The organism is Streptomyces sp. TLI_146 (assembly GCF_002846415.1).
In the GTDB taxonomy this organism is placed as follows: domain Bacteria; phylum Actinomycetota; class Actinomycetes; order Streptomycetales; family Streptomycetaceae; genus Streptomyces.
Map to the genome: position 1 here is coordinate 1590778 of NZ_PJMX01000001.1, position 57671 is coordinate 1648448.

Genomic DNA, 57671 nt, shown 5'->3' on the forward strand with positions numbered 1-57671 from the left:
CGCGCCAACATCCTCAAGCCCGACTTCACCCACATAGGCGTCGGCTTCGCGGGCGGCGGCCGCGCGGGCACGTACTGGACGCAGCTGTTCGGCCTCGCCTGACGGCTGTGGGTCGTTTGGATGCCGCAGACCGTACGGATACGCCGTGTCCGGTCGGCTCAGGCGCCCGCCTGCCGGGCCACGACGTCCGCCATGCCCGCCATGTCCGCCAGGCCCACGGGGCGGTCCAACGTGCCCAGCAGGCTGACGAAGCTGGACTCCAGGAACGCCGCCAGCTCCTCGCGCGCGCCCGGCTCCCCCAGCGGCCAGCCGGTCACCGCCTCCTCCGCGAACGCCATCCAGGCGCGGGAGGCGATGTCGAGCCGGGGCGTCTCCGGCATGCCTATGCGGCGCTGGGCGTCGACGACATGGCGGGCCACCGCCTCACGGGTCTCGCCCAGGATGTCCGCGACCGCCGGGTGACTGCCGGACGCGCCCCTGACCAGGGCCAGATAGACCTGCCGGTGCTCCAGTACGTACGCGACGAACCCGTCGATGAACGACCGCAGCCAGGCGACCGGCGCCAGTGCCGGGTCCGGCTCCACGGCCTCGATGAAGCGCGCGCACTCCTTGGCAACCACCGCGCGGTAGAAGTCGCGCTTGGAGTCGAAGTAGTGGAAGAGCAGGCCCCGCGAGATCCCCGCCCGGCGGGCGACCTCGTCCGTGGACAGCTCGTCGAGCGAGCGGTCGGCGAGCATCTCCAGTCCGATGTCGACCAGCTGGGTCCTGCGTTGGTCGGGGGTCAGGCGGGTGATGCGCTTTCCGGACATGCCCGCAGTGTACGAGCGGTGGGGGCGCCGCGCGCCGAGGCGGGGCGTTGGCCGGGCGACACTATTGACAATCGCTCAACAACAGTCGTACAAACTTATTGAGCATCGCTTAACAACGAAAGCGACGGGCCACCCTTCCCGCCAACCCGTCCAGCAGCCCTCCAGCAACGCGTCCCACGCCCGCACCCGTCCGGAGACCGGCCAGGCGTTTCCGGCCGGGCCTCCGGGCACCGAGGAGACCGCCATGCGCACCATGCGCGCCGCACGATTCCACCCCGCCTCCGGCAAGCTCGGCGTCGAGGAGGTGCCGGTCCCCCGGCCCGGCCCCGGCGAGGCCCTGGTCAAGGTCGCCGCCTGCGGAATCTGCCACTCCGACCTGAGCCTCCTGAACGGCGTCTTCCACACCGACCTGCCGTCCATCACCCCGGGCCACGAGGCCGCCGGAACCATCGACGAGCTGGGCTCACCCGTCCCAGGCTGGCAGCGGGGCGACCGGGTCGTGGTGCACGCGGGGCGCGCCTGCGGCGCCTGCCCGGCGTGCGTGTCGGGCGCGGCGATCGACGACTGCGAGCGCGTGCAGATCATGGCGTTCGACTACGACGGCGCCTGGGCCGAGTACGTCCTGGTGCCGGTCGGCGCGCTGGTCCGCGTCCCCGGCTCCATCCCGTTGGAGCGGGCGGCGATCCTCGCGGACGCCGTTTCCACGCCGTACGCGGCGGTGGTCGACACGGCCGCGGTCCGCCCGGCCGAGAGCGTCGGTGTCTGGGGGCTCGGCGGCATCGGTACGCATGCGCTCCAGGCCGCCCGGCTGGCCGGGGCCGCCCCGGTGATCGGTCTCGATCCGCTGCCCGCGGCCCGTGAGCGGGCCCTGGAGCTGGGCGCCGACCACACCCTGGACCCCACCGCCGAGGACGTCCTCGACAGGATCGCCGAGCTCACCGGCGGCCGGGGCCTGAAGGTCGCGATCGACGCGGTCGGCCATGCGGACACCATCGCCCAGGCCAACCGCGCCCTGGGGCACCGCGGCCGCCTGGTGCTGGTCGGCATGTCCATGGACCGGGTCGAGCTGGGCCCGCTGGCCGCGTTCACCCGCGACCGGCACTCGGTGACGGGGCACCTCGGCTACCGCAAGGAGCACATCGAGCAGCTCGTCGACCTGGTGGCCGCGGGCCGTCTCGACCTCAGCCGGTCGATCAGCGCCGAACTCCCGCTCGCGGAGACAGCGGAGGGCGTGCGCCGCCTTGAGCACAAGGAGGGCAACCCGATCCGGATCGTCATCCGGCCCTGACCGGCCCGTCCCCGTACCGCCACCCCAACCACCCCGCACACACCGCGTTCACATCTCCGCCGCGGCCCGCTCGGCCGTCGGCGACGCCCGACCCCCGTCCCCACGGGGCTCCAACCCGCCGCCCACGCCTGCCGCTCAGGCGTGGGCGGCGGCGCGTGTTCCACCCCCCGTCACACGCCGAACACGAGGCGCGAAACCGGCCAGGTTTCTCGCGTGAGGGCCGCCACACCTTCACCACCCCAGCAACAAAATCTTCACAGGATCGGCAGATTCCATGAAGGATCTGCACTTTCGAGGGGCCGGGCGGGCGCGGACAGCAAGATCATCTTCGTTCAACATTGCACTTCGAATCTGGACATGTCCGCATTGAGCCCAACCACTTGGGTGACGCTTTGCCGTTCCGTTGCCGGGCTGTAGGCATTTGTCACGACGGTCCCGACGGACGTCCCGGTCATGACCAGGCCGGACGAACGTCCGTCAACGACCCGTCAAGCACGTTGACAGGGCCGCGACTTCACTTTTTCGCGCCCTCGACGTCGCTGGACCACTACCGAGCAATGCCGAACCACTGGGGGTTACCCATGTCCCGACTCACCCGCCGCAGCGCGCTGGGCCTCACCGCGACCGCGGTGGCCGGCCTCGGCCTGGCCGGTACCGCGTACGCGGCGACCGCGAGCGGACCCGCAAACGGCGTCGTCCCCGCCGCGGGCGACGGCCACACCGGTCACATGGACGGCATGGACCACACGGGGCACGACGCGCCCGCCCCGTTCGACGAGGTGTACCAGGGCCGCCGGATACAGGGCGCGCCCGCGCAGGGCGGCGCGCACGGCGGCCACCACGGGGGCTACCAGGTGCGAATAGACGGCAAGGAACTGCACGTCATGCGGAACGGTGACGGCACCTGGATCAGCGTGATCAACCACTACGAGACGTTCGCGAACCCGCGCGCCGTGGCCCGCGCGGCCGTGGTGGAGCTCCAGGGCGCCACGCTCGTCCCGCTCGCCTGATCCTTCCGCCCCCGCACACGCACCCGCGCAGCACCACCATCTGGAGCATTTCCATGACCGTACGCAAGAACCAGGCGACGCTCACCTCCGACGAGAAGAAGCGTTTCGTCAATGCCGTCCTGACGCTGAAGCGCAACGGCAAGTACGACGCCTTCGTCACCACGCACAACGCCTTCATCATGAGCGACGGCGACGACACCGACCGTGTGGGCCACCGCTCTCCGTCCTTCCTCCCGTGGCACCGCAGATTCCTCCTGGAGTTCGAGCAGGCCCTCCAGTCCGTCGACTCGACCGTCGCGCTGCCCTACTGGGACTGGACCGCCGACCGCACCGCCACCTCCTCGCTGTGGGCCGCGGACTTCCTCGGCGGCACCGGCCGCAGCCGCGACGGCCAGGTGATGGACGGGCCGTTCGCCTCCTCCGGCGGCCAGTGGGCCATCAACGTCCGGGTGGACGGCCGCAACTACCTGCGCCGCGCGCTCGGCGCGGGCGTGCCCCAGCTGCCCACCAAGGCCGAGGTCGACAGCGTCCTGGCCATGACGACGTATGACGAGGCCCCCTGGAACAGCCAGTCCACCGGCGGCTTCCGCAACCACCTGGAGGGCTGGCGCGGGGTCAACCTGCACAACCGCGTGCACGTCTGGGTCGGCGGCCAGATGGCGACCGGCGTCTCCCCCAACGACCCGGTCTTCTGGCTGCACCACGCGTTCATAGACAAGCTGTGGGCGCAGTGGCAGGAGCGCCACCCGGCCTCGCCGTACCTCCCGGCCGCCGGCACGGCGAACGTGGTGGACCTGCGCGACACCATGCGCCCGTGGAACAACGTGACGCCGGCGGACATGCTGGACCACAAGAAGTTCTACACGTTCGACGCCGCGTAGTGCGTTCCGGTGCGGCGCCGGGCGGCTCCACGCCCCCGGGGCCGCACCGGCATGTCCGGGTGCGCGCTCCTCGTAAGCTCGGCCGTATGGACGTTCACGAATCAGTGCTCGAACTCGTCGGCGACACCCCGCTGGTACGGCTGCGCACGCCCGGGGACGAGGGGTCGGCCGCGCTCTACGCGAAGCTCGAATACCTCAGCGCCGGCGGCAGCGTGAAGGACCGGATCGGGCTGCACATGATCGAGCAGGCGGAGCGGGACGGGCTACTGCGCCCCGGCGGCACCGTCGTCGAGGCGACCTCCGGCAACACCGGGGCCGGGATCGCGATGGTGGCGGCGGCCAAGGGGTACCGGGCCGTTCTCGTCGTCCCCGACAAGACGAGCACCGAGAAGATCGCCACGCTGCGGGGGTTCGGCGCGGAGGTGGTCGTGCGGCGCAGCGGGCTGCCCGCGGAGGACCCGGAGAACGTGTTCAACACGGCGGCGCGGATCGCCGAACAGACGCCGGGCAGCTGGCTCGCCGGACAGTACGACAACCCGGCCAACCCGGGCGCGCACTACGCCACGACCGGCCCCGAGATCTGGCGCCAGACGGACGGCCGGATCACGCACCTGGTGGCGTGCGTCGGCACCGGCGGGACGATCAGCGGTACGGGCCGCTACCTCAAGGAGGTCAGCGGCGGCGCGGTCCGGGTGACCGGGGCGGATCCGGTGGCGTCCGTCTACTCGGGCGGCGACGGCCGTCCGTACTTCGTCGAGGCGACCGGGCACGTACGCCACCCGGAGACGCTGGAGGACGTCTGGCCCACCTCCTACCACCAGGACGTGGTCGACGAGCTCGTCGCGGTGAGCGACCGCGACGCGCTGCTGACGGTACGTCAACTGGCGCGGGAGCAGGGCCTGATGGTCGGCGGCTCGTCCGGTCTCGCGGTGGCGGCCGCGCGGCGGGTGGCCGCCGGGCTCGGCCCCGAGTCGCTGGTCGTGGTGATCCTGCCGGACTCCGGGCGCCAGTACCTGTCGAAGTACTTCAACGACGCGTGGCTGCTGCGGCTGGGGTTCCTGGACGGCGAGCCGGGCACGGCGCGGGTCGGGGACGCGGTACGGGACTCCTCGCTGCCGTACGTGAACCGGCTCAGCACGGTCGCGGAGGCGCTGGCCGTGCTCCGGTCCCTGCGCGACCGCGGCCTGCCGCCGGTCGCCGCGGCCGGCCCGTGCCCGGCGGGCCCCGACCGCGCGCCGACGGTGCCGGAGCTGGCGGGCTCCCTGTCGCTGGACGCGCTGTCCACGGCACTCTCGGACGGCACGGTAAAACCGGACACCCCGGTACGCGACCACCTCGCGGCACCGCTGCCGCACTTCGGGGTGGGGGAACGGGCGGACACGGTGCTGGCCGAACTGGAGGAGTGTGGGGCGGAGCTGGCGGTCGTGGTGCGGGATGGGCATGGGGTGGGGGTGGTGGGGCTAGGGGGGCTTCGGGCTCTGCTGTGAAGGTGGCGTTCCCGGGTCTGCGTTCGTCTGCGGGCCGCCCCCAACTGGTCGCGCCCACGCGGCGGAGCCGCAAATGTCACAGCCGCGCGCCCCTAAAGGGTGCCGCTACGCGGCAATCCCCTGGGGCGCCCCGCAGGGGCGCATCTCAGGGGCGCGGGGAACTGCGCGACCAGCCCAGCACGGTCCGCAGACAGACGACCGCCGCCCGGCCGAGGGCTTTGGGGGAGGGGCGGGGTGGGGAAATCAACCCCCCGTCACCCCCAACGCCCCCGCCATCACACTGACCTGCGGATTCACCTCCGGGCACCCCGGCAGCAGCGACGCGTCCGCGATCAGGACGCCTGTGACGCCGCGCAGTCGCCCCTCCCCGTCCGCCGGGAAGCGGGACGGGTCTGCGCCGCCCGCCACCGTTCCCGTGGGGTGGAAGGCGGACAGGTGGAGTTGACGGGCCGTCACACCCGTCAGGACCTCGTCCAGCTCACGCAGACTGCGCGCTCTGGGCGCCTTCGGGATGCCGGTGAGCACCTCCTCCGCGCCCGCCGCGAAGAGGAGCTGGGCCATGGCCCGTACCGCCGTCATCAAGCGGGCCGAGTCGCGAGGGGACAGGTCGTAGCGGATCAGGGTGCGGTCGCGGCCGTGGACGCTGCCCGACGGGCTGTCGGCGATCATCGCGCCCAGCGTGGCCAGCCGGTCCGCGCCGTCGAGTTCGCGGCGCAGCTCCCGGCCCACGCCCGGCAGGACGAAGCTGCCCATGCCCGGCGGGGTCGCCGTCGCCTCGATGAGGACGCCCTGTCCGTGCAGTTCCTCCACCCCGACGCTCTGCAGTACGCCCTCCCAGGCCGTGACCGGCTCCGGGAAGCGGCCGGCCACGCTCGTCGCCGGGTGGACGCTGAGGTTGCGGCCAACGCCCGGGTGGGAGCCGAGGCCCGAGCGGCGCAGCAGCGGCGGGGACTGGAGGGCGCCCGCCGCGACCACCACCAGCGGGCTGAGGATCTCCAGTTCGCTGCCGTCCGCCCGCCGTACGCGCACCCCGGCGGCCCGGGGCCCGCCCGGCCGGTCGGCGTCCACCAGGATGCGCCGCACCCGCGCGCCCGTCACGATCCTGGCCCCCGCCGCGCACGCGTCCGGCAGCACCGAGAGCTGCACGCTCTGCTTGGCGCCGGTCGGGCAGCCGACCACACACTGGCAGGAGCCCTTGCAGCCGGGGGCGTTGCGGCGCAGCGGCGCCGCCCGCCAGCCGAGCCGCTCGGCCCCGGTGAGCGCGAGGAGGCCGTTGTTGCCCAGTACGTCGAGCGGCTGCGTGGCGACGCGCAGGGTCCGTTCGACCTCGTCGAGGCGGTCCGGCATGCCCTCCGCGAGGCTGAAGCCGAAGGAGGTGCGCCAGCGTTCCAGGACGTGGTCCGGAGTGCGGTAGCACGTACCGGAGTTGACCAGGGTCGTACCGCCGACGGCCCGGCCGGTCGGGAGCAGCAGCGGCGGGCGGCCGACCGCGACCGTCGCCCCGCCGTCGCGGTAGAGCTCGGCGAACCGGTCGAGCGGGGCGCGGCGCCCGAACGACGCGGTGGTGTGGTGGTGCCCCTCCTCCAGGACGACCGTGCGCAGCCCGGCCCGCGCGAGGGTCCGCGCCGCCATCGCTCCCCCGGCGCCGGACCCGATCACCACCGCGTCGGCCGTCGCCCGCGCGGGCCACTCCTCGGCCGGTACGCAGTCGAGCGGTGGGTCGTCCGGCGGCGCCAACAGGGGCCCGGGGCGGCCCTCGTGGAGCAGTCGTTCCGTCCCGGCGGCGAGCAGCACCGGCACCTTGAGGAGGTCGAGGACCGGGGCGAGGGCGGTGCGGGCGCCGAGCGACTCCATGACCCGCTCGCGCTCCCCGGAGCCGAGCGCGGCGAGCCGCCGTCCCGTCCGGGCGACCGCGTACGCGTCCACGGCCGCCGCCGCGCCCCGCAGCCCGGCCCGGGCGCGCACGGGCATCGAGGCCAGGACGTCGTCGAGCCTGCGCGGCACCGTCGCCGTCCAGGGCCGGGTGCCGTCGTCGGCGAGCAGCGCGGCCACCAGGCCGCCGTAGCCGCTCATCGGCCGCCCACCTCCGCGTGGGCCGTGCCCTCCAGCGTCCACCGGGCCTCCGGCCGCCACCTCCCCCACCAGCGCTCCAGACGGACGACCGCGTCGGCCGTCTCGCTGTTGCGGCAGACGGTCTCGCTGCCGTCGGGGTCCGTGTAGGCGAGGGTGAGGGTGCGCGCCTCCGGCTGGGTCACCTCGACGCGGATGCGGCGCAGCCCGCAGCGTCCGGCCACCGTCCACACCGGCAGCCCGATCTCCGCCCGGAACCGGCCCGCGCCCGCCCATCCCAGGGCCGACCGCTCGGCCCGCCGGGGCCAGGTGCGCCCGCGCCGCCGCAGCCGCAGGAAGACCAGTGGCGGCAGCCCGCGCAGGACGGGCCGCGTCGAGACCGCCGCCACGACCTCCAGGACGTCACCGCCGCCGAGGTCCGCGTGCAGCCAGGACCAGCGGCGGGCGTTGCCGTGTCCGTATATACGGGCGGACGCGCCCGGCGCGCCCTTCAGCGTCAGGATCCGCCCGCCGTGGGTGACCGTGCCGTCGTACGTGGCGCGGGCGGCCGGGAGGATCTGGGCGGCGGGCAGCAGGGGGCGGCGCCAGGACCAGCGCGGGAAGGTGAACAGCGGGGCGTCCTGGGCCCGTTCGCTCAGGTCCCAGGTGAACGCGCCCGCGGTTCCGGCCAGTCGGCCCGGCCGGACCGAGACGTCCCGGGTGCCGAAGCCGTCCGTGCCGCCCTGCCACGGCTCGGGGCCGAAGCGGGCGTGCTCGACCGGGCCGTCCTTGGGGAACACCGCGACCCAGCCGTGGGCGCGGCCGCCGGAGCCGTCGGTGGGCGCGACCAGTTCGTGGTGGAGCCAGAGGCCGTCGCCGGTCACCTGGTCGGTCGCGGTGGTGTACCAGACCTCGGCACGGCCGGGCTCGCCCTTCCAGCGCGGGGCGAGCAGGGCGTCGGTGCCCTCGCGGCGCGGGAAGCGGAAGCTCGCCAGGAACGGGGCCAGGCCCGTGCCCAGGGGAAAGCGCAGGGTACCCGCCCCGACCCGGTCGCCGTCCTCGTACAGGGCGCAGGGCAGGACCGTCATCGAGCGGACCGGGCGCAGCCGGGTGACGGACTTCCAGCCGTCCAGGGTGAACCTGCGGCCGTCGGCGGTGAAGGCGAGGCGGTAGCGGATGCGGCGGCGCGCCAGCGGGGAGATCTCCAACTCGCCTACGAGGTGGGGGTCGTCGGCCCAGCCCGTGATCCGGATCCTGCCGGTGACGCGGGCCTCGGTCGTCCCGGCCGGGCGCAGGACGGTGTCCGCCGAGGCCCGCAGGTCGAGGCGGGCCGCGCGGGTGCGGCCCTCGCCGTCGAGCCGGAACGTACCGAGCAGCGTCTCCCGGAACTCCGTGCCCCGCCCGCTCACGCCAGGCCTTCCAGCATGATCCGCTCGGTGGCGGTCAGATAGGCGTCCGCCGCCGCATGGGCGGCCCGGCCGTCGCCCGCCGCCACGGCCTCGACGACCGGGGCGAGCCGCGCGTACGCCGCCTCCGGGTCGGTGAACGGCCCGACCAGTGCGGCCCGTACGGGAAGGTAGGCGTTGAAGAGGGTGTTGGTGAGGAGCGCGTAGACCCGGTTGCCGGTGGCGCGGGCCAGGGCCCGGTGCACCTCGGCGTCGGCCAGCTGCACCGCGTCGCCGCCCTCCGCCTCCCGTACGGCGTCCAGGAGTTGACTCAGCTCGGTGACCACCTCGGCGGTGGCGCGCGTTGCCGCGCGTTCGGCGATCAGCGCGCCGATGCTGCGGCGCACCTCGAAGATCTCGCCGATCCAGTCCGGGCTGTGGCGCACCAGCATCGGCAGCAGATCGGCGCCGCCCAGGCGCGCGTAGTCGCGCACCCGGGTGCCGACGCCGTGGCGGGTCTCCAGGAGTCCCGCCTGGACGAGGCGGCCGAAGGCGTGCTTGAGGGTGGTGCGGGTGACGCCGTAGCCGTCGGCGAGGCTGCGTTCGGGCGGCAGATAGCTGCCCGCCGGATGGCGGCCGGTGAGGATGTCCTCGCGCAGCCGGTTCTCCAGGACGTCGACGATGGTCTCGCGGGGCAGCGTCTCCACGAAGTCCCTCCCCAGGGCGGTGATGCCGAAAGCTCCCATGTGGCTCAGTGGCTGAGCCACTGAACCAGTGGCCTTCCGGCGCCGTCAAGAGGGGTGCGCGCAGAGCGGGCGATACGTCCGGAGAGGCCGATACGGACCGTTGCGACCACGAACGCTCCCCCGTGTCCGCGCCGGATACGGCACCGCCCGTAAAGGATCAAGAGCGTTCCGGAGAGGGCAAGGTCACAGCCCTTCCCCCTGCTGCACCTTTGCGCCACTGTCCTAGCATCTGAGCATGACGGTCCTGCCTGACGACGGGCTTTCGCTGGCCGCCGAGTTCCCTGATGCAACCCATGAGCAGTGGCAGCGCCTCGTGGAAGGCGTGCTGCGCAAATCGGGTAAAGATGTCTCGGGCACGGCTGCCGAGGAGGCACTGTCCACCCCGGTCGAGGACGGGCTCACCACCCGCCCCCTGTACACCGCGCGAGACTCCGCGCCCGATGCCGGTTATCCCGGCTTTGCCCCCTTTGTCCGTGGAAGCCGGGCCGAGGGCAACGCGGCGGACGGCTGGGGCGTACGACAGCGCCACGCCGGAACCGACCCCGCCCGGGTCAACGAGGCCGTGCTGGCCGATCTGGAGAACGGCGTCACCTCGCTCTGGCTGGCCGTAGGCCGGGGCGGCGTGCCGGTCTCCGGACTCGCCCGCGCACTCGACGGCGTCTACCTCGACCTCGCACCCGTCGCCCTGGACGCGGGCGCGGAATTCGAGCCCGCAGCACGGGAGTTGCTCCGCCTGTACGAGGAGCGCGGCGTCCCCGCCGACTCCGCGCGCGGCAACCTCGGCGCCGACCCGCTCGGCCATGAGGCCCGCACCGGCGAGGCACTGGACGCGGCCCCCGCGGCCGGACTCGCCCGGCTCTGCGCCGAGCGGTTCCCCGGACTGCGCGCGCTCACCGTGGACGCGCTGCCCTACCACGAGGCCGGCGGCTCGGCCGCCGAGGAGCTCGGCGCCTCGCTGGCCACCGGTGTCGCCTATCTGCGCGCGCTCACCGAGGCGGGCCTGTCCGTCGAGGCGGCCTGCGCGCAGCTGGAGTTCCGCTACGCGGCGAGCGCCGACCAGTTCCTGACCATCGCCAAGCTGCGCGCCGCGCGGCGGCTGTGGGCGCGGGTCGCCGAGGCGAGCGGGGCCCCCGCCGCCGGAGCGCAGCGCCAGCACGCGGTGACCTCGCCGGTGATGATGACCCGCCGCGACCCGTGGGTGAACATGCTGCGCACCACGGTCGCCTGCCTCGCCGCGGGCGTCGGCGGCGCGGACGCCGTCACCGTGCTGCCCTTCGACCACTCCCTCGGTCTGCCCGACGCCTTCGCACGCCGTATCGCGCGCAACACCTCCTCGATCCTGCTTGAGGAGTCGCACCTGGCCCGGGTGATCGACCCGGCGGGCGGCTCGTGGTACGTGGAGCGGCTCACCGACGAACTCGCCCACAGCGCCTGGGAGTTCTTCCGTACGATCGAGCGCGCGGGCGGCCAGGCCGCCGCGCTGCGCTCCGGGCTGATCGGCGAGCGGCTCGCCGCGACGTGGGCCGAGCGCGGCGCCAGGCTGGCGCGGCGGCGCGAACCGGTCACCGGCGTCAGCGAGTTCCCGCACCTCGCCGAGCGTCCCGTCGAGCGCGAGGCGGCCCCCGCCGAGCCCTCGGGCGGGCTGCCGAAGGTGCGCCGCGACGAGGCGTTCGAGGAGCTGCGCGCCCGCTCGGACGCCCATCTGGCCGCGACCGGGACCCGCCCCCGGGTCTTCCTCGCCGCCCTGGGCCCGGCCGCCGCGCACACCGGCCGGGCGACCTTCGCCTCCAACCTGTTCCAGGCGGGCGGCATCGAGCCGGTGCACGACCCGGTGTCGGTGGACGCGGCCACGGCCGCCGAGGCGTTCGCCGCCAGTGGCGCCACCGTCGCGTGCCTCTGCTCCAGCGACGCGCTCTACGCCGAGCAGGCCGAGGCGGTCGCCGCCGCGCTCAGGTCGGCCGGCGCCCGCCATGTGTACCTCGCCGGCCGCGGCGAATTCACCGGTGTCGACAGCTATGTCTTCGCCGGCTGCGACGCGGTGGCCGTGCTCTCCTCCGCCCTCGACCGCATGGGAGTGGCGTCATGACGATCCCCGACTTCTCGGAGCTGCCGCTGGCTCCGGGCGCCGGCGCCGACGGCTCCGAAGACCAGTGGCGCACCGCCGTGAAGGAGTCCACCGGGAAGGCCGACGGCGATCTGCTGTGGGAGACCCCGGAGGGCATCGCGGTCAAGCCGCTCTACACCGCGCGCGACCTGGAGGGCCTGGACTTCCTTCAGACGTACCCGGGCGTGGCGCCGTATCTGCGCGGCCCCTACCCGACGATGTACGTCAACCAGCCCTGGACGATCCGGCAGTACGCCGGGTTCTCCACGGCCGAGGAGTCCAACGCCTTCTACCGGCGCAACCTCGCGGCCGGACAGAAGGGCCTGTCGGTCGCCTTCGACCTGCCGACCCACCGCGGCTACGACAGCGACCACCCCAGAGTCACCGGCGACGTCGGCATGGCGGGCGTGGCCATCGACTCCATCTACGACATGCGCCAGCTCTTCGACGGCATCCCGCTGGACAAGATGACCGTGTCGATGACGATGAACGGCGCGGTGCTGCCGGTCCTCGCGCTCTACATCGTGGCCGCGGAGGAGCAGGGCGTACCGCCCGAGAAGCTGGCCGGGACCATCCAGAACGACATCCTCAAGGAGTTCATGGTCCGCAACACCTACATCTACCCGCCCAAGCCCTCGATGCGGATCATCTCCGACATCTTCGCGTACACCTCGCAGAAGATGCCGCGCTACAACTCGATCTCCATCTCCGGCTACCACATCCAGGAAGCGGGTGCGACGGCCGACCTGGAGCTGGCGTACACGCTGGCCGACGGTGTGGAGTACCTGCGGGCCGGGCAGGAGGCGGGGCTCGACGTCGACGCGTTCGCGCCCCGGCTCTCCTTCTTCTGGGCGATCGGCATGAACTTCTTCATGGAGATCGCGAAGATGCGGGCGGCCCGGCTGCTGTGGGCGCGGCTGGTCAAGCAGTTCGACCCCAAGAACACCAAGTCGCTCTCGCTGCGCACCCACTCGCAGACCTCGGGCTGGTCGCTGACCGCGCAGGACGTCTTCAACAACGTCACGCGCACCTGTGTGGAGGCGATGGCCGCCACCCAGGGCCACACCCAGTCGCTGCACACCAACGCCCTGGACGAGGCGCTGGCCCTGCCGACCGACTTCTCGGCGCGCATCGCCCGCAACACCCAGCTGCTCATCCAGCAGGAGTCGGGCACCACCCGGGTCATCGACCCGTGGGGCGGCAGCGCGTACGTGGAGAAGCTCACCTACGACCTGGCGCGGCGGGCCTGGCAGCACATCCAGGAGGTCGAGGCGGCCGGCGGCATGGCGCAGGCCATCGACGCGGGCATCCCCAAGCTGCGCGTCGAGGAGGCGGCCGCCCGCACCCAGGCGCGCATCGACTCCGGGCGCCAGCCGGTGATCGGCGTCAACAAGTACCGGGTGGAGACCGACGAGCAGATCGACGTCCTCAAGGTCGACAACTCCTCGGTGCGCGCCCAGCAGATCGCCAAGCTGCGGCGGCTGCGCGAGGAGCGCGACGAGGCGGTCTGCCAGGACGCCCTGCGCGCGCTGACGGACGCCGCCGCCTCCGGCACCGGCAACCTCCTGGAGCTGGCCGTGAACGCGGCCCGCGCCAAGTCGACGGTCGGCGAGATCTCGGACGCCCTGGAGAAGGTGTACGGCCGCCACGCGGCGCAGACCCGTACGATCTCCGGCGTGTACCGCAACGAGGCAGGAGAGTCGCCTTCCGTGGAGCGCACCCGCGCGCTGGTGGACCGCTTCGACGAGGCGGAGGGCCGCCGTCCGCGCATCCTGGTCGCCAAGATGGGCCAGGACGGACACGACCGCGGCCAGAAGGTGATCGCCACCGCCTTCGCCGACCTCGGCTTCGACGTCGACGTCGGCCCGCTGTTCCAGACGCCGGGCGAGGTGGCCCGCCAGGCGGTCGAGGCGGACGTGCACATCGTGGGTGTGTCGTCGCTGGCCGCCGGTCACCTCACCCTCGTACCGGCGCTCCGCGAGGAGCTGGCCGCCGAGGGCCGGGAGGACATCATGGTCGTCGTCGGCGGTGTCATCCCGCCGCAGGACGTCCCGACCCTCCTGGAGATGGGCGCCGCGGCGGTCTTCCCGCCGGGCACGGTCATCCCGGACGCGGCGTACGACCTGGTGACGCGGCTCGGCGCGGCGCTGGGCCACGACGAGCTGTAGCCGCCCGTGCGCATCGACCTCGACAGCTACGTCAAGGGTGTGCTCGACGGGAAGCGGGCGTTCGTCGCCCGGGCCATCACCCTCGTCGAGTCCACCCGCCCCGACCACCGCACGCTCGCACAGCAGCTCCTCACCGAGCTGCTGCCGCACACCGGCAACGCCCGGCGGATCGGCATCAGCGGGGTGCCCGGGGTGGGCAAGTCCACCTTCATCGACGCCTTCGGCACGATGCTGACCGGGCTCGGCCACCGGGTGGCGGTGCTCGCCGTCGACCCGTCGTCCACCCGTACCGGCGGCTCCATCCTCGGCGACAAGACGCGGATGGAGCGGCTCGCGGTGGACCCGGCGGCGTTCGTGCGGCCCTCGCCGAGCGCCGGGACCCTGGGCGGTGTCGCCAAGGCGACCCGCGAGTCCATGGTGGTGATGGAGGCGGCGGGATACGACGTCGTCCTGGTGGAGACCGTCGGCGTCGGGCAGTCCGAGACGACGGTCGCCGACATGGTCGACTCGTTCCTGCTGCTCACCCTGGCGCGCACCGGCGACCAGCTCCAGGGCATCAAGAAGGGCGTCCTGGAGCTGGCGGACGTGATCGCCGTGAACAAGGCGGACGGGCCGCACGAGCGCGACGCGAAGTCCGCGGCGCGCGAACTGGCGGGCGCACTGCGCCTGATGCACCCGGCCGACGCGGCCTGGACCCCGCCGGTCCTGTGCTGCAGCGCCCGCGAGTCCAGCGGCCTGGACACCGTCTGGGAGCGGCTCGACCAGCACCGTACGCTGCTCGACTCCACCGGGCGGCTGGCCGCCAAGCGCCGTGACCAGCAGGTCGACTGGACCTGGACGATGGTCCAGGACGAGCTCCTGGACCGGCTGCGCGCGCATCCCGCGGTACGCGAGCTCGCCCCGGCGCTGGAGCGGCGCGTCCGCGACGGCGAGCTGACGCCGACCCTGGCGGCGGAGCGGATCCTGGGCGCCTTCCAGGGGGCGCCGGACGGCGTCTGACCGCACCGCCCGTAACGGGAAGGCCCGGACCGTATACGGTCCGGGCCTTTCGCGTCGCTCAGGCGGGTACGGCCGCCAGCTCCGCGCCCTCGGCCGCGTGCAGCCGCTCGATCAGTGCCTGGCGGGCCCGGGCCACCCGGGAGCGCACGGTCCCCACGGGGCAGTTGCTGACGTGGGCCGCGTCCGCGTAGGGCAGCCCGAGGAGCTGGGTGAGGACGAAGGCCTCGCGGCGCTCGTCCGGGAGCGCCGCGAGCAGGTCGGCCAGGGCCACCCCGTCGTCGAAGCCGGGCAGCCCTCGCGGCTGGGCCCGCTCGGCGGCCGACTGCCAGTCGTCGGTGTCGCAGACGCGCGGCCGGGCAGCGGTGTACCGCAGGTTGTCGATCACCGCGCGGCGGGCGATCGAGAGCAACCAGGTGCGGGCGGAGGAGCGGCCCTCGAACCGGTGCAGGCTGCCGAGGGCCCGCAGGAAGGTGTCCTGGGTCAGATCGTCGGCGGCCTGCGGATCGGCGCCGAGGTAGGTGACGTAACGGCGTACGTCACGGTGGAGCGCGCGGACGAAGTGCTCGACGGCCACGGGGTCACCGGTGCGGGCGGCGAGCGCCCAGGCGGTTATCGCCTGGTCCGTCGATTCGTCGCGCGAGCGGGGCAGGGCAGGAGTGATCACCTGATGTCCTTCTCGGGAATCCGGGATCCGGAACGGCCCGCGAGGCGGGCGGGTCCGGTGAAGGGGTACGGCGGCACGAAGGCGTGCGGCCGATGCCCGGGGCGCCGGGGAGAGGACTCCGGGGACGCCGCGGGGAACCGGCTGTCGTCAGACGACAGCGGTCCCCGCGGGCGGACCCCGTGAGGTGATCGCGTGGACGAGGAAGAGCTGCCGGGGCGAGCGGACCGCACGGTCCCGGCGGGCGCGCGGGCGCGGGGCCAGAGGCGGCGCGGCCGAGAGCGGGGCCGGCCTGAGCGGGGCGAAGAGCCAGCCCGCGAAGGCCCGCAGGATCCGGAAGGCCGCGCGCTCACCGTGCGCCAGCCACAGGCCGCACAGCAGCGCGGCGAGGAGGTGGGCGGCGAGCATGCCGGTGGAGGACATCCCCAGGGGCATACCGGCCATGTCGTGGTCCATGGCGCCCATGTGGCTCATATGTCCCATGGGCATCCCGCTCATCGGCATGTCCATGGGCGGCACGGCGGGGCGCGCGGTGGACTGGGCCCACGAGAACATCTCGTGCAGCACCGCCTGCGCTCCCACCGCGAAGGCCACGACCGGTCCGAACCGGCGCTCGCGCCCGGCCAGGGTCCACGCCGTGGCGCCGGTCGCGACGAAGCCGCAGCCCAGGGCCCACCAGGGCACCGGGGCCTGCGACATGAGGGCGTGCCCGAGCGCGGTGAGCAGCACGCAGAGGGCCGCGAACATCGCGGCCCGCACAGTGCGGCAAGAGTCTCCGGCAGTCATGGCGCGCTCATCCTCGCATCCGCCCCGGGCGTTCCACCGGCGGGTTCGCACAATGATCCGCCGATTCCGCCCGGAAAAGCCGCGTGATCCAGGACACGTCAACTCGCCGGAACCCGGCGCCGGTTCGCGCCGACTACTGGGGGGAGCCCAGGGGCCTCAGCCCGGCCGGTGGCCGTGCGGGATGAGGCGGCCCATCGCCCGCCGGGCGGCGGGGACCAGGCCGTGGGGCGTGGCGGCGGCCATCACCGCCCCCACCCCGACCGCGGCGCGCGGGGAGGGCACGGCCGAGCCGTACCACTCGCACGGGGCGCCCGGGTGGCGCTGCCGGGCGTCGCCGTGTGCCTTCAGTGCCACGCTCACCAGACTGAGCAGCAGCTCCACGTCCGCGTCGCAGTCGAGGAGCACGGTGAGCCAGGCGGATCCGGGGGTCACCCGGATCGCGCTGCTGCGCCGGAGCTCGGGCAGCAGCCGCTCTATCGCCGTGTGGGTGAGATGCAGATCGGCGGCGTGGTCGGAGTGGAAGTGCACCACCTCGTACTCCGTCGTGCGGAAGGCTTTCCCAACGGCGCACCGGGGCGGGCCACTTACCAGATTCGGCCATGTCTCCAACTGAGCCATGGCGCGATGGGCCGCGGTCATAACCCCATCCTCGCGCACGATTCACCCGCCGGACACCCCTCTCACCCTTCTCGTGGGCCGCTTGACCAATCCGTGCCCGGAGCGGGGTGGGGCGGAATCAGTCCAGCGTGACCGGACCGTCGCCGGTCCGGCCCTGCGAGCCGCCCTCGCCCGGCGCTTCTCCCCCTTCGCGCGCGGGCTTCCCGGCCGTACCGAGGTAGCTCTGCAGTTCCAGCGGCCCGCCGCCCTTGGCGGAGCCGTCGCGACCGCCCTGCCCTTGGCCGGATCCGCTCAGGTTCTGCCGTACGGAGTCGAGGATCGTCAGGCCCTGGCCGACCAGTCCGGCCGCGATCTCGCCCAGTCCGTCGGCGCCGTTGAGCACGTTGACGTTGGCGCCCGCGAGACCGCCGGCCGCCTCCTTGACGATCTGCGGCAGCTGGTCGATCAGCATCCGGTCGAGCGCGACCCGGTCGTACGAGGCGGCCGCCTCGGCCTGGATCTTCATCCGCTCGGCCTCGGCCACGGCCAGCACCCTGATCCGCTCGGCCTCCGCCTCGGCGGGCTTGACGATCTCGGCCACCAGCTGCTGCTGGCGCAGCCTGGCCTGGCGCAGCGCCAGTTCGGTCTGGGCCGCCAGGACCTCCTGCTGGGCGTGGGCCTGGGCCAGCGGGCCGGCCTGGGCGGCCTTGGCCTGGGCGCGGTCGACCTCGGCCGAGTACTCGGCCTTGACGACGGCGGTCTGGCGGGCGTATTCGGCCTGGTTGCGCGCGGCGACCTGCTCGGCCTCGACCGAGGCCTGGGTGGCCTGCGCCTGGGCGATCTGGGCCTGGCGCTGGATGGCCGCCTTGTGCGGGGCCGACATCGCCTCGATGTAGCCGGTGTCGCCGTCGTCGATCGACTGGATCTGGAGCGAGTCGACGATCAGGCCGATCTTGGCCATCTCCGACTTCGAGGTGTCCAGGACCTCGGCGGCCAGCTTCTGGCGCTCGGTCACGATCTCCTCGACGGTCATCGAGCCGATGATCGCCCGCAGATGACCGGCGAAGATCCGGCCGGTGAGCACCGACATCTGGTCCTGGTCGGAGAGGAAGCGCTGACCGGCGTTGACGATGGACTCGGTGTCGTTGCCGACCTTGAAGGCGATGACGGCCCGTACGGTCAGCGCGATGCCCTGCTTGGTCACACAGGTCTCGGTGACCTCCGACTCGCACATCGCGAGGGTGAGGAACCGGGTCTTGCGGAAGACGGGGAGCACGAACTTGCCGTGCCCGGTCACCACCCGGAACGGTGCTCCCCCGAGGCCTCGTCTGCCGCCGGAGATGAGCATCGCCTCATCGGGGGCGGGCACGCGGTATCCGAACATCTGGGTCTCCCTTGTCTGTTGGTTGCTCTGCTGATGAGCGGTCCCGAGGGGCCCGACGGATTTCAGCCGGTGCCGAGGCCCAGCTCGTCCAGCGGGTCGGCCCACTCGATGACGTCGACCTGGCGGGTGCCGCGGGACTCCACGACGAGGACCCTCGCCCCGCGCGGCAGGGGCTCCTCGGACCAGGCGAGGAAGGTCTCCGAGCCGCCCCGGACCCGTACCAGGACCTCGCCGGGGCCGCCGGGGCCGCGGGTGCCGATCAGCACTTCGCCGGTGCAGCCGATCACGGCGTCGTCCTGTTCCATGGCTCGACCGCCCCCCTTGTCGCCGCGGAACCGGCCCTCTATGGTCCGGGGCCGCCCACGTGTTCCGGACGCGCGACCGATCCGGACTTCTGACGATAGCTCCCCGCCCCCGTGCGGCCCATCCTCGGGTACCTGACGGAGTCTGACGTTCGGGTGCCAGATGCCCTGCACAACCGGCAAGTAATTTGCGAAATCTGACACAACCCTGAAACCAGAGTGTCTTGTTCGGCCAGAGGGCCACCGGGAGACTGGGGGGCAAGATCTACTGCGTCGCGCCGGGCCCCACCCCGGAAGGGCGCCGAAGCACCATGCGACACCCCGAGGCCGAGCTTCATGAACGAGGTGGGGCTGTTCCCCGGGACTGCCGGTCAGGCGGCGGCGAGCCGATCCACTCGCCGGACCGCGTGACGGGCCGGCGGCGCCTGCGGGGGTGCCCGTACGCCGCCCGATCGATCACTGCCAGGACGCCGCGGGGGCGTCCTCAGCATGTCTCGCTGGGAGAGTTCTTGATGATCACACGCAGAAATGCGATGAAGGCCGGCGTCGCGCTCACCGGCGCCGTGGGGGGCGCGGGACTGCTGATTCCGGCCCTGAGCAGCGAGGCGCAGGCTCAGGCCACCGACATCGACCCGACCACCATACCCAAGTTCGCCCAGGAGATGCCGGTCCCGGAGACCCTCAAGCCGGACCGCGTCTCGGGCACGACGGCGTACTACAGCTTTGAGATGCAGGAGGTCCAGGCCGAGATCATCCCGGGCAAGCAGACGACCGTCCGCACCTTCGACGGTCACTGGCCGGCCCCGTGGATCAAGGCCTGTTCGGGCCACCGCGTGGTGGTGACGCAGAAGAACAACCTGCCCACGCCGACCTCGATCCACCTGCACGGCGGCCACGTCCCGGAGTCCAGCGACGGTACGCCGATGGACCTCATCCAGCCGGGCGGCGAGAAGACCTACACGTACCCGAACAGCCAGCCCAACGCGAACCTGTGGTTCCACGACCACGCGCACCACGTCGAGTCGGAGAACGTCTTCCGCGGTCTGACCGGCTTCTACACGCTGATGGACCTGCCGGAGAAGGCGCTCGGCCTGCCGTCCGGCGCGTACGACATCCCGATCGGCATCCGCGACGCCCGCTTCGACGACAACGGGCAGCTCATCTACCAGATGAACGACTTCCGGGGCCGCAACGTCATCCTCGCCAACGGCAAGGCCTGGCCGTACTTCGAGGTCGCGGCGCGCAAGTACCGCTTCCGTCTGTACAACACGGCCAACATGCGGTTCTTCACCCTGAAGCTGTCGGACGGCTCGACCGTCCAGCAGATCGGCGGGGACGGCGGCCTGCTGGAGGCCCCGGTGACCACCGACAAGATCTCGATCACCTCCGGTGAGCGGGCCGACGTCGTCATCGACTTCTCCAAGTATCCGGTGGGCACCACCCTGGAGATCGTCAACATCGAGAACGTGCCCGCGGGCGTGCCTCCGACGCCGGTGCTCCAGTTCCGCGTGACCCGCACGGCCGCGGACTACAGCCGGGTCCCGGCGAAGCTGCGGACGCTGCCCGCGCTGCCGACGCCGACGGTCAACCGCGACGTCGTGCTGCGGGTGGACGAGAACGTCGCGGACGGCATGGGGTACATCGACGAGAAGGTCTACGACCACAACCGCGTCGACAACACCATCAAGTACGGCGACACCGAGGTGTGGACGGTCAGCAACGTCAACCAGCGGGTGCCGCACAACTTCCACATCCACCTGGTCCAGTTCCGGGTGCTGGAGCGCAACGGCGTCGCGGTGACGTCCGGGCCCGAGGCCGGGCTCAAGGACACCGTCCGGCTGATGCCGGGCGAGAAGGTGAAGGTGCAGGCCACCTTCACCGGCTACCGCGGCAAGTACGTCTACCACTGCCACATGTTCGACCACGCGGCGATGGGCATGATGGCGACGATGGAAGTCGTCTGACACCCGTCACCCCGGTGGGCGGGGACGCGTCCCCGCCCACCCCTGGTACGGCCGTGTCGCGACCCCGCCCCCCGCAGGCTCCTGCGCCCCCGCCAGGCAGCCCGCGGGGTACCCATGGCAGCGGGCCGCGGCGCGGTCAGGACGGCGGGCGGACCCGGTTCACCGGCTCCGCCCGCCGTCCGCCCAACTCCCCTTCCTATGGCCTCAGTTGACGGTACGAGCCGTAGTGCGGCCGTCTGCCGTTCTGGGCATCGGCGTAGAGCCGGAAGAAGCGGTCGCCGTAGACGGGGCTGTAGGTGATCTGGTGGTAGCGGGGGTCGGACTCGGGCACGTCCATGCCGCCGCCGTAGTAGCCGCCGACGTTCCCGATGATCTCGCCGGTCCCGGCGTCCCAGTCGACGTCGGAGAACCACGGCCCGCCGGAGACCCCGCCCCACATCCCGGCGCACTCGACCTGCATCTGCCGGAACCCGGACAGCCGCCCCGACCGGGCGGAGCAGCGCACCGGCCGGTCCGCCGGATTGCGCCCCACCCGGGGATAGCCGAGCATCGTCACGTCCTGGCGGTAACCGGGCGTACGGACGAGGCGGTTGGCCCCCACGGCATCCTGGACACTGCGGCCGTCGGGCGCCGCCGCCACCCGCGCGAAGGCGTAGTCCAGATCGGAGACGGCCCCCTTGCTGTTGCGGACGTACTGGTCGTCCACGTACCAGTCGGTGACCCGGTAGAACCCGTACGGCTGGTCGGCCAGCTCGGCGCGCGAGCGGTACCGCGGTACGAAGACGGCCCGCCCGCCCGCGCAGTGACCCGCCGTCAGAATGAGGTTGCGGCCGCCGCTCTCCACCACGCTCGCCGAGCACTTGTGCGCGCGCAGCTCGCCGGTCGTCGGGTCCGGGCCCGCGGAGGTGAACAGCACGCCCACGGAGGAGATCCCGGGGATGTGCTCGGCGCTCGGCATACCGGGCACGGCCGCCGGGGGCCCGGGCGTACCGGTCGGGACGCCGTCGGCGTCGGGGCGTCCGGGGTCGGTGGCGGCGGAGACGCGCCCGGGGGTCCAGAAGCCGAGGACGTCGGCGTCCGACCAGCCGTCGTCGCCGGGAGCGGACGGCTCCCCCGTACGGGAGGTCGCATCGGGTACCGCGTCGGCAGGCGCTCCGCCGGTCAGCAGGAGCGCGCCCGAGGCGGCGAGGGTGAGCCCCAGCCGCAGCCCCGTCCTCTGCCCCGGCCCCGGCCGCAGTCGGAAGAGATTCATGGGCGACATCCTGCCCGAATGATCCATATATGCGGCTAAGGCTCAACGGGCGTGCGGCGGGTGTACGGCGGGTGCGCTCAGTCGCGTGCGCGGCCGCGCTCGAACGCCCGCCAGTCCCTCTCCAACTGCCACTGGAGGGCGGCCTTGGGGCTGGCGGCCAGGAACCTCCGGCACGCGGCGCCGGGCCGCCGGTCCGGGTCGGGGGTGTCGTTCCGGCAGGGCGCGGCGAAGGTGTCGTACCGGTCCTGCTCGCGCCAGAGGTTCGCCCCCTCGACGAAGGCGTGGTCCAGCGAGGCACGCGCGGAGGTCCGCAGCTCCTCCATGCCCAGACGCTGGTCGGTGACGCCCAGCCGGAAGACGTCGGTGAGGCCGCTGCGGCTGACGCCGGGGTCGTCGGTGGCCAGGGCGAGGGGCACCCCGGCGTCGAGATAGGTGTGCAGGGGGTGCCGGTCGCCGCTGACCAGCAGGATCTGGGCGTGGCTGATCAGGGGGGCCTCGACGAGGACGTGCCGTGCGCGCATCCGGGCGGCCAGGCCCTGGTGCCCGCGCTCGTCGAGGAGATCGACACCGTGGCCGATACGGTCGGCGCGCGCCACGTCTACGGCCTGGGCGATGTGGAAGGCGAGATCGCGGCCGCCGACCCCGTTCAGGCCTTCGACCAGCTCACCGGCGTGCAGGCTGACGTGGACGGACGGGGCGCGGGACTTCAGAAAGCCGATCATCCGCATGTGCAGGGTGTAGTCCCGCAGGGCGATCGGGGCGTCCTCGGGCTGGACCATGTTCACCCCGACGACCCGGCCGATCCGGCGGCGGGCGAGTTCGAAGCCGAGGATCTGCTGGGCGAAGACGTGGCGGGCGGCCTGGGCGCGGCCGACCTGGTAGTCGAAGCGGATGACGACGGAACAGGCCTGCGGCGCGGGCGCGCGGTCGCAGCCGAGGAGCTTGCGGTAGTCGCGGAAACTCCGGTCGTAGGCGGCCGCTGCCTCCTCGACGATCTCCTGGAACCGGGGATCCCGCGTGAGGACCCGGTGGAACTCCGCCAGTCCGGACGGGCCGGGGTCCGCCGGGCGCACCCGGTCGACCAGCCGCTGGAGCGGCTCGGCCGCCACGGTCACCAGGGTCTCCACATAGGCGGTCCGCTCCCGCGCGGCGACCCGGGCCACTTCGGCCAGCATGTCCGCGTCGTGCCCCGCCTCCGCCTCGGCGAACTTCCCGAAGGTGGCGAAGAAGTGGTTGTGCCCGGGCTGCGGGTCGCCGTCTGACGGCAGGACGAACCCGCGCATCGACCAGGCCCGGACGACCGCGCGGCGGAACGGCCCGGGGGGCACGGCGTCCTGGGCGGGCCGCTGCCCGGTGGCGCACGGCTGGGGTCCGGGGGTGACGACGTACGTGGTGGTGTCGACGCACTTGCGGTCGCGGGCGGCGTACCCGATGAGGGATTCCGCACGGACGGCACCGCCGAGGTGATGGTGCAGGTCACCGCCCTTGGGGAGGTCGCGCAGGAGGCGGGTGAGGTCGGTGGGGGTGCTGCGGTCCAACTGCTGTTGTGGGCGGCTTGGTTGGCGGTGGTCCGGCCCGGCGGCCTCCGCCACCCCCGGCAGCACGCTCACGGCCAGCCCGAGCGCGGTCGCCCCGGCCAGCACCGACCACCGGCGCCGCAGTCTCTTCTCCATGACCTGCCTCTCTCCCTCCCCCGTTCCCGGCCCCCATACTCACTACGGGGTAGCACCGGAACCACCCGACGCGCGCACGGCGGGCCCCCGTGTGGCCGACACGCGGCGGTCGTCCCGCACCGGGGAGCCCGCCACTGGCTACGGTGATCCGCGTTCCCCGCCGCCACTTCCGCCGACATCACCCGGAGGCACCCGTGAAGATGCTGATCAACGTGGCCGAGACCGTCGTCGCCGACGCGTTGCGCGGGATGGCGGCCGCGCATCCGGAGCTGACCGTCGACGTGGAGAACCGGGTGATCGTGCGCCGGGACGCGCCGTTCGCCGGGAAGGTGGGGCTGGTGTCCGGGGGCGGATCGGGGCACGAGCCGTTGCACGGCGGGTTCGTGGGGCGCGGGATGCTCGCCGCCGCGTGTCCCGGCGAGGTGTTCACCTCGCCCGTGCCGGACCAGATGGTGCGGGCCGCGGCCGCCGTGGACAGCGGGGCCGGGGTGCTGTTCGTCGTCAAGAACTACACCGGCGACGTGCTCAACTTCGACATGGCCGTGGAGCTCGCCGAGGACGAGGGCGTACAGATCGCGAAGGTCCTCGTCGACGACGACGTCGCCGTGACCGACAGCCTGTACACCGCGGGGCGGCGCGGCACCGGGGCCACCCTCTTCGTGGAGAAGCTCGCGGGCGCGGCGGCCGAGGAGGGCGCGCCCCTGGAGCGGGTCGAGGCGATCGCCCGCCGGGTGAACGCGAGTTCACGCAGCTTCGGCGTCGCGCTCAGTGCCTGCACCACCCCCGCCAAGGGCGGTCCGACCTTCGATCTGCCGCCCGGTGAGCTGGAGCTCGGCGTCGGCATCCACGGTGAGCCCGGGCGGGAGCGGCGGGCCATGATGACCTCCCGGGAGATCGCGGACTTCGCCGTGGACGCGGTCCTGGAGGACCTCAAGCCGTCAAGTCCCGTACTGCTCCTGGTCAACGGCATGGGGGCGACCCCGCTCCTGGAGCTGTACGGGTTCAACGCCGAGGTGCACCGGGTGCTGGCCGAGCGGCGCGTCCCGGTGGCCCGCACGCTCGTGGGCAACTATGTGACCTCCCTCGACATGGCGGGCTGCTCGGTGACGCTGTGTCAGGCCGACGAGGAACTGCTGCGGTTGTGGGACGCGCCGGTGAACACGCCCGCGCTGCGGTGGGGTTGCTGACCCCCGTGGGCCCGTGGTCCCGGCTCGGCCTCCCGTCCGTACAAACCACGCCCCCACACCTCACGTCCGTACTCCCCACGCCCGTACACCCCAAGTCCGTACACCTCAAGGAGGGCCCGTGCTCGACGCCGCTTTCTTCCGCCGCTGGATGACCGTGACGGCCTCGGCCGTGGACCGGGAGGCGGCGCGGCTGACCGAACTGGACTCGGCCATCGGCGACGCCGACCACGGCGCCAACCTCCAGCGCGGCTTCACGGCCGTCACCGCCGTCCTGGAGAAGGAGGCGCCGGACACCCCGGGCGCCGTACTCGCCCTCGCCGGGCGGCAGTTGATCTCGACCGTGGGCGGCGCCTCCGGACCGCTGTACGGGACGCTGCTGCGCCGCACCGGCAAGGCGCTCGGCGACCGGGCCGAGGTGAGCCGCGAGGAGCTCGCCGCCGCGCTGGGCGAGGGCGTGGCGGCGGTGGCGCAGCTGGGCGGGGCAGCCGCCGGGGACAAGACGATGCTGGACGCGCTGCTCCCGGCCGTCGAGGCGCTCGGTGAGTCCTTCGCGGCGGCGAGTGCGGCAGCGGAGGCCGGGGCGCTCGCGACCGTACCGCTCCAGGCCCGCAAGGGCAGGGCCAGCTATCTGGGCGAGCGTTCCATCGGCCATCAGGACCCGGGGGCGACCTCGTCGGCGCTGCTCATCGGGGCTCTCCAGGAGGCCGCCGCGTGAGCGGGAGCGCGGGCGGGCTCGTCGGGGTCGTGCTCGTCTCCCACAGCGCGGAGGTCGCCGCCGCTGTCGCCGCGCTCGCGACCGGTCTCGCGGGCGGGGGGACGACCGCTCCCGTCGCGGCCGCGGGCGGGACCCCCGACGGCGGCCTCGGCACCAGCTCCGAGCTGATCGCCGAGGCGGCGGCCGCCGTCGACCGGGGCGCGGGCGTGGCGGTCCTGGTGGACCTGGGCAGCGCGGTGCTCACCGTGAAGGCGCTCCTCGCCGAGGGCGACGAGCTGCCGGAGGGGGCGCGGCTCGTGGACGCCCCCTTCGTCGAGGGCGCGGTGGCGGCCGTCGTGACCGCCTCGGCCGGGGCGGACCTGGACGCCGTGGAGGCGGCCGCATCGGAGGCGTACGGCTACCGGAAGGTGTGACGAGAAGGTGTGATCCGCGGCACGTGTGCGAGGGCCCGGCGGGACGTTCCCGCCGGGCCCTCGGGCGTCCGGCCCGCGAGCGCCGGGGCGCCTTTATGCAACTTGTTGCACAAGCGCTCCCCGTGCTCTACAACTGGAGCGACGACACCGCCGTACCTGGAGGCGCCCCGATGAGCGACTACCCCCACCTGCTGAGCCCCCTCGACCTGGGCTTCACCACCCTTCCCAACCGGGTGCTGATGGGGTCCATGCACATCGGGCTCGAAGAGGCCGAGAACGGTTTCGAGCGGATGGCGGCGTTCTACGCCGAGCGGGCGCGCGGCGGGGTCGGCCTCATGGTCACCGGCGGCATCTCCCCCAACGACGCCGGCCGCCCGTACGAGGGCGGCGCCAAGCTCACCACCGAGGCCGAGGCCGCCCAGCACCGCACGGTCACCGACGCGGTGCACGCGGCGGGCGGTCGGATCGCGATGCAGATCCTGCACTTCGGCCGGTACGCCTACCACCAGGGCCTGGTGGCGCCGAGCGCGCTCCAGGCCCCCATCAGCCCCTTCGTGCCGCACGCCCTGACCGACGACGAGGTCGAGCGGACCGTCGAGGACTTCGTCCGCGCGGCCGAGCTGGCGAAGTCCGCCGGGTACGACGGCGTCGAGATCATGGGCTCCGAGGGCTATCTGATCAACGAGTTCATCGCGGGCGCCGTGAACCGGCGCACCGACCGCTGGGGCGGCTCGTACGAGAACCGGATGCGCTTCCCCGTCGAGATCGTCCGCCGTACGCGGGAGCGGGTCGGTGCGGACTTCATCCTGATCTACCGGCTCTCCATGCTGGACCTGGTGCCCGGCGGCTCCACCCTGGAGGAGGTCGTCACGCTCGCCAAGGCCATCGAGGAGGCCGGGGCGACCCTCATCAACACCGGCATCGGCTGGCACGAGGCCCGCATCCCGACCATCGCGACCTCGGTGCCGCGCGGCGCGTACACCTGGGTGACCAAGAAGCTGATGGGGTCCGTCTCCATCCCGTTGATCACCAGCAACCGCATCAACACCCCCGAGGTGGCCGAGCGGTTGCTCGCCGAGGGCCGGGCGGACATGGTGTCGATGGCGCGGCCGTTCCTGGCCGACCCCGAGTTCGTCGCCAAGACGGCCGCCGGGCGCTCCGAGACCATCAACACCTGCATCGGCTGCAACCAGGCCTGTCTGGACCACACCTTCAGCGGGAAGATCACCTCCTGCCTGGTCAACCCGCGTGCCTGCCACGAGACCGAGCTGGTCCTCTCCCCCACCAGGCGCCGCAAGAACCTCGCGGTGGTCGGCGCGGGCCCGGCCGGGCTCGCCTTCGCGGTCTCGGCGGCCGAGCGCGGCCACGCGGTCACCCTCTTCGACGCGGCCGCGGAGATCGGCGGCCAGCTGAACATCGCCAAGCGGATCCCCGGCAAGGAGGAGTTCGACGAGACGCTGCGCTACTACCGTACGCAGCTCGAACTGCGCGGCGTGGACGTCCGGTTGAACACCACGGCGACCGCCGGTGAGCTGACCTCCGGCGGCTACGACGAGGTCGTCGTCGCCACCGGCGTGACGCCCCGCACCCCCGAGATCCCCGGCTCCGACCACCCCAGCGTTCTCACCTACCTGGACGTGCTGCGCGACGGCGCGCCGGTCGGCGAGCGGGTGGCGATCGTCGGCGCGGGCGGCATCGGCTTCGACATGGCCGAGTTCCTCACGGACGGCGGCGACGCGGCGAGCCTGGACCCCGAGACGTACTTCCGGCAGTGGGGCGTCGACACCTCGTACGAGGAGCGCGGCGGGCTGCGCGCGCCCGAGCGGCCCAAGCCGCCGCGCACGGTGCACCTGCTCCAGCGCAAGACCTCCAAGGTCGGCGCGGGTCTGGGCAAGACCACCGGCTGGATCCACCGCACCGAGCTGAAGCACCGGGGCGTGACGATGGTGCCGGGCGTCGGCTACGACCGCATCGACGACGCCGGGCTGCACATCACCGTCGACGGCACCTCCACGGTGCTGCCGGTGGACACCGTGGTCCTGTGCGCGGGGCAGGAGCCGCGCCGCGACCTGTACGAGGAGCTGTCGGCGGCGGGCGCCACCGTGCACCTGATCGGCGGCGCGGACGTGGCCGCCGAGCTGGACGCCAAGCGCGCCATCGACCAGGGCACCCGGCTGGCGGCGACCCTCTGACGGCGCTCGGGCCGGGCGGCGGAATCTAGGATGCGGTCATGTCCCTCCCGCACGCGATCCTGACCGCCCTGCTCGAAAAGCCCTCCTCGGGGCTGGAGCTGACCCGCCGGTTCGACAGGTCGTTCGGCTTCTTCTGGTCCGCGACGCACCAGCAGATCTACCGCGAGCTGGGCAAGCTGGAGCAGTCCGGGGCCATCCGCGCACTGCCGTCCGAGGCCCCGGCGCGCGGCCAGAAGAAGGAGTACGAGGTCCTGCCCGCGGGCCGCGCGGAGCTCGCCGCGTGGGCCGCCGCCGGGCAGGACCCCCGCCCCATGCGGGACCCGCTGCTGCTGCGGATGCGGGCGGCGGCGGTGGTCGGCACGGACGGGCTCACCGCCGAGCTGCGCCGCCACCTCGACCTGCACGAGCGGCAGTTGGAGATGTACGAGGGGATCGAGCGGCGGGACTTCCCGCCGGAGCGGGACAGCGAGCAGGACCGGCTGCGGCACCTGGTGCTGCGCGGCGGCATCGAACTGGAGACATTCTGGATCCGCTGGCTGACGCAGGCGCTGGATACGGTGGACGGGGAGGAGTGAGCCCGGCCCCCGCGGGACCGGCCCCCGCGAGCCACGCCCCGTGAGCCGGTCCCCCGCGTGACGGACGAGCACCCCCTCCACAGGCGTTGTATTATGCAACTAGCCAGTGAGAGGACCAGCCGTGCCCAGCCGAGACCAGTCGGTCACCACCATCCAGCGGGAGCTGACCGCGTTCGCCCGCCGCGCCCGGGCCGCCGCCGCGCGGATGCACCCGGAGCTGTCCCTGGTCTCCTTCACGCTGCTGTCCCACATGGAGGACCAGCAGGGGTGCCGCGCGACCGACCTCGCCACGTACTACATGCTCGACAAGTCGACGATCAGCCGGCAGATCGCGGCCCTGGAGAAGCTGGGGTTCATCGAGCGCCGCACCGACCCGGCCGACCACCGCATCCAGCTCCTCCACCTCACCGCCGCCGGCACCGAGAAGCTCGCCGAGGCGGCGGTGCTGCGCCGGCACGCCTTCCACGAGCGCCTCGCGGACTGGGAGGAGGCCGACCTCGAACGGTTCGCCGCCTATCTGCTCCGCTACAACAGCACGGCTCCCGACGGGAGTTGACCGCTCGGGGAGCTACCTCGCTCCCCCGCCCGGCGTGACCAGCCCCGACTCGTACGCGAGCACCACCGCCTGAGCCCGGCTGGCGAGGTCCAGTTTGCTCATGGCCCGGTTCAGATGGGTCTTGACCGTCGCCTCGCTGATGAAGAGGTGGTCGGAGATCTCCAGGTTCGACAGGCCGCGCGCGGTGAGCTTGAGGACCTCGGTCTCGCGGGCGGTGAGCGCGTCCAGGTCCGCCGAGAGGTGCGGCGAGCGCTCGACGGGCCGCGCGAAGGCCTCCACCAGGCGCCGGGTGACGCTCGGCGCGAAGAGGGTGTCGCCGCCGCCGACCGCCGCGACCGCCGTGAGCAGCCGCTCCGGCCCCGAGTCCTTGAGCAGGAACCCCGAGGCACCGGCCCGCAGCGCGGAGTACACGTACTCGTCGAGGTCGAACGTGGTGAGGATGAGGATGCGCGGCGCCGGGTCCTCGGCGTCCGCGAGGATCCGCTCGGTGGCGGCGATGCCGCTCATCCCGGGCATCCGGATGTCCATCAGGATCACGTCGGGGCGGGTCCGCGCCGCCTGGGCGACCGCCTCCTCGCCGTCGCTCGCCTCGCCGACGACGTCGATGCCCGCCGCTCTCAGCAGCGCGACCAGACCGGCCCGGACGAGGAACTGGTCGTCGACCACGAGTGCCCTGGTCATGGCAGCGCGTCTTCCCCCTGTGTCATACGGGCCGTGTCATACGGGCTGGGCCGATGTCGGCAGGAGCAGCCGGACCTCGAAGCCTCCCTCGCTCCTCGGGCCGGTACTGATCGTGCCGCCGTAGAGCTTGGCTCGCTCCCGCATTCCGATCAACCCATGTCCACTACCCGATCGGTTTCCGACCGGATTCGCTCTCGTACCCTCGTTCACGACGGCGAGCGAGACATGGTTCCGCTCGTAACAGACTTCCACGGTCGTCCGTGCGCCGGGCGCATGTTTCAGGACATTGGTGAGCGCCTCCTGCGCCACCCGGTACGCGCACAGGTCGACGCCGGGCGCCAGGGTCCGCGCCTGCCCCTGGACCCGCAGCTCGACCGGCAGACCTCCGGCCCGCAGCCGCTCCACCACGTCCGACAGACGTGACAGGCCCGGCATCGGAGCCGACGGCTCGCCGTCGAGGTCCTCGGCGCGCAACACGTGCAGCATGCGCCGCAGTTCCTCCAGGGCCTCCTGGCTGGTGGCCGAGATGGTACCGAGCGCGCCGCGCGCGGTGGGCGGGTCGGAGTCGAAGACGAAACGGGCCAGACCCGACTGGACCGATATCACCGACATGTGGTGGGCGATGATGTCGTGCAACTCCCGTGCGATCCGGCCGCGTTCCTCGGCCACCTCGCGCCGGGCCCGGGCTTCTTGCTCCTTGGCGAGCTGGTCGGCGAGCTTGGTGGAGCGGCGGGCCACCCGGCCGAACCGCCAGATGACGGCCGGGACGGCGAGGGCCTGGACGACCACGGACGGCATGGAGTCGCTCCCGGCCCGGAACCCCGCGAACAGCCAGACCGCGCCGAGCACCCCGGCGCAGCTGACGGAGGTGCGGGCGGGGCGGGTGGCGGCGACGGTATAACACGCGATCATTCCGCCGTATGTGCCCACGACCGGCCAATTCCCCAGCGCGATATAGAGCGTCCACGTCGCGATGACGAAGAGGCACACGCCCACCGGCGCCTTGGAACGGAACGCGCACGCCATGTTGATGACCACGGCGAGCCCGTATCCGAGCAGGTCGAGCGGGGGCTGCCCCTGGCTGGCGGCCTCCCGGCCCAGCAGCACGGCGACACACGTCTGTGCCAGCGCGATGAACACATCGGCGGCAACGGGGCGGATCCGCATTACCGCAGCCTAATTGCAGGTCAGACGCGCGGCGTCAACCGGTTGCGGTGCACGGACTACCGCAGAAGTTGTAGACGGATCCACTCCTTCCGCAGCGGTCCGAAACCCGTTTGTCACAGCCGCCCGCCGGTGTTGGAGTGGGCGCATGGACAACGAAGACGTGCTGGCCCTGTTCGACCGGCAGATGCGCGAGACCTCGCCGCCCGACGGCCCCGGCGCCCGGGTCGAGCGCGTGGGCCGGGTCGTGCGGCAGACCGGGCCGGATCCCGTCTGGAACGGCGTCCTCTGGTCGGACCTCGACGAGGAGTGCGCCGACCGCGAGATCGCCGAGCAGGTACGGCACTTCGCCTCGCTCGGCCGCGAGTTCGAGTGGAAGCTGTACGCGCACGACACCCCGGGCGACCTCGGCGAGCGGCTGCTGGCGGCCGGGTTCACGGCCGAGCCCGCCGAGGCCCTGATGGTCGCGGAGAGCAAGGACCAGACGGGCGCGGTGGCGCTGCCCGAGGGCGTCGAGCTGGTGCCGGTGACCGACAGGGCCGGGGTCGCGCTGATGACGGCCGCCCACGAGCAGGCGTTCGGCCAGGACTCGTCCCTGCTCGCCCGGCGCATGGAGCTCCAGCTCGCCGAGGCCCCCGACACCCTGGTAGCGGTGGTGGCGATGGCCGACGGGGTGCCGGTGAGCGCGGCCCGTATGGAGCTGATCCCGGGGACGGAGTTCGCCGGGCTGTGGGGCGGCGGCACCGCCGAAGCCTGGCGCGGCAAGGGCATCTACCGGGCGCTGGTCTCCTACCGCGCCCGCGTCGCCGCCGAGCGCGGCTACCGCTTCCTCCAGGTCGACGCCTCCGACCGGAGCGCCCCGATCCTGCGCCGCCTGGGCTTCGCCCGGCTGAGCACGACCACGCCCTACGTCCACCAGCCGTGACCGGGGCGCCCGTTGGCGCTCAAAAGTTGGCGCTCACCAACAGGCCTCAGCGGGCGTACACGGCGACGAAGTCGCGGGTGGCCTGGTTGTAGTAGCGCTCCGGGGGGTTCTCGAAGTCCAGGATGTTGGTGGGCACGGGGTCGTCCGGGGTGCGGCCGCCGTCGTAGCTCATGAAGGACGGCCAGGCGCGGTTCATGTCCAGGGGCATCGCACGGACCGCGCCCGCGCGCTCCATCAGCTCGGCGAGCGTACGGGCCGAGAGCGCCTGGCCGACGACCATGATCACATCGCCCTCGGCGGTGACGCCGACGCCGGAGCGGGCCACGTACATCCTGCTCTGGTCGGTGGCGCCCCACTTGGAGTCGTTGTCGATGTCGGGCACCACCCGGCCGCCGTCGACCATCAGGTCGAGGCACTGGCGCACCCCGACGACCTCGGGGGTCATCCGCACGTCCCGGCCCCAGACGCCGACGCGGATCGAGCCGTCGCGGTAGAAGACTTCGGAGGCGGCGCCGTCGCGGAGCTCGCCGACGGTCTTCCCCGCGAGGTGGAAGCCGCCCCGGGAGCCGCCGTCGGTGATCTTGAAGCCGCCGTTCCAGGACGCCACCAGTCCGGTGCGCTGCCCCTTGGGGATGCTGGGCGGGACGGCGAATGACCCGCCCGGCTCGCGCAGTCCCGGGTGCAGCCGGAAGCGTGAGTCCTTGGCGCTGATCCAGGCGACGGCCGCCTCGTACGAGGTGTGGGCGGCGTCGGGGCGCACATAGGTGCCCTGCACGATCGGGCGGCCGTGAGCCGAGGCCAGTGCACGCCAGACGCCCTCGCCGGGCAGTGCCGGGGCGACCAGCGGCCGCATCGGGGCCCGGAGCGGCGGCCCGCCGCGCGCCGCGACCGGCGGGGCGACGGCCGCCGCGCGCATCCGGGCAAGGGACTCGCTCGGCAGCGAGCCGCCGACCTTCGGCGGGTCCATCTCGTACTGGAGGTTCTCCAGCTTGTCGACGACGAAGCCCAGCTCGTGCTCGCGGGCCCAGCCCGCCAGGCGCGCCGCCGTGCTGTCGTCACCCGGATAGGTCAGTGCCTCGCCCACCGACCAGCCCACGGTCCCGGCGCCGAGCACGCACACCGCCAGCGTGGACCGGACCGCGAGGCGGCGCCGGCGCCGCTGGGACGGCGTCAGATCGCGGCGGTGTCTCCACGGCAGCAGTCGGCGACGGGCCATGGCGCTCCCTCTCCGAGGTGGTTCCGGGATCCGAGGTGGTTCCGGGCGGACACGCGTCCGAAATGCCCAGATATATGTCTTCTTTCTGCTATAACCCGATCGCCCGGAGCCCAATCAGCCCGCACACTGGTCGCCATGGCCGAGAAACGCAGCGCGGGGCTCCTCCTCTACCGGACCGCAACGACCGGCGTCGACGTGCTGATCGGGCATATGGGCGGCCCGTTCTGGTCCGGCCGCGACGAGGCCGCCTGGTCGATCCCCAAGGGCGAGTACGGCCCGGAGGAAACTCCCGAGGCGGCGGCCCTGCGCGAGTTCGAGGAGGAGCTGGGGCTGCCCGCCCCGGAGGGCACCCCGGTGCCGCTCGGCGAGTCGCGGCAGGCCAACGGGAAGGTGGTGACGGTCTGGGCGCTCCAGGCCGACCTCGACCTCTCGGGCGTGGTGCCCGGCACCTTCACCATGGAGTGGCCCCGGGGCTCGGGCGTGCAGCAGGAGTTCCCCGAGATGGACCGCTTCGCCTGGTTCGCGCCCGAGGACGCGTCGCCCCGGCTGGTGGCGGGGCAGCGGGTCTTCCTCGACCGGCTGGCCGCCTACCTCCAGGAGTCCGGCCGCACCTGAGAGGCTCAGGCCGCGCGCTGGGCGCGGCGGCGGTGGCCCGCGATGATCTCGGCGTAGTGGCGCCCGCTGCCCTTGACCGTTCGCTTCTGGGTGGCGTAGTCGACGTGGACCAGGCCGAACCGCTTGTCGTAGCCGTACGCCCACTCGAAGTTGTCCAGGAGCGACCAGGCGTAGTACCCGGCGAGCGGGGCGCCCCTGCGGGCGGCGCGGGCACAGGCCGCCAGGTGTGCGCGCAGGTACTGGACGCGCTCGGGGTCGTGGACGGTGCCGTCGGGCCGTACGGCGTCGGGGTAGGCCGAGCCGTTCTCGGTGACGTGGATCCGGCGGGCGCCGTAGTCGTCGGTCAGCCGCATCAACAGGGTCTCGATGCCGCTCGCGTCGACCTCCCAGCCCATGCCGGTGCGCGGCAGGCGGGGGCGGGGGACCTGGCGGGCGAAGGGGTACGGGCCGTGCGGGTCGTCGGCGACGCGCACGCCGAAGTAGTAGTTGAGGCCCAGCCAGTCGAGCGGCTCGGCGATGGCCGCGAGGTCGCCGGGGCGCTCGGGCAGCTCCACCCCGTACACCTCCCTCATGTCGGCGGGGAAGCCCCGGCCGTGCACGGGGTCGAGCCACCAGCGGTTGGTGTGGCCGTCCATCCGGCGGGCAGCGGCGAGATCCGCCTCGGACCCGGTGGCGGGCTCGACGGTCGACAGGTTGTTGACGATGCCGACCTGGGCGGCGGGCGCGGCGGCGCGCAGCGCCCGGGTGGCCAGACCGTGGCCGAGCAGCAGGTGGTACGAGGCGCGGACGGCGGCCGTGATGTCGGTGAGGCCGGGCGCCATCCGCCCTTCGAGGTGGCCGATCCACGCCGAGCAGAGCGGCTCGTTGAGCGTGGCCCACAGCGGGACCCGGTCGCCCAGGGCTTCGGCGGCGACGGACGCGTACGCGGCGAAGTGTTCGGCGGTGTCCCGGGCGGGCCAGCCGCCCCGGTCCTGGAGGGCCTGGGGCAGGTCCCAGTGGTAGAGCGTGGCGTTGGGGGTGATCCCGGCTTCCAGGAGGGCGTCGACGAGACGGGAGTAGAAGTCGAGCCCCGCCCGGTTGACCGGCCCGTCGCCGCCCGGGAGAATGCGCGGCCAGGCGAGCGAGAAGCGGTACGAGGTGACGCCGAGCTCCTTCATCAGCGCGATGTCCTCGCGCCACCGGTGGTAGTGGTCGCAGGCGATGTCACCGTGGTCGCCGCCGTCGACCTTCCCGGGGGTGTGCGAGAAGGTGTCCCAGATCGAGGGGGCTCGGCCGTCCTCGGCCACGGCCCCCTCGATCTGGTACGCGGAGGTGGCCACACCCCAGGCGAAGTCCTCCGGGAGGGCGGCGAGGTCGATGGGCTCGGTCACGAATATCCTTTCGGGGAAGTGGGGGTGACGGTCCGTCACTTCACGGCGCCGGCCGTGAGCCCGGCGACGAGATAGCGCTGGAGCAGCAGGAACCCGGCGACCACCGGCACGCTGACGACCAGCGACGCGGCCATGACCTGGTTCCAGTACACGTCGTTCTGGGTGGCGTAGCCCTGGAGGCCCACGGCGAGGGTGCGGGTGGTGTCGTTCGTCATCACCGAGGCGAACAGGACCTCGCCCCACGCCGTCATGAACGCGTACACCGCGACCGCCACGATCCCGGGGACCGCCGCCGGGACCACCACCCGAAGGAGCGCGCCCAGCGGCCCGCAGCCGTCGACCATCGCCGCCTCGTCGAGGTCGCGCGGGACCGAGTCGAGGTAGCCGATCAGCATCCAGATGGAGAAGGGCAGCGAGAAGGTGAGATAGGTGAGGATGAGTCCGCCGCGCGAGCCGTAGAGGGCGACTCCGGTGGTGTTGCCGACGTTGACGAAGATCAGGAACAGCGGCAGCAGGAAGAGGATGCCGGGGAACATCTGGGTGGACAGGACGGTCACGGTGAACACGCGCCTGCCGCGGAAGCGGTAGCGGCTCACCGCGTACGCCGCGAAGACCGCGACCACGACGGACAGGACGGTCGCCGCACCCGCCACGATCAGCGAGTTCACGAAGTACTCGGCGAGCGGGACGGTCTTCCAGATGTCGAGGTAGGGCCGCACGGTCAGCCCGCTGGGCAGCCAGCGGAACCGCCCCGACACGTCCTGCAACGGCTTGAGCGAGCTGCTCGCCATCACGTACACCGGCAGCAGCACGAAGCCGGTGAGCAGGGTGAGGAAGACGCGCCGGGACCAGACGAAGGAGCGGGGCGGGGCGGTGGGGCTCGGGCTAGGCATCCGCGGACTTCCTTCCCCTGGACGTCAGGAGCAGATAGCCGCCCGTCACCACGAGCAGGAACAGCACCAGCAGCACCGACATCGCGGCGCCGGTGCCGAAGTTCCAGGTGACGAACGACGACTGGTAGATGTGGAGGGAGACCAGGTCCGCCGCCTTCGGCGCCGAGCGCCCGAACAGCACGTACGGCGTGTTGAAGTCGTTGAACGTCCAGAGGAACAGCACCAGGACGAGGACCTGGTTGACCGGCCGGAGCGCCGGCAGCGTGATCCGGCGGATCTGCTGCCACATCCCGGCCCCGTCGATCGCCGCGGCCTCGTACAGCTCCTTGGGGATGTTCTGCAGCCCGGCCGTCACGATGAGGAAGGCGAACGGCCAGCCCTTCCAGACCGAGACGGTGAGCAGCGCGTAGAGGCTGTTGTCGCCGATCAGCCAGAACGCGCGGTCGCCGCCGAGTCCGAGTTGGTCGTGCAGGACGTGGTTGACCAGCCCGTTGTCGCGCTGGAACATGAACGCCCAGGTGATGACGGCCGCGTAGACCGGCAGTGCGTACGGGACGAGGAAGAGCGCGCGCAGCGGGCCCCGGCCGCGGAAGCTCTCCTGCATGAAGACCGCCGCCGCCGTGCCCAGCAGCCAGCACAGGGCGACCGAGGCCACGGTGAACAGGCAGGTGGTGACGAAGGAGTCGAGCAGGTCCTTGCCGACGGGCGCGGAGAAGTCGACGGAGATCCTGTAGTTGTCGAATCCGGCCCAGGGCGCGGTGGTCCAGTCGCGGATGTAGAACTGGGTGAGCGTCTTGAAGCTCATCACGACGCCGATGACCATCGGCACCAGGTGGATGAGGAGTTCCAGGGCGAGGGCCGGGAGCAGGAGCAGATACGGCAGGCTCGCGCGGCGGATCCGGCCGGGGGTGCGGGGGCCACGGCGGCGGGCCCGTGGCGGCCCGGACCGCTCGGCGCGTTCCGGCGGGACCTGTGCGCCGACGGCGGTGGGCGCGGGGGTCGGCGGGGTCACGGGGGCGCTCACTTCGGCATCTGCTGCTGGGCCTTGGTGAGGGCCGCCTTCACGGACTCGGTGGTGACCGCGCGGCCCGCCGCCGCGTCGGCCCACAGGTCCTTCACGGCGGTGCCGACGGCGGTCTCGAACTGGGACTCCTCGGGGACCTGCGGCAGCGGGGCGGCGCTCTTGAGCAGCGTCTCCTTGAGCACCGAGGTGTCGGGGGCGCCGAAGACGGGGTCCTGCTGTGCGGCCTTGACCGGCGGGATCGAGCCGTACGTCCTGTTGAGGATCTTCTGTTCCTCGTCGCTGGTCATGAACTTCACGAACTTCAGGGCGCCCTCACGGTTGTGGGTGTTCTTGAAGACGGAGATGTTGATGCCCGCCACCATCGAGTTGACGTTCCTGGCAGCGTCCGGGGTCCCGGCCGGGACGGGCACCGTGGCGACGCCCCAGTCCTCGGGCTTCATGCCCTGCGCGGCGAAGGTGGAGGCGGCCGCCTGCCACAGCACCATGGCGGTCCGGCCGGTCGAGAAGTCGCGCAGCGACTGGTTCTGGGCGTACTCGGCGCTGCCCGGCGCGACGATCTTGTCCTTGGCCATGAAGTCGACGTACTGCTTCACCGCGGCGACCGCGCCGTCCGAGGTGAAGGTGGGCTTCCCGGCGGAGTCGAAGAAGTCCGCGCCGTGCTGCTTGCCCAGGACGAACACCTGGTGGATGTTGTTGGCGAGGTTGGCGCCCTCGGCGCCGAGCGCCCACTTGCCGTCCCTGGAGAGCCGCTTGCCGTCCGCGACGAGTTCGTCCCAGGTCGCGGGCGGCTTCGCTATCCCCGCGTCGGCGAACATCTTCTTGTTGTAGTAGAGCGCGTACGACAGCGAGTACAGCGGGACGGCCGCCGGGTCCTTGCCCGGGGCGCCGGCCGCGGCGACCGCGGAGTCCGCGAACCGCGCCCGGCCGCCGATCGCGTCGAACGCCGCCCCGTCCCACGGCAGGAGCGCACCGGTGGCCTGGAGCGAGGCGGACCAGGTGTTACCGATGTTCAGTACGTCGGGGCCCTGGCCGGAGGTGGTGGCGGTGAGGATGCGGTTGAGCAGGTCGGACCAGGGGACGACCTCAAGCTTGACCTTGATCCCGCTCTGCTGCTCGAACTTCTTGAGCTCGGCGGTCAGGATCTTCTTGTCCGCCTCGATGTTCGGCCCCTGGTTGGACGCCCAGTACGTCAGGGACTTCGGGGAGTCGTTGCCGCCCGCTCCTCCTGTGTCGGATCCGCCACCGCAGGCGCTCGCGGTGGCGGCGAGAGCGGTGACGGTCGCGAAGGCAGCCGCGGCTCGGAGTCTGCGCATGACGGGATCGCCCCTTTCCGGGGTTCCAGAGGTGGTCGGATACCAGAGGGTGGTCCGGGGGGTCCAAAGGTGGTCGGGTTCCAAACTTGGGGGGTTTCAGGGCAGGTTGAGTTCAAGCCCTGAACGGACTCACGCCTTAATTTAGGACGTGAGTTAAGACCCGAGGGAAGGTCGCGTCAAGGCCCCGCGCGACGGTATGTTGCACGCAGGGAGGGAGCCATATGGCCATGCCGAACAGACGAACCGTTCGTGACCTGCGGCGGGACAACCGGACCGCGGTATTGCAACGGTTGTATTTCGACGGTCCGACGAGCCGTCAGGCGCTCGGTCCCGCCACCGGGTTGAGTTCAGGTTCCATCAGCAACGTGGTCACCGAGCTCGCCGCCGAAGGGCTCCTGGAGGACGCCGGCGTCGTCGACTCGGACGGCGGCCGACCGCGCACCCTGCTCCGGGTCGCCCGCGACAGCGGCCACCTCATCGGGGTGGACGTCGGCGAGACCCGCGTCCGCGTCGAGCTCTTCGACCTGGTGATGAGCGAACTGGCCCGCGCCGACCTGCCGTTGGAGTCCGGCGGCTACGACGTGAACCACATCGTCGGCCTCATCCGCGACGGGGTGGCCGCCGTGCTGCGCGACGCCGCCCTGGCACCCGGGCGCCTGCTCGGCATCGGCGTCGGGGTCCCGGGCATCGTCGACCGCAGCGGCGCCGAGGGAGCCGTGGTGCATGGGCAGACCATCGGCTGGGACGCGGTCCCGCTGGAGGCCCTGCTGCGCACCGCGCTCGCCACCGAACTCCCGCCGGGTGTCGGCCTGTTCGTGGAGAACGGCGCCAAGACGCTCGGCCAGGCCGAGATGTGGTTCGGCGGCGGGCGCGGCGCCGAGAACGCGGTGATCGTCCTGTTCGGCTCGGGCGTCGGCGCGTGCATCGTCTCCGACGGGCAGATCTACGGGGGTGCGCACAGCAGCGCCGCGGAGTGGGGCCACACCACGGTGCATGTCCGCGGCCGCCGCTGCCGGTGCGGTGCGCCCGGCTGCCTGGAGGCGTACGCGGGGGCGGAGGCCCTGGTCGCCCGCTGGCGCGAGGCGGGCGCCGTCCTGCCGGACGGCATCGAGGAGGAGGCGGCCGTGTCGGCGCTGGTGACGGCGGCGTACCCGGAGGGAGTTGACCAGGAGACGGCAAGCGCGGGCGAGTCTGACGCGGACCCCGTCGCGCGGGCCGTGCTCGACGAGACCGCCGAGTACCTCGGCGCCGGACTCTCCGACCTCATCAACCTCTACAACCCCGAGCGCATCCTCATCGGCGGCTGGGCCGGGCTCCAACTCGGCCCGTACATCCTGGAGTCGGTGCGCGCGCACGCCACCGCCTACGCCCTGCGGCACCCCGCCGAGCGCGTCACCATCGAGCTCGGGCGGCTCGGCCCGGACGCGGTCACGGTCGGCGCCGCGACCCTGCCACTGGCCGACTTCTTCGCGCGCGGCGGCCGCCGCGCACCGGGCGACGGGGCACCCGTCGTCCCCGAGCAGCCCGGCTGGCGGGCGTCGGTCGAGGAGCGCGCCGCACGCTGACGGCATCGGGGGGGTGCCTTCACCGGCGCGGGGGCAGGGAAGCGGTACGCGCGGGCACGACCGCCCCTGGCCCCCCGGGCCTCGGCTCCGCCTCCGGCCCCGTCCCCAACAACCCGTCCGCGTACAACTCTTGACGTGTCGGTAACGCCGGAGAACCATCTGGGTGGCAATCGGAGAGCGCTCTCAGATATCCGTCCCTCACCCCCACGACTCAGGATCGAGGCGCGATGCCCGCTCCCCTCACCGGTTCGCCGGTGGCCCACAGACCGTCCCCCCGACCCTCCCCCGGACCTTTCGCACACCCCCGGCGACTCGCCGCCGCCCTGGCCGCCGCGCTGGTGGCCGCGCTGCTCCTCTTCGTCCCCGCGCCCGCCGCCCACGCCGATCCGCCGCCGCTCTCCCAGGGTCGGCCGGTCACCGCGTCCAGCCAGGAGAACGGCGGCACCCCGGCCGCCGCCGCCGTCGACGGGAGCGACGGAACCCGCTGGTCGAGCGCGTTCTCCGATCCGCAGTGGATCCAGGTCGACCTCGGCGCCCCGGCCACGCTCGGCAAGGTGGTGCTCAAGTGGGAGGCGGCGTACGCCAAGGCGTACCGCATCGAGCTCTCCACCGACGGCACCGCCTGGACCACGGCGTACTCCACGGCCAACGGCCCCGGCGGCACGGAGACCCTGAACATCTCGGGCACCGCCCGCTATGTGCGGATGTACGGGACGGCCCGCGCCACCGGATACGGGTACTCCCTCTGGGAGTTCCAGGTGTCCGGCAGCGGCAGCACCACCGTGCCCGGCGGCGGGGACCTGGGCCCCAACGTGCTGGTCTTCGACCCCTCGACCCCTGACATCCAGGGCAAGCTGGACCAGGTGTTCCGGCAGCAGGAGTCGGCGCAGTTCGGCGACGGCCGCTACGCCCTTCTGTTCAAGCCCGGAACGTACAACGGCATCAACGCCAACCTCGGCTTCTACACCTCGATAGCGGGGCTCGGGCTCAACCCGGACGACACGACCTTCAACGGCGATGTGACCGTGGACGCGGGCTGGTTCAACGGCAACGCCACCCAGAACTTCTGGCGCTCCGCCGAGAACCTGGCGCTCAACCCGGTCAGCGGCACCGACCGCTGGGCGGTCGCGCAGGCCGCGCCGTTCCGGCGGATGCATGTGAGGGGCGGGCTGAATCTGGCGCCGAACGGCTACGGCTGGGCCAGCGGCGGCTACATCGCGGACAGCAGGATCGACGGCACGGTCGGCCCGTACTCGCAGCAGCAGTGGTACACCCGCGATAGCTCGGTGGGCGGCTGGACCAACGGCGTGTGGAACATGACCTTCTCCGGGGTGCGGGGCGCGCCCGCGCAGAGCTTCCCCAACCCTCCGTACACCACGCTCGACACCACACCGGTCTCGCGCGAGAAGCCGTTCCTCTACCTCGACGGCAGCGACTACAAGGTGTTCGTGCCCGCGAAGCGCACCGACGCACGCGATGTCTCCTGGGCCTCCGGCGCCTCGCCGGGCAGCTCGCTCCCGCTCAGCCAGTTCTACGTGGTGAAGCCCGGCGCGAGCGCCGCCACCATCAACCAGGCGCTCGCCCAAGGTCTCAACCTGCTGTTCACGCCCGGGATCTACCACGTCGACCGCCCGATCGAGGTCACCCGGCCCGACACCGTGGTCCTGGGCCTCGGGCTCGCCACGATCGTGCCGGACAACGGTGTCACCGCGATGCGGGTCGCCGACGTCGACGGGGTGCGGCTCGCCGGGCTCCTCATCGACGCGGGGCCGGTGAACTCGCCCGTACTGCTCCAGGTCGGGCCGCCCGGGGCGAGCGCGAACCACGCGGCCGACCCGACGACCGTCCAGGACGTGTTCGTCCGGATCGGCGGGGCCGGCGCGGGCCGGGCCACCACCAGCATGGAGATCAACAGCAACCACACCGTCGTCGACCACACCTGGCTGTGGCGCGCCGACCACGGCAGCGGCGTCGGCTGGGACACCAACCGGGCCGACTACGGTCTGACGGTCAACGGCGACGACGTGCTGGCCACGGGCCTGTTCGTCGAGCACTTCAACAAGTACGACGTCCAGTGGAACGGCGAGCGCGGCCGGACGGTCTTCTTCCAGAACGAGAAGGCGTACGACGCTCCCAACCAGGCCGCCATCCAGAACGGCGGCGTGCGCGGGTTCGCCGCGTACAAGGTGGCCGACTCGGTGACCGCCCACGAGGGCTGGGGGCTTGGCAGCTACTGCTACTACAACGTGGATCCGACGATCGTCCAGGACCACGGCTTCCAGGTGCCGGACCGGCCGGGCGTGCGGCTGCACGACGTGCTGGTGGTGTCACTCGGCGGCAAGGGGCAGTACGCGCACGTCGTCAACGGCACCGGCGCGCCGACCTCGGGCACCTCTACGACGCCGTCGACGCTGGTCTCGTATCCCTGAGAGCCTGTGACGCGCGACCGCGCCGGAGACCGGTCGGGTCTCCGGCGCGGTCACCACGGGGTGGGTGGTTCAGTGCCGGGCCGTGCGGCGCCGGCGCGCGGCCCAGACGATGCCGGCGCCCGCGACGAGCACCGCACCGCCCATACCGGCGACGAGCGGGGTGGAGCTCGACGATCCGGTCTCGGCCAGGTTGGGGCTCGGCGCCGGGGCGGGGGCCGCCGGCGCGGAGGTGCTGGGCGCGGGGGCCGGCTTGCTCGGCTTGGCCGACGGGGTCGGGGTCGGCTTCGACGGCTTGGACGGCTTGCCCGACGGGGTGGGCTTGGTCGGCGGGGCCGTGTCGCACACGGGGGACGTCTTGGTCTCGTCGCGCGAGTACTGGTCCCCGTCGCCCGCCTTCACGATGAGGTGGAGCGTGAGCTCCTTGTCGTGGGCGGGGAGCTTGAGGTTCTTGTGGAACTCGCCCTTGAACTGCTCGGTGGGCAGCACGTCCTTGCCGTCCGCCGTCTTGATGGTCACCGTGTTGGTGGCCTCGTCGGAGTACCTGGTCAGGTCCACCGTGACGGCCGAGCAGGTCACCTTCCACACAGGGGTGTGGGCCTGCGCGGGCACCGCGCTCAGGCCGACGCCGATGAGGCCCGCAGCGGCTGCCCCTATCAGCGCTCCACGACGACGCCCCGTTCCTCTGATTACGGTCACAGAATCCTCCACTGTTCCGTACCGCCGGATTGACGGTGCGCGCACAGTACCGCTCCCGTCCCAGGGCCGAGCAGCGGTCCCCCACATCACTCCCCTCACTGTCCTGTTCGCGACGGGTCGCCCCGTGCTATACACGCGCCACCGTTGTCACGCTCACCACCCATGGGGGACCGAATGAGCCGAACGTCCTTATTTCTGCGTGCTGTTGGGGTGTTCGCCGCGACGGCCGCGCTCGCCCTGGGAGCCCCTGCCGCCGGGGCGGGCGCCGCCGCGCCGGCACCGGCCGCGACCGCCCTCCCGGCGCTTCCGCAGCCGAATGCGCATGGTCTGACCCTGAAGAGCTGGTCCGCCGTCGCCGGGTCCGGCGGCCGGATGGCCGACGCGACCTTCACCACCGGCGCGGTCTTCACCCCGCGCGGCGGCACCCCCTGGATCAGCCCGGTCCAGGTGCCGGTCACGGTGCGGATCCTGCTGCCGGTCGGATACCGGAGCGACCCGGCCAGGCCGTACCCCGTGCTGTACCTGCTCCACGGCGGGGGCGGCGACTTCCAGCAGTGGTCGCTGCCGGACTCCGGGGACGTGGCGGCGACGCTGGCCGGGACGGCGTTCGACGGGATCGTGGTGATGCCGGAGGGCGGCCGGGCAGGCTGGTACAGCGACTGGGCCGGGCACACCGACGGGCACTTCGCCCCGCAGTGGGAGACCTTCCACGTCGACCAGCTGCTGCCGTGGATCGACGCCAACTTCGCCACGGTGAAGGACCGTTCCGGCCGGGCCGTCGCCGGGGCCTCCATGGGCGGATACGGGGCACTGCGCTACGGCGGCCGCCACCCCGAGCTCTTCTCGGCGGTCGGCGCCTTTTCCGGGGGCACGGACCTATATCAGGCCAACGCCCAGAAGACCATCGCGGATTCCATGTGGCAGGCGGGTGCGGCGATCGGCTGGACCGGGCTGCTGAATCCGTTCTTCCGCGTCACCGGCGACACGCAGTACCGGATGGAGACGGTGTTCGGCCCGCAGAGCAGCTGGCCCTCCGTCACTCCCGTGAGCCTCGCCCTGAACGACGCATACAAAAGCTACGACGGGAAACTCGCCTTGTACGCGGGCGGTGCGAACGGGAGCGGTGAGACCGACGTCAACGGCTGGAACCGCACCCTGCACGAGAACCTCGACCGCCGCTCCACCCAGCACCGTTACTGCACCGGACCCGGTGAGCACAGCTATCAGTACTGGACCGGAGAACTGAAGGACTTCGTGGCACTCGTCTACGGGACCACGCCCGCGCAGTGCCCGAATGGCTGGGGATCGCCTACGCGGTAAATGGCCAGCATAAGCGGGCCTTTCAGGAGCCCATAGCGTCACCATTGGGTCATATCCCGCCTTTTCCAAGGGAGTTGAATTTCTTTCAACCACACCCGGGAAAGGCCTCCCGGTCGCGCAGGGAAGGTAGTCACCAGGCAGGCAGCCAAGAGAATCCGTCATTCCATTTCAGGAATCCCTTGCCTGAATGGACGGTTTCAGGCCGGGCGGCTCCGCGCGCCGGTGAATGGCGCCTTGTGGACGGCCCGGTGCCAAGCAGACGATCGGTCCTCGTTCCTGTGCGACAGCCGTGCAAGCGGCTGACGCTCATGTCTTCGAGGAGGTTCCTGTGGTGAACGACCGGATGTCCCTCAGCCCGGATGCGGCACGGCAACTCGCGAACGCCACCAAGACCACGCCGCAGATGCGCGGCATCACGCCCCGGTATCTGTTACGCGCCCTGCCCTGGGTGGACGTCGAGTCCGGCGTCTACCGCGTCAACCGGCGCCGCACCTTCGTCCTGGGCGACGATCGGATCACCACGTACGCGGACAACGACGGCACCAACCACGTCGTCCCCGGCGACCTGCGCGAGATGCCGTATCTGCGCGACGCCGACGACGCGCTCCTGACCGAGCTGGCCGACGCCTTCACCGAGGTCTCCTTCGAGTCCGGGCAGGTCCTGGTGCAGAGCGGGGACCCGGCCGACCGGCTGTGGGTGATCGTGCGCGGCCGCGCCGAGAAGCGCATGACCGGCCGGTACGGCGAGGAGGCGCTGATCGAGGTCATCGGCGACGGCCAGTTCTTCGACCTCGACAGCTGGACCCGGTCCGAGCCGATGCCGTACCGCGTGCAGGCGCTCACGCCCGGCGTGGCCCTGGTCGCGGAGCGCGGTGCGCTCGCCGCCCTGACCGACCGGGACGCGGGGGTCCGGGCCGCCATGGACGACTACGCCGCCGGGAACCACATGGTGCCGGGCGCCGAGGTGCCGGTGGACCTGTCCTCCGGCCATGTGGGCGAGCCGGATCTGCCGGGGACGTTCGTCGACTACGAGGACGCGCCGCGCGAGTACCACATGACGCTCGCGCAGACCGTGCTGCGCGTCCACACCCGCGTCGCGGACCTCTACAACGGGCCCATCGACCAGACCCGCGCCCAGTCCAACCTCACGGTCCAGGCGCTGCGCGAGCGGCAGGAGGCGGCGCTCCTGAACCACCCGGAGTTCGGCCTGTTCAACAACGTCTCGGCGGGCCAGCGCGTCCAGGCCCGCACCGGCTCGCCCACTCCGGACGACCTCGACGAGCTGCTCGCCAAGGTCTGGAAGCAGCCCGGGTACTTCCTCGCGCACCCCCGGGCGATCGCCGCGTTCGGCCGTGAATGTACCCGGCGGGGCGTGCCCCCGGTCGTCGACACCCGGTTCGGCAGCCCGCTGCTCACCTGGCGCGGAGTGCCGCTGCTGCCGTCGGACAAGGTCCGGTTCACGGGCGGCATGGGCTCCGGCACCACCGAGATCCTGCTCATGCGGATGGGCGAGGCCGAGCAGGGCGTGGTGGGCCTGCGCCCGTCGAGCGTCCAGGACGAGGTCGAACCCGGTCTGGCGATGCGGAACATGGGCACGGACCAGAAGGGCATCACCTCGTACCTGATGACCGCGTACTTCAACACGGCCGTCCTGGTCGAGGACGCCATCGCCGTGCTCCAGAACGTCGAGGTATCCAACTACCATGACTATTCCTGACCTCACCCGGCAGGTGCCGTCGGTGCCGGTCACGGGAGTGCCCGCGATGCCCCAGCAGGGCGCCCCGACCGAGCAGCCGGCCGCTCCCGCGCCGACGAGCGTCCCCGAGCAGCCCGGCGCACCCGGGCAGGCGGGGCTCCCCCGACGGCCCTCGGTGCCGGGCGCCTACTCGGCCGAGGCGGCCCGCCAGGACTTCCCGATCCTGCACCGCACGGTCAACGGCCGCCCGCTGGTCTGGCTGGACAACGGGGCGACGACGCAGAAGCCCCGCCAGGTCATCGAGGCGCTCGGCGCGTACTACAGCGCCGCCAACTCCAACATCCACCGGGGCGCCCACACCATGGCCCGCGAGGCCACCGAGGCGTACGAGGCGGGGCGCGCGGCGGTCGCCGGGTTCCTGGGGGCGCCCGGTCCCGACAGCATCGTGTTCGTGCGCGGCACCACGGAGGCGGTCAACCTGGTCGCCCAGAGCTGGGGCCGGGACAACCTCGGGCCCGGCGACGACATCCTGGTACCGGTCCTGGAACACCACTCCAACATCGTGCCCTGGCAGATGATCGCCAAGGAGACCCGGGCCCGGGTGGTGCCGGTTCCGCTGACGCCGGAGGGGGAGATCGACCAGTTCGCGTACGCGGACCTGCTCTCCTCGCGGACCCAGCTGGTCGCGCTCAGCCACGCCTCCAACGTCCTGGGCACCGTCCCGCCGGTGAAGGAGATGACCGCGCTCGCCCATCGGTACGGGGCGAAGGTGCTGGTGGACGGGGCCCAGGCGGTCGCCCACTTCCCGGTCGACGTACAGGACCTGGACGCGGACTTCTACGCGTTCTCCGGGCACAAGCTGTTCGCCCCGACCGGGATCGGCGCCCTCTACGCCAAGCCGGAGGTCCTCGCGGAGATGCGGCCCTGGCAGGGCGGCGGCAACATGATCGACTCGGTCGACTTCGGCCTCACCACCTTCGCGCCGGTCCCGCACCGCATGGAGGCCGGCACCGGCAACATCGGCGGTGTGGTGGGGCTCCTCGCCGCCCTCGACTGGTTGGGCTCCTTCGACCGCGACGCGATCACGGCGTACGAGGAAGGGCTGATGGCCTACGCCCAGCAGGCCATGGCCACCGTGCCCGGTCTGGAGCTGGTCGGGGCCGCACCCGACCGGATCGCGGTGCTGACGTTCACACTGGCGGGCCACGATCCGGCGAGCGTCGCCGACTGGCTGGACCGCGACGGCATCGCCATCCGCGCGGGCCACCACTGCGCACAGCCCGCGCTCGCCCACTACGGCCTGGAGTCGGCGGCCCGTGCCTCGCTGGCGCTCTACAACACGTCGGAGGAGGTGGATCAGCTGGTGGCGTCGTTGCGTCAGCTGCAAATGGCGTCGGGCTGACAGATAGCAACTGACAGCTGACAGCTGACAGCTGACAGATGACGGCTGACGGCTGACGGCTGACGGCTGACGGCTGACGGCTGACGGCTGACGGCTGACAGATAACGGCTCACAGGTGACGAACGACCGGTGACGGGCGACAGATTTCAGTGTCTGTCGTCCGTCACCCGCATCGCCCGCCACGGCGGCCGATGCGCCTGCGGCGGGACGGTCGGCAGCGGCGGCAGGGGCGCGCCCACCGAGTCGAGGCGGCGGCGCAGCAGCTGGTTCTCCACGTAGAGGTCGGCCAGGACACGGACCTTGGAGCGCACCGCCCACTGGTCCACCGGCTTCACCAGGAAGTCCGCGACGCCGAGGTGGTAGGCGCGGGCAGCGAGGTCGTCGTCGCGGCCGATGCCGGTGACCAGGATGACCGGCAGGTTGCGGGTGTGGTCCAGGCGCTTGAGGTAGTCGACCACTTCGAGGCCGTCCATCTGGGGCATCAGCACATCGAGCAGGATCACCGCTATGCCGCCGCGCAGCACGGTCTTCAGCGCCTCGTCCCCGCTGCGGGCGCACACTATCGGGCGGCCCACGGGACGCAGCACACTCTCCATGGCGAAGAGGTTGTCCTCGCGGTCGTCCACTACGAGGATCTTCCACGAACTGTCCACGTCCCAACCACACTCCCCTGCAGCCGGACTTTCACAGTAGTGCGCACAGGAGCCGAGCGCAGGAGGCCCTTGGTACCTGCCAACGGCATCTGCGCCCGCCGCCGAGGGGGCCGGTGCGGGGGCGGCGGACGTCTACGGGCGTCCGCCAGCGCAAACAGGAGCGCCGCCCACGCCTCCAAGCGTCCCGGAGCTCTCCGCGTACGAATAATTCGGCCGGTTGTGACTCCCCCTTTTGGCTCTTCTGCATGCTTCGGCGGCACGGCGGGCCGGGGCCGCGTCCCCTAGCGTGGGGGCATGGACGAGGCGCATGGTGCGGAAGCGGGCGGGTCGTCGGCGGAGCCCGACGACCCCGCGTTCCCCGCAAGCGTGGCGCCGCGCTGCCGCAGCCTCGACGCGCTGGACGCCCAGGTGATCCGCTGCAGGGCCTGTCCGCGTCTGGTGGCCTGGCGCGAGGAGGTCGCCGCGACCAAGCGGGCGGCGTTCCGGGACTGGGAGTACTGGGGGCGGCCGGTGCCCGGGTTCGGTCCGCCGGACGCGGCGCTCGCGGTCGTCGGCCTCGCCCCGGCCGCGCACGGCGGCAACCGGACCGGCCGGATGTTCACGGGGGACGCCTCCGGCGACTTCCTCTTCGCCGCGCTGCACGAGGTGGGCCTTGCCTCCCAGGCCGAAGCCACGCACACCGGGGACGGCCTCGAACTGCGGGGCGTACGGCTGGCCGCGCCCGTGCACTGCGCACCGCCCGACAACAAGCCGACGCCGCAGGAGCGCGACAACTGCCGCCCATGGCTGGCGGCCGAACTGGAGCTGCTGAGCCCGGGGTTGCGTACGGTCGTCGTGCTCGGCGCGTTCGGCTGGCAGGCGCTGCTTCCGGTACTGGGCGCGGCGGGCTGGCAAGTGCCGCGCCCCCGGCCGAAGTTCGGGCACGGCGTCCAGGTGACGCTGTCCGCGTCGGACGAGGGCCGCGCACCTCTGCATCTGCTCGGCTGCTACCACCCGAGCCAGCGCAACACGTCGACGGGACGGCTCACGCTCGCCATGCTCGTCGAGGTGTTCCGCGAAGCCGCGCGTCTGTCGGGGCTCTGAGGTCGGGACTCGGAGTCGACGCTCGGAAGCCGGGGCTCCGCAACCTCCCACTTTGGCTACTTTGGTTGAACCTTGACCGAAAAAGCCGACCGCCATGCCCGCTTCACCGGCTCCCACCTGCCCGGATCGCACGCCGCGCGGCCCGGGTGTGTGATGGAGGGGATGGTCTCAAGGGGCGGGAGCGACGAAAGGAGCCGGTATGCACACCGGACGGATACGTCGAGCGGCCGCCGCGACCCTGTTGTCGTGCGGTCTCGCCATGGGCGGCCTCGCCACCGCGGCAGCGGCGGCCCCGGCTCACGACCAGGGTGACGGCCACGACCGCGGCCAGGGCAGCGGCTGGTCGTGGGACGCCCACATCAGCGGCTGGATCCGGGAGGACCACAACAGCGGTCGCGACTGGGACGACCACGGCGGCGGCCGGCACTGGGACGACCACCGCGACCACCATGACGGCCGGGACCGGGACCACCACGACGGCGGCCGGGTCTGGGGCACGGTCACCTCGCGCATCGAGCTGAACGTCCGCGACAACCCGAGCCTGAACGCCGGGGTCGTCGTCGCCCTGAGCCCGGGCAGCCAGCACCGCATCGAGTGCAGGACCCACGGTTCGAACGTGAACGGAACCTCCACCTGGTACTGGCTGAGCGGCGCCGACGGCTGGGTCAGCGCGGCGTTCATGCAGGCCGGCGGTGACGTACCGAAGTGCTAGCGCGTGTCCTGGGAGCGACGGCGCGGCCTTCGTTGCGCTCACGTGAACAGTGCGCACTGCCGGGAATAGCGACATCGGGACGGGCCTTGGAGCTGCTGAGAGCGAGGAGTCAGCAGATGCCCAAGGCGTACGCGTACACCCGCAACGGCGGGCCCGAGACCGAGGCGTTCATCGAGCGGGACCGGCCGCGCCCGGGCCCCGGCCAGTTGCTGGTCGAGGTCCGGGCGGCCGGGGTGAACCCGGTCGACTGGAAACTGCGCAGCGGCCTTCGCGCGCCGGGGACGCCGGAGCCGGAGCTGCCCGCCGTGTTCGGCAGAGAGGTCGCCGGCGTGGTCGCGGAGCTGGGCCCCGGGGTGTCGGGCTTCGCCGTCGGGGACGCCGTCTTCGGCAATCCGGTGAGCGGCGGTTACGCGGAGTACACCCTGCTGCCGGTCCCGGTGGCCGCCCACAAGCCGGCCGGACTGTCGTTCGCGGACGCGGCGACCCTGCCGGTGGCCGGGGCGACGGCGTACGACGGCGTGCGCCAGCTGGACCTGCCCGCCGGGGCGACCCTGCTGGTCACCGGCGTCGGCGGCGGCGTGGGCGTGGCCGTCGCGCAGATAGCCAGGGCCTTCGGGGTGAAGGTGGTGGGCACGGCGAGCGCGGGCAAGAAGGAGTTCGTCGAGTCGCTGGGCGCGGTGCACGTGTCCTCGGCGGGCGATGGCCTGGCCGAGCGCGTCCGGGCGGCGGCGCCGGACGGTGTCGACGCGGTCTTCGATCTCGTCGGCGGCGAGGTCCTGGAGACGGTCGCCGCGCTCGTCGACGACCGTACGAAGCTGATCACGGCGGCCGATCCGCCGGGGGTGGCCCGGCTCGGCGGCTCGCCGGTGCGGCGGGCCCGCACGGCCGCGGTGCTCGACGAAGTGGCGCGGCTGGTGGTGAGCGGGGAGCTGCGCCCGTTCGTCACGGCGACGTTCCCGCTGGAGCGCGCGCCCGAGGCGCTGCGCGCGGTCGAGGACGGCCACACGCGCGGCAAGGTCGTGATCGAGGTGGCGCCGTGAGCGCACCGCACCCCCTCGACAACCCGGCCCGCGCCTCCCTCACCGGGCCGCACGCCCACTTCGCCGAGCGGCTGGGGCGGGTGCTGCGCTATCCGCCCGAGGTGACGCCGTGGCTGGCGCTCTCCGACGACCCGGGACCGCAGGACTGGGCGGACGTCGCCGCGCTGGCCGGGCCGGGCAACGAGGTGCCGCTGCTCGGGATGAGCCATCTGCCGCCCGCGGACTGGGAGTTGACGTTCGAGGCGGACGGGGTGCAACTGGTGGACGACGGGGCGGCCGCCCGTCCGTTCGACGAGGCCGTGACGCTGACCGCCGCCGACGTACCGGAGATGATGGCGCTGGTGGAGCGGACCCGGCCGGGCCCGTTCCTGCCGCGCACCATCGAGCTGGGCACCTATCTGGGCGTGCGCAGGGACGGCGTCCTGGTGGCGATGGCGGGCGAGCGGCTGCACCCGCCCGGCTGGACGGAGATCAGCGCGGTCTGCACCGACGACGCCTTCCGCGGCCAGGGCCTGGGCACCCGGCTGATCCTGGCGGTCGCGGCGAACATCCGGGAGCGCGGCGAGCGGCCCTTCCTGCACACGGGCGCGCGCAACACCGGCGCCATCCGCCTCTACGAGTCCCTGGGCTTCCGGCTCCGCCGTACCACCCGGTTCATGGCGGCCCGGGTGCCGGACGACCAACTGGCAAGCCTCACAACATCATTTCACTCGTTCGAGTGATGAAACGGTCGTGTGAATTGTTTCTGCACTTTTGGCGCTCCGGCTAGCGTCTAACGTTCCCCCCGGCGGCCCAAGCCCCCGGCCGTCACACCAAAACGCTGCCTTTGGGGGAGAGATAGTGCGCCGCGACGAATACGTCGACGACGGTCCGCCAGAACTCGTGCCGGCTTCCCGCCCGCACTACGAGCGGCCGTCCCTGAGGGTCCACACACGGGCCGGAGTGACCGTCGCCGAGCTGCACGGCGAAATCGACATCCAAGCCGTCCAGGCGCTGCGGCCGCGCCTGGACACCCTCACCGGGGACGGGGTGGGCGCGCTGGCCGTGGACCTGCGCCCCATCCGGTTCCTGGACTGCTCGGGACTCGCCCTGCTGGTGCGGGCCCACCGCCGGGTGACCGAGCGGGGCGGCTCGTGGGGGCTCGTCTGCGACCATCCGCTGACGCTGCGGATCCTGCGGATCACCGCCCTCACGACCGTCCTGGGGCCTGCTCCGACGCTGGAGCAGGCCCTGCCCGCCGTCAGGCTTCCGAACGGGTCCGGGCCAGCCGGAGAGTGACCAGCTCGAAGGGCCGCAGCGCCAACCGCACCACGCCGTCGGCCAGTTCAAGGGAGGTGCTGTCGACGAGCGGCCGCTCCAGCAGGTCGGTCGCCACCACCGCGTCCGCCTCGAAGCCCGGGGCGACCCGGGCCCGGGCCCGGCCGCCCCGCGACTCGTAGAGCCTGACGACCACGTCGCCGCTGCCGTCGTCGGCGAGCTTCACCGCGCTGACGACCACCGCGTCGTCGTCGACCGACACCAGCGGCGCCACCTCCGCCGCGCCCGCGACCCGCCGCTCCGGCAGGTTGACGCGGTAGCCCTCGCGCACCGCGTCACCGATCGTGGCGCCGGGCACGAGCGCGTGCCGGAAGTGGTGCAGCCCCTGGTCGGTCTCGGGGTCGGGAAAGCGCGGGGCGCGCAGCAGCGAGACGCGGACCGTGGTGGTCGTGCCCGGCCCCTCGGCGGCGTCGCGCACGGTCCGGGTCACGTCATGCCCGTACGTGGAGTCGTTGACGAGGGCGACGCCCCAGCCCGGCTCCTCCAGATGGACGAAGCGGTGGTTGCAGGCCTCGAACTTGGCCGCCTCCCAGCTGGTGTTGGTGTGGGTCGGCCGGTGGACATGGCCGAACTGGGTCTCCGACGCGTACCGCTCGGCGTGGATGTCCAGCGGGAACGCGGCCTTCAGGAACTTCTCGGTCTCGTGCCAGTCGACCTCGGTGTCGATGTCGAGCCGCTTGGCGCCGGGGGCGAGGCTGAGCAGCTGGGTGACCTTGGAGTCGCCGAAACTCCGCACGATCCGGACGGCGGCCACACCCCCGTCCTCCACGGCGACGAGCTGGTCGAGGTCCGTCAGATCGGTCACCGTGTTGCGGTAGAACGCGTCCACGTCCCACGCGTCCCACATGTTCGGGAAGTCGGGGTGGATCTGGAGCAGGTTCGCGGCCTTTCCGGGGGCGACGGTCTCGCGCCCGGCGCCGATGTCGTACGCGGACACCACCAGCCCTCGGGCGTCGATCGCCACCGAGAGCAGCCCGTTGTCCAAGACGAAGCCGCCGCCCTCGCGCGGCGCGGCGCGGCTCACGCCGATATGGACGGCGGGGGCGGCCCCGCCCGCCGGCACTCCGTCGCGCGCGTGGGGCGCCGAGTTGAAGACCAGGGTGGCGCCCGAGTCGCCCTCGCCCGCGAGCGCGCGCTGTGCGCCGTCGATGATCGCGTTCAGCTCCCGCGCGACGGCCGCATAGGTCTTCTCCGCCTCCCGGTGCACCCAGGCGATGGAGGAGCCGGGCAGGATGTCGTGGAACTGGTGCAGCAGCACGGTCTTCCAGATCCGGTCCAACTGCTCGTACGGATACGGGAATCCGGCCCGCACGGCCGCCGTCGCGGCCCACAGCTCGGCCTCGCGCAGCAGGTGCTCGCTGCGCCGGTTGCCCTGCTTGGTCTTGGCCTGGCTGGTCAGCGTGGCGCGGTGCAGCTCCAGATAGAGCTCGCCCACCCACACCGGCGCGTTCGGGTACTCCGCCTGCGCCTTGGTGAAGAACTCGGCGGGGCTCTCCCACTCCACGGTCGCCGAGCCCTCCAGACTCCGCAGCCGGGCGGCCTTGGCGACCATCTCCCGGGTGGTGCCGCCGCCCCCGTCGCCCCAGCCGGTCGGGGCCAGTGAGTGCCGGGCGTGGCCCTTGTCCTTGAAGTTGCGGGCCGCGTGGGCGATCTCGCTGCCCTTCATCGAGCAGTTGTAGGTGTCGACGGGCGGGAAGTGGGTGAAGATCCGGGTGCCGTCGATGCCCTCCCACTGGAAGGTGTGGTGCGGGAACTTGTTGGTCTGGCTCCAGGAGATCTTCTGGGTGAGCAGCCACTTGGCTCCCGCCGCCTTGATGATCTGCGGCAGCCCGGCGGCGAAGCCGAAGGTGTCGGGCAGCCAGGCCTCGTCGTTCTCGACGCCGAACTCGTCGAGGAAGAACCGCTTGCCGTGCACGAACTGACGGGCCATCGCCTCCGAGCCCGGCATGTTGGTGTCCGACTCCACCCACATGCCGCCCGCGGGCACGAACCGCCCGTCGGAGACGGCCTTCTTCACGCGCGCGTACACCTCGGGCCGGTGTTCCTTGATCCAGGCGAACTGCTGCGCCTGCGACATGGTGAAGACGAAGTCCGGCTCGTCCTCCAGGAGCGCCGTCATGTTCGACGTCGTACGGGCCACCTTGCGCACGGTCTCGCGCAGCGGCCACAGCCACGCCGAGTCGATGTGCGCGTGCCCCACCGCGCTGATGCGGTGGGCGGTGGGCCCGGCCGGCACCGCCAGCACACCGGCGAGCTCGGCGCGGGCCGCCGCGGCGCTGCCGTTCACGTCCTGGAGGTCCACCGCGTCGAGCGCGCGGCCGATCGCCCGCAGGACGTCCCAGCGCCGGGCGCCCTCGACCGGCAGCTCGTGCATCAGCTCGCCCAGCACCTCCAGGTCGAGGACGAGCTGCCACACCGTCTCGTCGAAGACCGCGAGGTCCATCCGGGCCAGCCGGTACTGCGGCTCGGTGCCCGCGGTCTCCTTGTCGCCGAGGGCGGTCGGCACGAAGGGGTGGTAGTCGAGGATGACCGGGTTGGACGCGGCCTCGATGTGCAGCCGCACCTCCTCGCCGCCCACGGCGGGCGCGCCGACGCGCACCCACTGGTTGCGCGGGTTGAGGCCCTTCACCGGGGTGCCGTCGGGGCGGTAGACGAGGCCCTCGCACTGGAAGCCCGGCATGTTCTCGTCGAAGCCGAGGTCGAGGAGCGCCTCGACGGTCCGCCCGGCCCACTCGGCCGGTACGGTCCCGGTCACCCGGAACCAGCTGGTGCCCCACGGCGCGCCCCAGGCGTCCCCGACCGCGATCGGCTCGGGGACAGCGGCCAGCCCCTCGGCGACCGGGACGGGCTCGCCCGGCGCGTGCCACACCGCCACTTCCAGCGGGACGGATTCGGGGTACACGGCGGGGCGGATGCGCTCGTCGAGGACTCGCTTGAGGCGGGCTTCGACCAGGCTGCGGTCGTCATGCATGAGGATCTGCTCCGTGGGTCGAGGGTCGAGCGGGGTGCGGGTGCCAGGAGGTGGCAGGGGTTACCAGTGGTGGACGGTGGAGGCGGGTGCGGAGGCCGTGTAGAGCTCGTCGACGGCCCGTATCTCGAACCGCGCCGCCCGCTCGCCTCCTTCCGGCTTCAGTGCGGGAACGAAGAAGGCATTCCCGCACGTTCCCCCGAGGAAGCGGCGGCTTCCCCCGGGCAGCACCCGGTGCAGCTCGTAGTGGCGCACCGCGCCCGGCGCCCGGCGCCAGGCGAAACGCAGCGAGGTGCCCGCGGCGCCGGTCGCCGAGCCGGTGACGCGCAGCCTGCTCGGCGCGCCCGGCCTCGTGGCGGCCGCGCCGCGCACCGCCAGCGCGCCCAGGCGCCACCGGGCACGCCCCTCGGCGGTGAGCCGGACGCCGAGCGAGCGGGCCGTCCCGGAAAGGGTGTTCAGCCGCAGGGCCGCGGTGCTCCAGCCGGAGCCGCCCGCCCGCAGAGTGCCCGCCGGGATGTAGGTGTACGGGACCGGGTCACCGGGTCCGGCGGGCTCGCGCAGGGCGACCGCGAGCTCGACGGTGACCGTGCCCTCGTCGGCCCGGTGGGTGAGCTCGACGACCGTAGAGCGGGACAGCGGCAGCCGGGTCGCGTGGAGCTCGATGGTGGCAGGGGCGTCGAAGTCGCCGTCGACCAGGAGGCTGGACCCGCCGCGCCAGGCGTCCGCGAAGTCGAAGGAGACGGCCGGGCGGCGCCCGCTCGTGCGGACCACCCAGCGGCGGCCCGGCAGCCGGTCCTGGAGGCCGAGGTGGTTCCACTCGGCGGCCGAGGTCACCTCGCCGCGCTCGTACCAGCGCAGTCCGTGCCCGGTGTTGAAGGAGGTCGCGAACGGCAGCCGGTCGACCGTCGAGCGGTCCGCGACCACGGTCGCCGGGGCGCGCCAGCCGTCCGTGTCCGGCTGCGAGGGGTCGAGGGAACGCCCGGTCCAGAACCGGTCGTCGGCCGCGTGGAACTGCCCCGGGGTGCGCCCCTCGGGCAGCTGGTTGCGGGTCCACTCGGGCCGGTAGAGACCGTACGAGACGATGTGCGCCCGGTCGCGGGGCACGATGGCGTCCCAGTCCACGGAGCTGTCCCACCCATGGGCCTCGACGTCGACGCCGGCCCACAGCTCGTAGCGGCTCCGGCCGAGCCTGTCCGCGAGCTCACCGGAGGAGGCGAGGCTCCCGCCCGACCACCGGAAGTCCACGAACATCGCGTCGGCGCTGCGGAAGAAGTCCTGATTCTGCGCGTCGAGCGCGCCCTGCCACCCCACGGACCCATCGACGGTCATCGCGTCGTACCAGGTGACGCGGAGTCCGGAGGCCTCGCTGCGGGCCTTGAGGTCCCGTACGAAGGCGAGCATGTCGGCGCCGAGGGCCGCGTCGCCGCCGTCGGTCTCGGCGTTGACGAACCACCCGTCGAAGCCGTACGCGACCGCCACCTCGACGAGCTTCGCGGCGAGCGGGAACCGGCCGAGCGGGTCGCGCCGCACCAGGTCGCGGGTCCAGCGCAGCTCGCCGCCCCACGCGGTCGGCGGCAGGAAGACGGTGCCGAGCACGGGCACGCCGTTGCGGTGCGCCGCGTCCACGACCGGCGCGTTGGGGGCCAGGATCAGCCCCTCCCCCGCCGAACCGCCCCAGAACACCAGCTCGTCGAGGTAGGCCCAGTGGGTGAGCGCGTAGTGGTCGGCGGTGGCCGCGCCCTGGGACGGGTTGCCCGCGGTGTGCCCGAACGACACGAGCGCCTGGATACGGGCCTGCCGGGCGCGGGCGCTCCGGTTCACCGCCACCGGCGTGAACCGCCGGGCGAGCGGCACGGACGCGGTGTTGAAGGCGAGGTCCCGGTCGTCCGCGGCCCGCCAGTCCTTCAGACTCCGCCAGGTGATGCCGGGGCCGGGGGTGCCGGAGGGGAACGAGTCCGGGTACCAGTACGAGGCATACGGCTGAAGATCGACGGGAGCGCCCTCCGTTGCCCGAGCGGCAACGGCTGGGCCGACGACAGCGGCAGCCGCCCCGGCTCCGGCGAGGACGACGGTACGGCGGGTGGGTCTGGGGAGGGGCATGGGGGTCTCTCCTTTTCAGGTGGTGTGGCCCTACCGGGCCGGGGTCCGCGCTGTACTCATCACGCTGTCGAGCCGAGGCTTCATACGGGGCTGAGCCCATCCCCCCAAGGGGCGCGGGGAACTGCGCGCCCAGCCACGCACGGTCCGCAGCCGAACACGCCGTCGCCCGTCGCGCTCAGCCCACCTCCTCCGGCACCACGACCTCATCGATCCCGCGCAGCGCCAAGTGCTCCTTGTCATCGGCACGGCTCGCCAGCACCACCGCGGGCCGCACCCCGTCCCCCACCAGCCGGGCGAACGCCTCGA

50 protein-coding genes (2 of these 50 only partly in view) are annotated in these 57671 nt (G+C 72.4%); 27 read left to right on the forward strand and 23 right to left on the reverse strand.

The annotated features are described in order from the left end of the window. Positions 1-102, forward strand: the final stretch of a protein-coding gene (locus BX283_RS07320; protein WP_101386833.1) for a CAP domain-containing protein. 1239 nt of this gene lie to the left of the window's left edge; only the last 102 of its 1341 coding nucleotides appear in the window; the start codon falls outside the window, past its left edge; its stop codon occupies positions 100-102. A 56-nt stretch (positions 103-158) separates the two neighbouring features. Here the strand turns inward: BX283_RS07320 and BX283_RS07325 are convergent, their stop codons facing one another. Beyond that, positions 159-809, reverse strand: a complete 651-nt coding sequence (locus BX283_RS07325) for a TetR/AcrR family transcriptional regulator (RefSeq protein WP_101386834.1) — start codon at positions 807-809, stop codon at positions 159-161. 244 nt (positions 810-1053) lie between these two features. On the opposite strand from BX283_RS07325, the gene BX283_RS07330 reads away from it, so the two are divergent. The 4 genes from BX283_RS07330 to BX283_RS07345 all read left to right on the forward strand — a co-directional run bounded on the left by BX283_RS07330 (position 1054) and on the right by BX283_RS07345 (position 5475). Next, on the forward strand, positions 1054-2097 hold the full coding sequence (locus BX283_RS07330) for a zinc-binding dehydrogenase (protein ID WP_101386835.1): 1044 nt from the start codon (positions 1054-1056) through the stop codon (positions 2095-2097). A gap of 581 nt (positions 2098-2678) precedes the next feature. Beyond that, positions 2679-3107 carry a tyrosinase cofactor gene (locus BX283_RS07335; protein WP_101386836.1) on the forward strand — a complete coding sequence of 143 codons (429 nt, stop codon included), beginning with the start codon at positions 2679-2681 and terminating at the stop codon, positions 3105-3107. A 53-nt stretch (positions 3108-3160) separates the two neighbouring features. Beyond that, entirely contained in the window at positions 3161-3988 is an 828-nt protein-coding gene (locus BX283_RS07340; RefSeq protein WP_101386837.1) for a tyrosinase family protein, read from the forward strand. An 86-nt stretch (positions 3989-4074) separates the two neighbouring features. After that, complete coding sequence (locus BX283_RS07345; protein WP_101386838.1) at positions 4075-5475, forward strand: pyridoxal-phosphate dependent enzyme; 1401 nt, start codon at positions 4075-4077, stop codon at positions 5473-5475. A 243-nt stretch (positions 5476-5718) separates the two neighbouring features. Here the strand turns inward: BX283_RS07345 and BX283_RS07350 are convergent, their stop codons facing one another. From BX283_RS07350 to BX283_RS07360, 3 genes are read right to left on the reverse strand one after another with little or no spacing between them, the layout of a single operon-like run. Next, positions 5719-7548, reverse strand: coding sequence for a GMC family oxidoreductase (locus tag BX283_RS07350; protein ID WP_101386839.1), 1830 nt, complete (start codon positions 7546-7548; stop codon positions 5719-5721). Continuing rightward, a complete protein-coding gene (locus BX283_RS07355; protein ID WP_101386840.1) occupies positions 7545-8933 on the reverse strand; it encodes a hypothetical protein in 1389 nt (462 codons plus the stop codon). Before BX283_RS07355 ends, BX283_RS07350 begins: the two co-directional genes overlap by 4 nt. Further along, positions 8930-9616, reverse strand: coding sequence for a FadR/GntR family transcriptional regulator (locus BX283_RS07360; RefSeq protein WP_101392201.1), 687 nt, complete (start codon positions 9614-9616; stop codon positions 8930-8932). The genes BX283_RS07355 and BX283_RS07360 overlap by 4 nt, the downstream gene beginning before the upstream one ends. Before the next feature lie 274 nt (positions 9617-9890). Here BX283_RS07360 and mutA point away from each other — a divergent pair, with 274 nt between their 5' ends. Genes mutA through meaB form a run of 3 tightly spaced genes read left to right on the forward strand, consistent with a single transcriptional unit; the run spans position 9891 to position 14926 of the window. Then, positions 9891-11741, forward strand: coding sequence for a methylmalonyl-CoA mutase small subunit (gene mutA / locus BX283_RS07365; RefSeq protein ID WP_101386841.1), 1851 nt, complete (start codon positions 9891-9893; stop codon positions 11739-11741). After that, positions 11738-13927 (forward strand): methylmalonyl-CoA mutase, encoded by a 2190-nt coding sequence (gene scpA, locus BX283_RS07370; RefSeq protein ID WP_101386842.1) that lies wholly within the window; start codon positions 11738-11740, stop codon positions 13925-13927. The genes mutA and scpA overlap by 4 nt, the downstream gene beginning before the upstream one ends. A 6-nt stretch (positions 13928-13933) precedes the next feature. Further along, the gene (meaB, locus tag BX283_RS07375; protein ID WP_101386843.1) at positions 13934-14926 is read left to right on the forward strand and encodes a methylmalonyl Co-A mutase-associated GTPase MeaB; all 993 of its coding nucleotides are present in this window, start codon (positions 13934-13936) and stop codon (positions 14924-14926) included. 58 nt (positions 14927-14984) lie between these two features. Here meaB and BX283_RS07380 read toward each other — a convergent pair whose 3' ends face one another. The 5 genes from BX283_RS07380 to BX283_RS07400 all read right to left on the reverse strand — a co-directional run bounded on the left by BX283_RS07380 (position 14985) and on the right by BX283_RS07400 (position 18659). Continuing rightward, positions 14985-15590: a sigma-70 family RNA polymerase sigma factor gene (locus tag BX283_RS07380; protein ID WP_180357091.1), complete on the reverse strand. Its 606-nt coding sequence runs from the start codon at positions 15588-15590 to the stop codon at positions 14985-14987. 147 nt (positions 15591-15737) lie between these two features. Beyond that, the gene (locus BX283_RS07385; RefSeq protein ID WP_101386845.1) at positions 15738-16373 is read right to left on the reverse strand and encodes a hypothetical protein; all 636 of its coding nucleotides are present in this window, start codon (positions 16371-16373) and stop codon (positions 15738-15740) included. Between the two features lie 156 nt (positions 16374-16529). Further along, the gene (locus tag BX283_RS42120; RefSeq protein WP_180357092.1) at positions 16530-17012 is read right to left on the reverse strand and encodes a luciferase family protein; all 483 of its coding nucleotides are present in this window, start codon (positions 17010-17012) and stop codon (positions 16530-16532) included. Between the two features lie 97 nt (positions 17013-17109). Beyond that, the gene (locus BX283_RS07395; RefSeq protein ID WP_257582164.1) at positions 17110-18354 is read right to left on the reverse strand and encodes a flotillin family protein; all 1245 of its coding nucleotides are present in this window, start codon (positions 18352-18354) and stop codon (positions 17110-17112) included. A gap of 62 nt (positions 18355-18416) precedes the next feature. Beyond that, a complete protein-coding gene (locus BX283_RS07400; RefSeq protein ID WP_101386846.1) occupies positions 18417-18659 on the reverse strand; it encodes a hypothetical protein in 243 nt (80 codons plus the stop codon). 509 nt (positions 18660-19168) lie between these two features. Here BX283_RS07400 and BX283_RS07405 point away from each other — a divergent pair. Then, positions 19169-20620, forward strand: coding sequence for a multicopper oxidase family protein (locus BX283_RS07405; protein WP_101386847.1), 1452 nt, complete (start codon positions 19169-19171; stop codon positions 20618-20620). A 196-nt stretch (positions 20621-20816) separates the two neighbouring features. Here BX283_RS07405 and BX283_RS41440 read toward each other — a convergent pair whose 3' ends face one another. Beyond that, entirely contained in the window at positions 20817-21872 is a 1056-nt protein-coding gene (locus BX283_RS41440; protein WP_257582166.1) for a serine protease, read from the reverse strand. A gap of 77 nt (positions 21873-21949) precedes the next feature. Further along, positions 21950-23545 (reverse strand): adenosine deaminase, encoded by a 1596-nt coding sequence (locus BX283_RS07415; protein ID WP_101386848.1) that lies wholly within the window; start codon positions 23543-23545, stop codon positions 21950-21952. A gap of 194 nt (positions 23546-23739) precedes the next feature. Between BX283_RS07415 and dhaK the strand changes: the two genes are divergently transcribed. The 6 genes from dhaK to BX283_RS07445 all read left to right on the forward strand — a co-directional run bounded on the left by dhaK (position 23740) and on the right by BX283_RS07445 (position 29183). Continuing rightward, positions 23740-24732 (forward strand): dihydroxyacetone kinase subunit DhaK, encoded by a 993-nt coding sequence (gene dhaK, locus BX283_RS07420; protein WP_101386849.1) that lies wholly within the window; start codon positions 23740-23742, stop codon positions 24730-24732. A gap of 118 nt (positions 24733-24850) precedes the next feature. Then, a complete protein-coding gene (gene dhaL / locus BX283_RS07425) occupies positions 24851-25447 on the forward strand; it encodes a dihydroxyacetone kinase subunit DhaL (RefSeq protein ID WP_101386850.1) in 597 nt (198 codons plus the stop codon). Then, complete coding sequence (locus BX283_RS07430; RefSeq protein ID WP_101386851.1) at positions 25444-25860, forward strand: PTS-dependent dihydroxyacetone kinase phosphotransferase subunit DhaM; 417 nt, start codon at positions 25444-25446, stop codon at positions 25858-25860. The genes dhaL and BX283_RS07430 overlap by 4 nt, the downstream gene beginning before the upstream one ends. Before the next feature lie 170 nt (positions 25861-26030). After that, a complete protein-coding gene (locus BX283_RS07435; protein ID WP_101386852.1) occupies positions 26031-28052 on the forward strand; it encodes an NADPH-dependent 2,4-dienoyl-CoA reductase in 2022 nt (673 codons plus the stop codon). A gap of 38 nt (positions 28053-28090) precedes the next feature. Then, complete coding sequence (locus tag BX283_RS07440; RefSeq protein ID WP_101386853.1) at positions 28091-28627, forward strand: PadR family transcriptional regulator; 537 nt, start codon at positions 28091-28093, stop codon at positions 28625-28627. Between the two features lie 121 nt (positions 28628-28748). Then, positions 28749-29183, forward strand: a complete 435-nt coding sequence (locus BX283_RS07445; RefSeq protein ID WP_257582169.1) for a MarR family winged helix-turn-helix transcriptional regulator — start codon at positions 28749-28751, stop codon at positions 29181-29183. Between the two features lie 12 nt (positions 29184-29195). On the opposite strand, the gene BX283_RS07450 is transcribed toward BX283_RS07445, so the two are convergent. Continuing rightward, the gene (locus tag BX283_RS07450) at positions 29196-29864 is read right to left on the reverse strand and encodes a response regulator transcription factor (protein ID WP_101386854.1); all 669 of its coding nucleotides are present in this window, start codon (positions 29862-29864) and stop codon (positions 29196-29198) included. Between the two features lie 36 nt (positions 29865-29900). After that, on the reverse strand, positions 29901-31031 hold the full coding sequence (locus BX283_RS07455) for a sensor histidine kinase (protein ID WP_101386855.1): 1131 nt from the start codon (positions 31029-31031) through the stop codon (positions 29901-29903). A gap of 145 nt (positions 31032-31176) precedes the next feature. Here BX283_RS07455 and BX283_RS07460 point away from each other — a divergent pair, with 145 nt between their 5' ends. Beyond that, positions 31177-31953, forward strand: coding sequence for a GNAT family N-acetyltransferase (locus BX283_RS07460; protein WP_101386856.1), 777 nt, complete (start codon positions 31177-31179; stop codon positions 31951-31953). 46 nt (positions 31954-31999) lie between these two features. On the opposite strand, the gene BX283_RS07465 is transcribed toward BX283_RS07460, so the two are convergent. Further along, on the reverse strand, positions 32000-33169 hold the full coding sequence (locus BX283_RS07465) for a phosphodiester glycosidase family protein (protein WP_101386857.1): 1170 nt from the start codon (positions 33167-33169) through the stop codon (positions 32000-32002). Between the two features lie 135 nt (positions 33170-33304). Here BX283_RS07465 and BX283_RS07470 point away from each other — a divergent pair, with 135 nt between their 5' ends. After that, entirely contained in the window at positions 33305-33784 is a 480-nt protein-coding gene (locus BX283_RS07470; RefSeq protein ID WP_101386858.1) for an NUDIX domain-containing protein, read from the forward strand. Positions 33785-33789: 5 nt separating this feature from the next. On the opposite strand, the gene BX283_RS07475 is transcribed toward BX283_RS07470, so the two are convergent. From BX283_RS07475 to BX283_RS07490, 4 genes are read right to left on the reverse strand one after another with little or no spacing between them, the layout of a single operon-like run. Next, positions 33790-35154, reverse strand: coding sequence for a GH1 family beta-glucosidase (locus tag BX283_RS07475; protein WP_101386859.1), 1365 nt, complete (start codon positions 35152-35154; stop codon positions 33790-33792). Between the two features lie 35 nt (positions 35155-35189). After that, on the reverse strand, positions 35190-36047 hold the full coding sequence (locus BX283_RS07480) for a carbohydrate ABC transporter permease (protein WP_101386860.1): 858 nt from the start codon (positions 36045-36047) through the stop codon (positions 35190-35192). After that, complete coding sequence (locus BX283_RS07485; RefSeq protein WP_101386861.1) at positions 36040-37071, reverse strand: carbohydrate ABC transporter permease; 1032 nt, start codon at positions 37069-37071, stop codon at positions 36040-36042. Before BX283_RS07485 ends, BX283_RS07480 begins: the two co-directional genes overlap by 8 nt. Further along, complete coding sequence (locus BX283_RS07490) at positions 37068-38384, reverse strand: sugar ABC transporter substrate-binding protein (protein WP_101386862.1); 1317 nt, start codon at positions 38382-38384, stop codon at positions 37068-37070. The genes BX283_RS07485 and BX283_RS07490 overlap by 4 nt, the downstream gene beginning before the upstream one ends. A 221-nt stretch (positions 38385-38605) precedes the next feature. Here BX283_RS07490 and BX283_RS07495 point away from each other — a divergent pair, with 221 nt between their 5' ends. Together BX283_RS07495 and BX283_RS07500 are read left to right on the forward strand one after the other, a co-directional pair. After that, positions 38606-39949 carry an ROK family protein gene (locus BX283_RS07495; RefSeq protein ID WP_101386863.1) on the forward strand — a complete coding sequence of 448 codons (1344 nt, stop codon included), beginning with the start codon at positions 38606-38608 and terminating at the stop codon, positions 39947-39949. Between the two features lie 227 nt (positions 39950-40176). Then, complete coding sequence (locus tag BX283_RS07500; protein ID WP_101386864.1) at positions 40177-42378, forward strand: discoidin domain-containing protein; 2202 nt, start codon at positions 40177-40179, stop codon at positions 42376-42378. A gap of 69 nt (positions 42379-42447) precedes the next feature. Here the strand turns inward: BX283_RS07500 and BX283_RS07505 are convergent, their stop codons facing one another. Next, the gene (locus BX283_RS07505; RefSeq protein WP_101386865.1) at positions 42448-43074 is read right to left on the reverse strand and encodes an LAETG motif-containing sortase-dependent surface protein; all 627 of its coding nucleotides are present in this window, start codon (positions 43072-43074) and stop codon (positions 42448-42450) included. Positions 43075-43284: 210 nt separating this feature from the next. Between BX283_RS07505 and BX283_RS07510 the strand changes: the two genes are divergently transcribed. The 3 genes from BX283_RS07510 to BX283_RS07520 all read left to right on the forward strand — a co-directional run bounded on the left by BX283_RS07510 (position 43285) and on the right by BX283_RS07520 (position 47492). Continuing rightward, on the forward strand, positions 43285-44394 hold the full coding sequence (locus BX283_RS07510; protein WP_180357093.1) for an alpha/beta hydrolase family protein: 1110 nt from the start codon (positions 43285-43287) through the stop codon (positions 44392-44394). A gap of 331 nt (positions 44395-44725) precedes the next feature. Beyond that, positions 44726-46111, forward strand: a complete 1386-nt coding sequence (locus BX283_RS07515; RefSeq protein WP_101392204.1) for a family 2B encapsulin nanocompartment shell protein — start codon at positions 44726-44728, stop codon at positions 46109-46111. Continuing rightward, positions 46098-47492 carry a cysteine desulfurase gene (locus tag BX283_RS07520; protein ID WP_101386867.1) on the forward strand — a complete coding sequence of 465 codons (1395 nt, stop codon included), beginning with the start codon at positions 46098-46100 and terminating at the stop codon, positions 47490-47492. The genes BX283_RS07515 and BX283_RS07520 overlap by 14 nt, the downstream gene beginning before the upstream one ends. A gap of 146 nt (positions 47493-47638) precedes the next feature. Here BX283_RS07520 and BX283_RS07525 read toward each other — a convergent pair whose 3' ends face one another. Next, a complete protein-coding gene (locus BX283_RS07525; protein WP_101386868.1) occupies positions 47639-48145 on the reverse strand; it encodes a two-component system response regulator in 507 nt (168 codons plus the stop codon). 294 nt (positions 48146-48439) lie between these two features. Between BX283_RS07525 and BX283_RS07530 the strand changes: the two genes are divergently transcribed. The 5 genes from BX283_RS07530 to BX283_RS07550 all read left to right on the forward strand — a co-directional run bounded on the left by BX283_RS07530 (position 48440) and on the right by BX283_RS07550 (position 52258). Then, a complete protein-coding gene (locus BX283_RS07530) occupies positions 48440-49228 on the forward strand; it encodes a uracil-DNA glycosylase (protein ID WP_101386869.1) in 789 nt (262 codons plus the stop codon). A gap of 199 nt (positions 49229-49427) precedes the next feature. Beyond that, on the forward strand, positions 49428-49940 hold the full coding sequence (locus BX283_RS07535; RefSeq protein WP_101386870.1) for a hypothetical protein: 513 nt from the start codon (positions 49428-49430) through the stop codon (positions 49938-49940). 116 nt (positions 49941-50056) lie between these two features. After that, complete coding sequence (locus tag BX283_RS07540) at positions 50057-50980, forward strand: NADP-dependent oxidoreductase (RefSeq protein WP_101386871.1); 924 nt, start codon at positions 50057-50059, stop codon at positions 50978-50980. Next, positions 50977-51702 carry a GNAT family N-acetyltransferase gene (locus BX283_RS07545; protein WP_101386872.1) on the forward strand — a complete coding sequence of 242 codons (726 nt, stop codon included), beginning with the start codon at positions 50977-50979 and terminating at the stop codon, positions 51700-51702. Before BX283_RS07540 ends, BX283_RS07545 begins: the two co-directional genes overlap by 4 nt. 118 nt (positions 51703-51820) lie before the next feature. Continuing rightward, positions 51821-52258 carry an STAS domain-containing protein gene (locus tag BX283_RS07550; protein ID WP_257582176.1) on the forward strand — a complete coding sequence of 146 codons (438 nt, stop codon included), beginning with the start codon at positions 51821-51823 and terminating at the stop codon, positions 52256-52258. Here the strand turns inward: BX283_RS07550 and BX283_RS07555 are convergent. The 3 genes from BX283_RS07555 to BX283_RS07565 form a co-directional block, all read right to left on the reverse strand. Further along, positions 52221-55268, reverse strand: coding sequence for a glycoside hydrolase family 38 C-terminal domain-containing protein (locus BX283_RS07555; RefSeq protein ID WP_101386873.1), 3048 nt, complete (start codon positions 55266-55268; stop codon positions 52221-52223). The genes BX283_RS07550 and BX283_RS07555 overlap by 38 nt on opposite strands. Before the next feature lie 60 nt (positions 55269-55328). After that, the gene (locus tag BX283_RS07560) at positions 55329-57365 is read right to left on the reverse strand and encodes an endo-beta-N-acetylglucosaminidase (protein ID WP_101386874.1); all 2037 of its coding nucleotides are present in this window, start codon (positions 57363-57365) and stop codon (positions 55329-55331) included. A gap of 175 nt (positions 57366-57540) precedes the next feature. Next, on the reverse strand, positions 57541-57671 hold the 3' portion of the coding sequence (locus tag BX283_RS07565) for a glycosyl hydrolase (protein WP_101386875.1). Its footprint extends 1120 nt past the window's final position; the window shows 131 of its 1251 coding nt (coding positions 1121-1251); its start codon lies beyond the right edge, outside the window — the gene reads right to left on this strand; its stop codon occupies positions 57541-57543.

Bases quoted from the DNA above. Each gene is read 5' to 3' on its own strand.
- BX283_RS07455 (WP_101386855.1), bottom strand. From the start codon at position 31,031: ATGCGGATCCGCCCCGTTGCCGCCGATGTGTTCATCGCGCTGGCACAG.
- BX283_RS07490 (WP_101386862.1), bottom strand. From the start codon at position 38,384: ATGCGCAGACTCCGAGCCGCGGCTGCCTTCGCGACCGTCACCGCTCTC.
- BX283_RS07385 (WP_101386845.1), bottom strand. From the start codon at position 16,373: ATGACTGCCGGAGACTCTTGCCGCACTGTGCGGGCCGCGATGTTCGCG.
- BX283_RS07450 (WP_101386854.1), bottom strand. From the start codon at position 29,864: ATGACCAGGGCACTCGTGGTCGACGACCAGTTCCTCGTCCGGGCCGGT.
- BX283_RS07440 (WP_101386853.1), top strand. From the start codon at position 28,091: ATGTCCCTCCCGCACGCGATCCTGACCGCCCTGCTCGAAAAGCCCTCC.
- BX283_RS07340 (WP_101386837.1), top strand. From the start codon at position 3,161: ATGACCGTACGCAAGAACCAGGCGACGCTCACCTCCGACGAGAAGAAG.
- BX283_RS07520 (WP_101386867.1), top strand. From the start codon at position 46,098: ATGACTATTCCTGACCTCACCCGGCAGGTGCCGTCGGTGCCGGTCACG.
- BX283_RS07400 (WP_101386846.1), bottom strand. From the start codon at position 18,659: ATGGAACAGGACGACGCCGTGATCGGCTGCACCGGCGAAGTGCTGATC.
- BX283_RS07540 (WP_101386871.1), top strand. From the start codon at position 50,057: ATGCCCAAGGCGTACGCGTACACCCGCAACGGCGGGCCCGAGACCGAG.
- BX283_RS07555 (WP_101386873.1), bottom strand. From the start codon at position 55,268: ATGCATGACGACCGCAGCCTGGTCGAAGCCCGCCTCAAGCGAGTCCTC.
- BX283_RS07405 (WP_101386847.1), top strand. From the start codon at position 19,169: ATGATCACACGCAGAAATGCGATGAAGGCCGGCGTCGCGCTCACCGGC.
- BX283_RS07325 (WP_101386834.1), bottom strand. From the start codon at position 809: ATGTCCGGAAAGCGCATCACCCGCCTGACCCCCGACCAACGCAGGACC.
- BX283_RS07460 (WP_101386856.1), top strand. From the start codon at position 31,177: ATGGACAACGAAGACGTGCTGGCCCTGTTCGACCGGCAGATGCGCGAG.
- BX283_RS07500 (WP_101386864.1), top strand. From the start codon at position 40,177: ATGCCCGCTCCCCTCACCGGTTCGCCGGTGGCCCACAGACCGTCCCCC.
- BX283_RS07395 (WP_257582164.1), bottom strand. From the start codon at position 18,354: ATGTTCGGATACCGCGTGCCCGCCCCCGATGAGGCGATGCTCATCTCC.
- BX283_RS07535 (WP_101386870.1), top strand. From the start codon at position 49,428: ATGCACACCGGACGGATACGTCGAGCGGCCGCCGCGACCCTGTTGTCG.
- BX283_RS07530 (WP_101386869.1), top strand. From the start codon at position 48,440: ATGGACGAGGCGCATGGTGCGGAAGCGGGCGGGTCGTCGGCGGAGCCC.
- BX283_RS07470 (WP_101386858.1), top strand. From the start codon at position 33,305: ATGGCCGAGAAACGCAGCGCGGGGCTCCTCCTCTACCGGACCGCAACG.
- BX283_RS07415 (WP_101386848.1), bottom strand. From the start codon at position 23,545: ATGGAGAAGAGACTGCGGCGCCGGTGGTCGGTGCTGGCCGGGGCGACC.
- BX283_RS07335 (WP_101386836.1), top strand. From the start codon at position 2,679: ATGTCCCGACTCACCCGCCGCAGCGCGCTGGGCCTCACCGCGACCGCG.
- BX283_RS07465 (WP_101386857.1), bottom strand. From the start codon at position 33,169: ATGGCCCGTCGCCGACTGCTGCCGTGGAGACACCGCCGCGATCTGACG.
- mutA (WP_101386841.1), top strand. From the start codon at position 9,891: ATGACGGTCCTGCCTGACGACGGGCTTTCGCTGGCCGCCGAGTTCCCT.
- BX283_RS07345 (WP_101386838.1), top strand. From the start codon at position 4,075: ATGGACGTTCACGAATCAGTGCTCGAACTCGTCGGCGACACCCCGCTG.
- BX283_RS07480 (WP_101386860.1), bottom strand. From the start codon at position 36,047: ATGCCTAGCCCGAGCCCCACCGCCCCGCCCCGCTCCTTCGTCTGGTCC.
- BX283_RS07435 (WP_101386852.1), top strand. From the start codon at position 26,031: ATGAGCGACTACCCCCACCTGCTGAGCCCCCTCGACCTGGGCTTCACC.
- BX283_RS07350 (WP_101386839.1), bottom strand. From the start codon at position 7,548: ATGAGCGGCTACGGCGGCCTGGTGGCCGCGCTGCTCGCCGACGACGGC.
- scpA (WP_101386842.1), top strand. From the start codon at position 11,738: ATGACGATCCCCGACTTCTCGGAGCTGCCGCTGGCTCCGGGCGCCGGC.
- BX283_RS07560 (WP_101386874.1), bottom strand. From the start codon at position 57,365: ATGCCCCTCCCCAGACCCACCCGCCGTACCGTCGTCCTCGCCGGAGCC.
- BX283_RS07330 (WP_101386835.1), top strand. From the start codon at position 1,054: ATGCGCACCATGCGCGCCGCACGATTCCACCCCGCCTCCGGCAAGCTC.
- BX283_RS42120 (WP_180357092.1), bottom strand. From the start codon at position 17,012: ATGACCGCGGCCCATCGCGCCATGGCTCAGTTGGAGACATGGCCGAAT.
- BX283_RS07495 (WP_101386863.1), top strand. From the start codon at position 38,606: ATGGCCATGCCGAACAGACGAACCGTTCGTGACCTGCGGCGGGACAAC.
- BX283_RS41440 (WP_257582166.1), bottom strand. From the start codon at position 21,872: ATGAATCTCTTCCGACTGCGGCCGGGGCCGGGGCAGAGGACGGGGCTG.